Raw genomic sequence first — 57671 nt, 5'->3', positions numbered from 1 at the left:
TTTGAAGATCATTGATGATATCGCTAGAATGCTTCAAGTAAGCTATTCACTCCATTCAGACGAAGAAGGGACATTATTTTGTTTTTCTATTTCAACCTAAAAACATGGCTTTTTCACTTGCCGCGTTTTTTTTATTACATCGAAAAAAGCTAGGTGTTACTGCACAACAATTGGACAGCTGTTTCGGCAGTCCAATTGTTGTTTTTAAATAAAAAACAGGGAATCGAAACCGTTAAAGAACCATATAAAGCTATAAAAGGAGGAAAGATTATATGAACAAAAATTCCCCTGCAAGTGTAAGTATGGTTTACATGATGACGAATAATGAAGTCATGAATCAAGTCATTGCCTTTTACAGGGACACAAATGGAATGCTCGTCTTTGTGGGTGCCTATCCAACTAATGGTAGAGGTACTGGCATAAGGAAAGTCTCTGCGGCAACCCCAAACAACGGTGTCGATCCCCTTACGTCACAAGGAGCATTAACCTTATCCCGTGATGGTCGTTTTCTTCTTGCAGTGAACGCAGGCAGTCATAGTATTAGCAGTTTTATCATTAGTGACAGCGGTGTGCCCGTTCTCGTGGACGTGAAGCCATCGGGAGGTGCTCAGCCTAATAGTGTAGATGTGTTTGGTAATCTTGTCTATGTTGCTAATGTAGGGAATGCCGCAAACAATTATGCATCGAACATCAAAGGGTTTCGCATAGCTGAACACGGGCGCCTTACTCCTATTGCTGACTCCTCACGTTCTCTCAGCACTTTCAATGCCGAGCCCGCTCAGGTTCTTTTCACACATGATGGTAGTAAGCTCCTAGTAACCGAGTATACTTCAAACCGTCTTAGTGTTTTCAACGTAAATCAAAATGGTACGGTTACAGAACCAATCGTTAATGATTCTTATGGTGACGGTCCATTGGGTGCCTATTTTCTATCCTCTGGAATCCTCTTAGTTACTGAAGCAAGTTCAAATGCCCTGTCATCCTATTCAATGAGCAACGACGGGATTCTTCAAGTGATCAGTGGCTCTGTACCAAACGGATATAAAACAGCATGCTGGGTAATCACGACAAGAGATGAACGTTTTGCATTCATAACTAATACTTTAAGTGGCACTATTTCCACTTACCGGATCGATCCCAATGGTGCCCTGTCAGTGGCAGGGCAGATTACTAGTACACCGATAGGAACAACTCCAGGACTGCCAATGGATGTTGGTGTGAGTAAAGATGGACGGCATTTTTACACCCTTAACGGAAATCAGGGAACGGTCTCCGTATTTGCGATTCAAGAGGGTGGAAGTCTAGTTAGATTGCAGGTTGCTGCTTGGACTCAACCCCCTTATTTTGGATCACAAGGGTTAGCTGTTCTTTGATTTTGTTGTGAAGTGGGTGATAAAAATAAAAAGTTGGGCGATAAACCTAAAAATTAGAGCGACAAATCTTAGAATTGTTCCGATAAATCCTAGAATTGTTCCGACAATTCATAAAATCATTCCGATAAATTGATTTAGACCCTATTGAACAAACTAGCTTTGCTCAATAGGGTCTTCCAACAACGATTCAATCACATGTTTTAATTGAAAAATACAAGATTGTTGACTCTCGCTCTTCTTGTAAATAAAGACAGTCTCTATCACTTTATTTAACTTCGGCAAATCATAATAGTGAATGTTGGAATAGTTATAAAGGTCAATTAGTTTTGTATTTAACACAGCAATTGTATTGTCTATTTGTAGGAAATCAAGGATACTACTGACCGATTTTATTTCCTTCATCGTAAATGGAACTTGATTCTTTTTTAACCACTGTGCCATCGCCCGTGTATACATACAGCCTCTACTTAACACAAGGAGTGTGACAGACGAACGTTTCTCAAAATCAATAATATGTGAATCGTTCGAAATGACTTCAAATGTTTCTGTTGCAATCATGTCATAATTTACATCAGAGTAGTGTTTAATAGGATTACTCGTCAGTGCACAATCCATTTCAGCATGATGTATTTTTTCATTTAAGGAAGTGCTAGATTCCACAGTGAAATCGATATCTAAAGAAATATTATTTGTCTGCAAGGCATTCATAATGGATGCGCCATAAATTTTAATCGTTGTATGGGAAGTGCCCAGGCTAATTTTGGTCTTCGTTTGCGCTGAACCAATCACTTGTAAAAAGTCATCGTACTCCTGTGTCATAAGCTTTAGAAATTTTAAATATTGTGTTCCTACATTTGTAATCTTCAGCCCCTGCGGTGTACGATTAAACACCTCCTGACCAATTTCCGCCTCCATTTTCTTTACTTTAGAGGTTAAGGCAGATTGCGTATATTTTGTAATTTCAGCGGATTTACTAAGATTTTGCCTCTCTAAAATTTCGATCTTTAATGCTATTTCTTCTATGTTCATGTTGTATGTCACACACCTATAAAATTTTTTGATAGCTACTATCATTTTCCTCCATTTTACGCATTCAATGAGCAAGCGTAAACTCAAATACGTAAAGTCAATGAATCAGTGAAATAGCATTGGAGGGAATTTTATGAATACATATTATAAATGGATCATTGTATTAGTAGCTACACTGTCACAAACTGCGGCAACTTTTGTAACTTATGGCATGGGGCCAATTGCCACATTTTATCAAATTGAATGGGGTTTATCATCGTTTCAAACTGGTTTTATCGTTTCTGCTGTTAATATTGGGCCAATTTTTTCGATGATTTTGTTCGGCTATTTAATGGATAAACGAGGGGAAAAACAAATTATAGGGTGGGGATCTATTTTACTAGGATTTTCAGCGCTACTTCTCATGTTGGTCAATAATTATGCAGTGTTGTTATTTTTATTATTAATTGTAGGCGTATGGTACGGAAGTGCACAAACAGGGGGCAGCACCGCAATTGTGAAATGGTTTCCAGACAAACATCGCGGGCTAGCAATTGGCATTCGACAAACAGGCATCCCAATCGGTGGAGCCTTAGCATCAGCCATTCTCACATATATGTACTATCACCATAGCCTAACATCGGTGCATCTTGTGCAAGGCATAGTAGCTATTGCTGGGGGACTGCTTTTTTTACTGATTTATCAGGAGCCTAAAAATCGAGTAGCAGTAGCTGCAACCTCTGTCACTTTTAAAGAGAAGCTCGAAGCTATTAAAAATAATAAAGATTTATATCCAATCTATATTGTTGGAATTGTGATGATGACCTTACAAATGATACTCGTTGCCCATTTTATGAGTTATTTACATGAAGAAGGAGGTTATTCCTTAACAGCGGCGGGGCAATATTTAAGCCTTGTATTAATCGGTGGAATGATTGGAAGAGTAGCCATTGCGTGGATTAGTGACCAATTTTTTGCGCAGAAGCGGGAATTTTTATTAATGATCGTAATGACTAGTGCAGTTATTCTTATCGTCCTATTGCCGCTTATGCTACATGCGAAATTGTTGATGCTATTAGGTTGTTTCTTATTGGGCTTCGTAGCACTTGGCTGGTATTCATTGTTTATCGCCTGTGTGACAGAGCAATCGAATCCACAGTATGTTGGTCTAACTGTGAGTGCAGCCTTGACGTTGAATCAGTTTTTTATTGTGATCGCTCCTTCATTATATGGTTTAATGGTAACGACATTTTCAAGCTATCAAGTAGCGTTGGATATTGTTGCATTAGTTGTCGCTCTTGGTGCAATGAATTTATATAGGACGACCAAAAATATGAAGAGTTCAAAAACGGCCAATCAAATTCAATGAATGACTTAAATTATTCGGTTCACATTCAGTTCACAAATTTGTTGTATTATCCGTTTATAGACAATTAATAAAATCTATAAAAGTTATTTTCATCTGTTTCAAGAAAAATGAAACGATGGAAATAAGCGAAGGAGGAAATACAATGAATAGAACGAAACGCTCGCTAGCGAATAGTGAGTGGGCCATTGAAGCACATGGTCTCATGAAACATTTTGGAGAAAATCGTGCTGTTGATGGTGTCGATCTAAACGTACGTGCTGGCACTATCTATGGTGTACTTGGTCCTAACGGAGCAGGGAAGACTACTACTATCAGAATGCTTGCAACCCTACTACGAGCAGATGCTGGGACGGCACGAATATTCGGTTATGACATAGTGAAAGAGCCTCACATTGTACGTCAATTAATTGGAGTCACTGGTCAGTATGCTTCGGTTGACGAGTCACTTAGTGCAACGGAAAATTTGATTATCTTCTCTCGTTTGTTAGGATTGGGACGTACAGAGGCCCGGAATAAAGCAGCTGAATTACTGGAAGAGTTCGGTTTATCAGAAGCCGCTAAACGTCCATTGAAAAATTTCTCTGGCGGTATGCGCCGTCGCTTGGACTTGGCTGCGAGTTTGATCGCACAGCCACCATTGATTTTCTTAGATGAGCCGACTACAGGCTTAGACCCTCGAACACGTAATCAAATGTGGGACACGATCCGTCGATTAGTAGATACAGGATCATCCGTCCTATTAACGACACAGTATTTGCAAGAGGTTGATGAACTGGCAGATCGACTTGCCGTTATTGATCATGGCCGAGTTGTTGCGGAGGGAACAGTCGATGAGCTAAAAGCATCTGTAGGTACATCATCTTTACATTTGAATATTCGAAATCACCAGGAGATCATAGTTGCTCGTGAAATCATCGAACAAATACTTAAAGTAAAAACAACAGTTACACAGGACATTGGGAAGATTACGGCCCCGATGGCAAATGTTGACGCTGTTACTGATTTACTAATCGCACTTCGTCAAAAAGGAATTCAGCTTGACGAGTTTAGTGTACAAAAACCGACCTTAGATGAAGTGTTTTTGACCATTACTGGTGAAAATGTTCCCCAAGAACTCAAGGGCTCTGAGCAAGTAGAGGGGGAAAGAGTATGAAAAGTCAATTGCTAAAGAAGCCGAGCTTCAATCAATCTTTAAGAAATTCGTTAACGATGGCTTATCGAGGCGTATTAAAAATTCGACGTACACCAGAGCAATTATTTGATGTAACGCTTCAACCGATTATTTTCACCCTCATGTTCACCTATATTTTTGGGGGAGCCATTTCGGGTAATGTGCAAAACTATTTGCCAGTCATCATTCCAGGAATTCTCGTGCAAACGGTCATCACTACTTCAATTGTTACAGGAGTCCAATTGCGGGAAGATATGGATAAAGGGGTGTTTGATCGATTTAAATCATTACCGATTGCACGTATTGCTCCACTGGCAGGGGCTCTATTGGCAGATACGATTCGTTATACTATTGCAACTGTGCTTACTTTTACTATGGGATATATCATGGGGTATCGACCAGAAGGGGGATTGGGCCACGTTGTACTTGCGGGGCTTTTAGTTATTGTCTGTGCCTGGGCTATTAGCTGGATCTTTGCCTTCTTTGGTGTCATTGCACGTACAGCTTCGAGTGTACAAGGGATTTCCATGCTAGTACTGTTTCCACTGACATTTCTTTCTAATGCTTTTGTTCCAGCAGAGACTTTGCCAAATTTCCTACAGTGGTTTGTGAAAATTAATCCGATTTCACATCTCGTCACAGCCGTCAGAGAACTTACAAATTCGGGAGCTATAGGTTGGGATTTGTCAGCTTCACTTATTGGGGCTGCAATTGTTGTCATCATTTTTGCGCCACTAACCGTCCGTGCTTATATGCGTAGAACATAAGAAATGTCCTTAAAGAGTGTGTTTTAAACAAGCAATTGTCAAAACACGCTTTTTATGTTGGATTGTTGCGGAAAAGCATAGCAAAACCTAAAAACAAAGAATTAAAGTTGTAACTGTTATTTATTCCTATAATAGGATAAAGTTATAGAAAAAGCACGATTTCAGCAAACGGAGGAATGCGATGATGGATCAAGAAAAAAGTTCGATTTGGATTGATGCAAGTATTGCAACAGTTTGGCGGGCTGTCACAGAAGAACAGCTGCTGACGCAATGGTATGCCCCTGATTCAACTTGGGAAATCCCCGAATTAGAGGTAGGAGAAGAGATGATATTCTCGATAATGCCGAATGAACAAAATCAGCTTGCGGAAAAATTACCGATGGTGTTAACGATTAAAAATGTAACGCCAAATCGAGAGTTTTCGTTTTACTTAGGTATAGAAGAAACACTGATCGCTATTGTCTTAGAGGAAGAAAAAAATGGCACCACGGTCACTTTTAATACGAAGGGCTACGAGGCTTCTCTCGCTAACTTACAAGCTTTAGTGGAGGGAAATGATAACTTTTAACATGTAAGTTTCATGGAGAAATTTGATTTTTCCATGAAACTTTTTCATTGTTCATCAGTCTAACTGTAAATGTTTTTTTGTAAAAGCAAAGGGGGCGAGCAAATGTTAAAAGAACAAAAGGACGCTCACTTATCTAGAGCCATGACAATGTACGGGGATTATTTATTACGCGTATGCTTTACATATGTTAAAGATTGGACAGTGGCTGAAGATTTGGTACAAGACACATTTGTTAAATACTATGAAAAAATGGAGCAATTTCGTGAAGAAGCTTCCATCAAAACATATTTATATCGAATTGCGATTAACAATTGTCACAGTTATCTTTCAAGCTGGCGTTATAAAAAAATACAAGTCATTGATTATTGGAGCAAATTCAAGAGCCTTTCCAATAATCCTGAAAAAGAAGTATTGATGGAAGAGACGGATGCATTGCTAGTGGCATCGATTGAGAAACTTCCGACGAAATACAAAGATGTACTACTACTATTTCACTTTGCAGATTTTTCCTTAAAGGACGTTGCAGAATTACTAAAGCTACCAGAAAATACGGTCAAAACACGATTAAGGCGAGCGCGTCAAATGGTAGGCATCACGCTATTGGAGGAGGGGTTCGAATATGGATCGGATTCGTAATGCCATCAACGAAATGTATAAGGAAGGTAACTTCTCGCATGAAAATCATGAAAAAACGTTTCAAAAAATCAATCAAAAAACGAAGAGACGAACACCGTTAATGCCAATTATCCTAACAGCAGTCGTATCAGCTTGTCTGATCATTGGCTTAAAGATGATGCTTTTTCAACATGATATCCAATCAACGACGTCGGCAATTATCGATTCAAATCTTTATCCAGAAAAGTCTGGAAAGGTGAAAGACTATAGCGCCTTAACACGACCATGGATGGTAGTAGGATTAGTGAGTTCTGTGTTCTTATTTATTTTTGCGATAGTAGCATTTATGAAAAAATGGTTTTGGCGAGTATTACTATGTATCATCATCATAATTGCCATTTTGGGGAATATGTCTGAACGAATTGGGTACCGCATTTACGTACAGAATGAAGCAGAAATTCGAAATACTGTAAAACTTGGACCTTTTCATCCGGATACTGTTAAAATGCATGATACAATAACGATACAACAGTATAGAATTGGTTATTTTTCGGAGAATCGCTTTCAAGGTATAGCAATTTTCAAGCATGATGGCAAAGGCTATGCATTGGATCATTATATACAGAGCGAAGTAGATACCATGGTTTCTATTTATTTGAAAGACATTCACTATCTTGTTATTCCATTACTTAACCAACATAACATTGAAAAAGTAATAGTAGACACTGGGACCGAGCGAATTGAGAAAGCAGTTGATTCGAATGATGCGCAATTAATGTCAGTGCCTCTAAATTCAGAAATAGCTACTTCTCAATTGGTGATACATGCATTGGATCATGAAGGAAATACTTCTATTCTCTATAATGATTCACGTATTTTCACCTATTAACAGCTACCCTGTATGAATATGATGTTTTCATACGGGGTTTTTGACATATCCATGGAAGGGGTGCTCACTACGTCTTAGGTCTTAGAAGATTTTAAAGCGGAGGGTCGTATTTATAAATGAAAATTCATATATAATGAATTTATTGGAATATTATATAGCGGGAGGAAATTACATTGAAAAAATTTATGGGACTTGGTTTGGTAATAGGCGCCTCATTAATTGCGCTATCGGGGTGCAACTCAGTCATACCAGGTAAAACCAAAGATGAAACGATCTTAGTAGAAAAGGATAAAGCAGAAAAGTTAGATGTTGAATTACAACTTGGAATTGGAGAAATAACAGTAGAAAAAGGTGCTAAGGATTGGATTGAAGGTACTGCTCAATACAATATTGATAAACTTGCTCCAAAAGTAAAATATGACCTACGTGGCAAGACAGGAAAAATATCGATTGATCATAAAGGCTCAACTAACGTGCGTTTAGGGAAAATAAAAAATATATGGGATATTAAACTAAATGAAGATATTCCAATGGATCTCTCAATCGAAGCGGGAGCGTCGGATGCAGAAATAGATCTACAAGGGTTGCAGCTTGAAAAATTAGATATTAACACGGGTGTTGGCGATCTTAAAGTAAATTTAGGTGGCGATTGGAAAAAAAGCTTCGAAACGAATATTGAAACAGGTGTTGGGAACACTACTGTCACTTTACCGTCAAAGGTTGGGGTAAAGCTTACGACAGAAAAAGGCATCGGCACATCAAGTATTGATGGCCTCATTTCTAAAGGAGAAGGGGTTTATGTAAATGAAGCGTATGACAAAGCAGATGTAAAAATAGAGGTCAATTCCGAAATCGGATTAGGCGACGTTACTTTCAAATTGGATAAATAAGGAAAAGTTTAGTAGGCTACTTTAAGTGAGTAGTCTACTTTTTTTGTAGAAACATAGGTGACGGCTAGATGACAAAAGTAATGGATAGAACGCTAGTGTACGATAGAAGAATCAAAGTCGTGGATAGAAGAGTCAAATACGTGGATCTTGGATAGAAGAGCAAATTCGTGGAAAGAAGAGCCGGAGTCGTGGATAAAAGAATCAAAGTAATGGAAAAAAGAGCCAAAATCAGCGATGTTTCGAGTTCTATCAGCGGTTCTCGCTCTCTTATCAGCAATAAAAACAGCAAAATCACTGATAAACCACCTACAATCGCTGATAAAAAGCTTGTTAGCAGCGAAACTCTATGGTTTAGCGGCGTTCTTTGCTTAGTTGGCGGTGCAATTCTAGGGTTTAGTGGCGTTCTTTGCGTGGTTGGCGGCGAAACTCAAAGTTTTAGCGGCGAATTCCAACGTAAGCTGTAAAAATTTAGGGAAATTAAAATCGGGGTTGAAAAACTTTGTATAGAATTTTACACAATATTAAGGACTGACTGATGTTCCGTTTTCTATCAGCGATGTTCCGCGTTCAATCAGCGATTCTCGCTCTCTTGGATAGAAGTTTATAAAAAGAATTTTGTCAAAGTGAAACCTTTTGATTGGGTTAATTACTCTAAGTATTGAAAGGAGGAAACAGCATGGAACATGACTTATCGATCGTTAAACAGGCTATTACAGGAAATAAGGAAGCGTTTGAGCAGCTACTCATTTTAGAGGAAGAAAAATTATTTTATACCGCGCTTTCTTATGTTGGCCGAAAAGAGGATGCATTGGACGCTATTCAAGAAGCAGCATGTAAAGCCTATCTAACCGTGCATCAACTAAAGCATCCGGAATTTTTCTCCACATGGCTGTTTCGGATTTTAATACATGAATGCTATCGTTTGCTAAAAAAAGGGCAGAAAATCATTCCTTATGAAGAAAGTGAATTATTAAATCGTTTACAGGAGCAAGAAAATGTTATGGCGAATCCAATCGATTTATCGGACGCAATACAGCTTTTGAATCACTCTCAGCAAATGGCCATCATTTTATTTTATTATCATGATTTACCGATTAAAGAAATTTCAGAAGTAATGGAAAAGCCAGTTAGCACTATTAAAACGTATTTGCATCGTGGAAAAAAACAATTAAAACGAGAATTAGAAAGGAGTGCAACGTTTAATGAAAAAGCCATTTAATGAAAACAGTACCCTTCCGGAATTCCCAAGGGATGACGTACGAGCAGCGATTGCCAATGGCATAAAACAAGCAAAGGAGCAAAAAAATATGACTCAAACACCTGTACAAATTAGAAGAAAAAGCAAACGAAAACCATTATTATATGTAGCAAGTACGGCAGCCGCATTTAGTATTATGGTAGGTTCTGCCGCGTATGTATCACCAACTTTCGCAAGCACATTATCACAGCTACCAATTGTCGGTTCGGTATTCAGTAACTCAGGTTTACCTGGGCTAAAACAAGCTAGTGAACAAGGATTAACAAGCACTATTGGAGAAAATCATTCAATTAATGGTATTTCTGTAACGATAGACGAAGTTCTTTATGATGAATCTAATATTACGGTAGGATTTACAGTTAATTCTGAAAAGGAATTAAGTAAGGATTACTTTGGGGCAGGACTGGACTTTACTATTAATGGTAAAAACCCTGAAGTGGCATCTGGAAGCTTTAATGAAAAGGTAATAAGCTCAACGGTTCATACAGGTCTTGCAAGATTTGCTGTGATGGGAAAGATGCCGGATTCCTTTGAAATGGGCTTAATGTTAGAAGGGAAAGAAGGGGAGAAATGGGAATTTACAGTTCCTGTTAAAAAGATTACGGATACTATTTATGTTCCCGTTAATCATCAGCAGCAAGCAGAGGGCATTCAACTGAATGTGTCCAAAATTTCATTAAGCCCATCAGGTATAGCACTTGACTATAAAGCTACTGAAAAGGGGACAATTGATAATCCACAAGTAGGTGCATCGTTTATAGAATTCCGTATTACCGATCAGAATGGCCAGGAGATTACTTCGCATTCTGGTGGAGGTGAAGGTCATTTCGATAATGGTGTATGGAACTTTAGCAGCATCAAGTCTTTTGACCCGATTTCAAACGATGTTCAAAAATTAACGATTACTCCATATTTAATGCTTCCTTCAGACGGGGGCGGTGTACAAATGGATAAGGATGGCATAGAAACAAAAATACCATTCGATAAGTCATCACTAAAAGAAGTGAAGTTCCAACCATTCGCAGTAGAAATACCTAAGCAAAATAAATAAACATTCAGGCGTCAAATACAACCTTTGTATTTGGCGCTTATTTTATGTTAGTTTATAGAAAGCAACTGAATGAAGGAGCGAACGGATTGAAGATTTATACATACAAACAACCAGCGGCCATTGAGTCAACAGAATCAGTAGCCATTTTAAATGAAGCAGGGGAAGTATCGTCGACTGTTCAACGTGTTTATTCGAATGGACTGAAAAAGGCATTTGACCGCACGATGGACTATCGCTATTTTGTACGTTTTGATGTTAGTGATGTCGCTGGTCAGCCACTTTTCACATGTAAGAAGATGTCGCGTCGTGGTCGAGTGCATTTTATAGGGAAGGATTTCGTCACAGGCAAAGAGTATATGATTGCCTATGATGGCTGGCAAATTATGATCCCTGATTTAATTATCACGGATGGCGACCAACAAATAAAACTGAACAAGGAAATGGAGGACTGGTCTATATTTTCTCTAGAGGATCAACCAATTGCACGCTGGCAGGCTGTCTTTTGCGAGACTCATTTCGAGATTACGCTTCAAATTGAAGATAACAGCCCAATACAGCATGAAGCATTTTTTATTGCGATCGGACAAGCAGTACTGTTTGTAGGAGCGTAAGATGTCGATAAATTTGAAAAAGTGTCTGATAAACTGAAAAATTTGAGCGATAAATGAAAAACAGACCCTCTGCTACATAAGAGGGTCTGCTTTCATTTAAATATCAAGCATTTCATTCGCTAATTTTTTACGACTTATCCAGTAACCTTGTAGTGTAAAGACAGTAAGTGTCGCGACTAAAAAGACGATACTCGTAACACCTAATGTAACGAAGTCATAAGATCCTCCGTCAATCGTAAACATTAATTTTGTAAACAGAAGTCCAAGAAATGTCCCAACAGCCAGTCCATAAAGTACAAAGGATAACACTTGCGTCAAAATCAGCTTGATTATTCCTCGCGGTGAAAGACCTATAAGCCGCTGAATTGCATAATCGGCACGTTTTGAGTAAATGGAGTGAAGCAGTGTTTGTAATACGCCGAGACAAGTAGCAGAAATTAAAATAACAAAGACTCCAACAAAAAGGCTCCAGCGCTGGAAGGTCATTTCATCATTTTGTTTGATAAATGTCTCTTTATCAGTAATTTTTAAAGCTGGCCAACGCTCTTGTAAGTATGAGAGATCAGCGAATGCCTGCTCTGTATCATCTGCTTCCACCATTATGTTTGTAATGATAGTTGAATCAGAAGATACTATAAAAGAAGACCAATCCACAAATAAATCTATATATTTATTATAAGAATCAAGAGCTACATCAATTACTAGCAATTCACCAATTGGCACATTTTGTTGAAGTGTTTCATCAAATGTCCCTGCCATTATACGATCACCAACTGCTAATTGATGTTTTCTAGCAAATCTTTCTGTAATGATCACTCCATTTTTCAAATCTCCTTTAACAGCATCAAGCTTTTTTAATTGGACGTATTTTTCAACATCAACGGCCTCGAAGTTACTACCTTCTTCCCAGCCATTTTCGCCTTCAAGCGCGATCCAAGGTGCTTCACTTCGTGCATAGGCATAGGCCACACTCGGCAATGCCTCAATTTCATTTATTAGATCCGGTGTAATGGTTGGGTCATTTAATTCATTATCAATTTTAATCGATGTTTCATATTGTGAGTTAATATACTCATAGGAGCTTTGCTGAGCAGATTTAAATAAAGAGCTACCAAATATTAAAATGACCATTAACCCGATAATACTAAGTATAATCGGCATATTTCTTCGTACTTGTGGCATAAGCTGCTGACACGCTAAGTATGCTTCTTTGCCGAGCACAGTACGAATAGGCTTTAATGTAATTTTGAATAGTGCTGTAAAGAGGTATGGCATTATATAAAGGAAAATTCCACTAACAAGTAATGTACCAATTAATATCATTAGTGCACCTTTGCCACTATTTTTACCGACTTGATAAGCATTCAAAAACAAGAATAGTGATATGAACGCAACGCCACTCACAACAATCGTTTTCCATTTTGTCCATCGTAAACTTAAATTTTCATTCTCTGTTGCGATTTGTAAAGGTAATAGACTTGAGCTTTTATGAACTTGCCATTGTGTGATTAACTGTAGCAATAAAAAACTTACAATAGCAATTACCAACACAAAGATCATCGGTAAATCAGTTTTTGAATCCGGCATTTTCATCAAGGTAATGAGCTGTGGTAGCCAACTTTTTATTACCAATAAACTGACCGCTGTCCCCAGCAATACGCCGAAGCCAATGATTGTAGATAATTGCAATTGTACAATGCGTCCTACTTGCTTTGTGGAGGCGCCAAGTGCACGAAATACCATAAGCTGTTCTTTAATTTTGTAAAATAATAGCTGGAATGTTGATAGCAGTAAAACACTTGAAATAAGTAGTATAAAGAATGAAAGTACAACCATAAAAATGATTAATGCTTGTAAATTTCTCTTGAATTCATCGTAGTCACTCATAACATCTACACGTAAAGTTTCATCAAGCTGTTTCAATTCCGTACCCACTAAGGTAGCCACATTATCTTCTGTTTTAATGAGTGCAAACATACCAGCTGTTTGTGCATTACTATTATTCATCCAAGTTTTCAACTCATCATTTTGCATAAGGATAAAATTAGGACTATCTGTGCCTTTAAGGGGTGGAAGGATTTCTAGTATCGTAAAGCTACTTATATTTGCTTCAACAGAGTCTCCAACCGTTTTATTGAAAGTAACGTTTAGCGTATCGCCGACCTCTTTGTGAAAAAGACGTGCCACATTTTCAGCAATCACAACTTCGTTCGGACCAAGATCGACATTAAAATGATAGCGGCTTTTCACTAAGTCATCATTTTCCACACCAACTGTATAAAATGATGTGTTTTTCTCATTTTCAACATATGTTTGAGCAAGTGACACACTCGAAACTTTTGTAACACCAGTCATTGCTTCGAAATTATCAATTTGCTGTGAAGTTAACAACCTGTTTTGATCGGGGTTATAGCCGACCATTAAATCCATTTCGCCAAATTGTGCTTGTATGTCTTCTTTCATTTGACTATGGGCATTCCATATGTAAACACTCATTGTCATGACAAGGCAAATAGAAATGGTGATAATACTAATACTCGTTAATACATTGGCCCACGCTGCACGAAATAGCTTCAGAGCAATAGTACGCATCGTAAACATTACACATCACCTCTAGTAATAAGCTTGAACCTTGCTAAAATACAATCTAAATCCTCTGCAGTTTGCTTATTTTGATAGGAGTCCACAATGGCACCATCATGGAAGAATAATACGCGATTTGCATAAGTAGCCACATAAGGGTCATGTGTCACGAGTAACATGGTTTGATTCATATTTTTTTGCAAGTCTACTAACAGCTCTAAAATTTCATCGGTCGTATTCACATCCAATGCACCAGTCGGCTCATCTGCCAGTAATATTGGTGGATTTGCAATGATGGCGCGGGCTATAGCAACCCGTTGCTTTTGACCACCAGAAAGCTCATTTGGTCGATGCTTTGCCCAGGCGGCAATATTTAGCTTCTCCATCATTTGCTGAACACGAACTTTGATCTCTTTACTTGGCACATCATTGAGGATAAGGGGGAGCGCAATATTATCTTCAACTGATAAATCCTTTAACAAATGGAATGATTGAAAGATAAAACCGATATTCTCTTTACGAAATTTCGATGCTTTTGGCTCTTGATAAATATCATGCGCTTCCTTTCCAAATAAAAATAACGCTCCTTCAGTCGGTTCATCGATGGCACTAATCATATTGAGCAGTGTACTTTTACCAGAACCGCTCGTCCCCATAATGGCCACCATTTCACCTTCATAAATCGTACAATGGATATTTTTTAATGCATTGACCGTATGATGCTTTTGTTGAAAGATTTTTGACATCCCTTCAATACGTAACACTTCTGTTAAACGTCCTTCGGGGATTGGAATCGCATTAATAACTCCTTTCAACGGATTGAACCCATTCATCAATATATGCCCCCTTTAATTGTTGTCGTAAAGCTTGTAAGCCTCTGCGAATATGAGTTTTTACAGTGCCCTCAGGACATTGTAAAATCACTGCAATATTCTTTACCGAGTAGTCCTGATAAAAACGTAATAGTAAAACCGTTTTGTATTTTTCCTCTAGCTCGCAGAGAGAATGCCATAAATCAAGTTCTTCTTCGATATAGGTAGGTGATGTACTTTTAAAATCCTCTAATGTATGTGGTTCTACAAGCTGTACCGAGTTTTTCTTGGCAAGATAGGTTTTACAGCAATTGATAATAATGCGCGTTAACCAGGTAGAAAAATATTGAGGGTCCTTTAATTGAGGTAAGCCCTCATATGCACGGATAATGGACTGTTGAAAAACTTCTACGGCGTCATTTTCATTTTGGACATAAACATAAGCCATTCGATATAACTTATGTTGCTCCTGCTCAATAAGCTGATAAAAAGCTTGCTCATCTCCGTTTTGTGCTAACTGTACTAGTGATTCTTGCAGTGTAGTAATGAAAAACGCCTCCTTCTGACTATTAGACTTGGCAAACTATCATTTCGATTCAACTTTTTTTATTTTATGGGAATTTGGTGGGTCATTCCCAAAAAACAGGAGATTACATTAGTTATAGACTTTACAATGTATATTAGTTGATCTTCGTTACGACGGATAAACCTTTTATAACGCCTTCGTGACCAACACCGTGTTCGTCCAAGACCCTGGAGCGAAACGGAAGTTTTCTGTGCAAAAGCGAAATGCTAACGTAACAAAGTTTTATCTGTGCGAATGCGCTCAGTAGGAATGCAAATCAACCCTATGTTATGGTGCTGTTCCAATTAAATGGGTAAAGTCCAATTTATGGTGAAAAATTAATTTATTGCTATAATACCATTAATAGAGTGGTGGTTATGGAGGATTATAGAAAGTAAACTAAATAACCAATAAGTTTGTTTGAAGGAGGATATAAAGATGAAGAAAAAGCCTATTTATGTGGAGGTGGATATACGAACACCCATCAATGAGGCTTGGAAATATACTCAAAACCCTAAGCTGCATGAGCAATGGGATTTACGTTTTACTTCTATTACATATATCGATAAAAAATCTCCTGAAGAACCTCAGCGCTTTACCTATGAAACGAAGGTGATGCCGGGCATATCAGTTAGTGGCTGGGGTGAGAGTAAAGGAGAGTATCATAAAAAAGATGGCACGAAAACATCTTCGTTACATTTTGGCACACCCCAAAAAATATCTCCAATTGCACAGGGGAAAGGGTACTGGAAATACATTCCTAACGACAAGGGGCTCACATTTTTAACTCAGTATGATTATGATGTTCGCTATGGGAAACTAGGGAAATTATTTGATGCTGTGTTTCGTCCCGTAATGGGCTGGGCTACAGCTCTTAGTTTCGATGTTTTAAAAAGATGGCTTGAAAAAGGAGAAAATCCTTTTTCTCAGTATCGTCGCTTCTTTTTAACAATGCTTATCAGTGTGCTTTTTTGTTTCGTGTGGTTGTACCACGGTCTTGTACCGAAAATTATCGTACAACATCCTACTGAGGTGATGATGATTGAGGAATTACTAGGCGGGGATTATAGTCAGTTGAATGGATCGGGCGTTGAGCAGAGCGGATCTGCCATCGAGCCGAGCGGAAATGTTGCAGCGAACAAATCTACAACATTGCAAAAACTAGCAGGATCACCTAAGAGTAACACTAGCCAAATCGTAAACTGGATTGGACTTGCAGAGATCATCTTTGCACTTTGTTGGTTATTGCCTCGAGGAAAGCGTTTATTGTTTGGCGTGCAAATATTGCTTTTTCCATTTTTAACATTGGGTGCCGTTCTAGCAGATAAAACGATTGCTTCTGCTCCATTTAATCCTGTAACACTTAATGTAGCATTGTGGGTATTGTCCATTATCGGGTTGATTTTAAGTAAAGATATGCCGAGTGCCAAAAGCTGTAAACGAAAGCGAGGAGGAACAGCATGACGATTTATCAAACTTTATTAGGGGAGGACTTTATTCGACTCCATCCAATGCTACAGAAGCGTTATATGTTACCAGTAGATCAGCCTTTTTATGCTACTGGCGTGATGCATAAAATTCAATCTGGTGCAAAGTGGCTGCGTCCTTTTTATGCGATAGCCTCCAAAACTAGATTCCTGTTTCCAGAATCAGGCGACGATGTTCCATTCTCAATTTGTAATACTTGTCGAGTATTACCAAATGGGGAACTTGAAGTGTTATGGGAGCGTACTTTCCATTTTTCAAACAGCACTAGACATTTTGATGCGAGAATGACGATTGATCCAATCCGAAAAATAGTGAAAGATTACTTAGGATCACCAGCTCTTTTTTATTCAGATTTGCATTTTGCGGTGACGGGTGAGGGGAAATTGGTCATTCGCTCCGGAGTCCAACGATTTGTAGTTTCCAAAATAGAATGTTCAATACCCAAAATATTAGAGGGGCGTGTTATCGTCGAGGAAGGATTTGATGACAAAAGAAATGTGTTTACGATTCATGTGTCCATTCATAATCCAATAATAGGGAGGCTGATGATGTATGCTGGTGAATTTACGCAACAATCTAAGTAGTCCTGTCCTGCTATTAGGGCTTATGCTGTCGGTCGTTTGTTATTTGTTTAGCCCGCAGCCTGAATATATGTTGCTACTCACAGTTGCACAGCTGATCTTTGTTCCAGCGATGGTGAAAATGGTCATTTCCTTTAACAAAGCCGGCGATGCTATTATTGTCGCGATGATGCTTGCTATTACGTTGTTACATTGGTGGTCTGAAGGTTGGATAGCAATCGTTCTCGTACTTATTTATGTTCTTTATACGGCGTTTATAGCTATACAAGGTGTGAAGCGATTTTTACAGCGAGGCTTTACAAACATGGCGGAGATATCAATTGACGTGGGGCTTATTTATATATTGATCGGTGGACTATGGTTTTTTGCTTTTATCGCAAACATCGATACAGGTTTTTCATCGTTAATAACATGGTTAACAGCCATCCATTTTCATTATTCAGCTTGTTTATTAACTATTTCTATAGGTCTTTTTGGGCGAATACATAAGAGTAGATGGTACAATGCAGTCGTTGTTATATTATTGACAGGTCCACTTCTTGTTGCAATAGGTATAACGTTCTCTACAATAATAGAAATTATTTCAGTGACACTTTATATCGCGGCGATTTACAGTTTATTTTTCCTTGCTTTAAAAACGAAACTTCCTCGTGGACAAGGTTTACTATTACGCATTTCTTATGGGTCACTATGTATCACGATAATATGGTCATTTATGTATGCATTTGGCTATGTAGGGATACCAGAAATGCTAAAATTTCATGGATTTATGAATGGTATTTTCTTCGGTAGTGTAGGGGTACTAGCTTGGGCTATAGCTATTCCCGAAACTAAATTTCAACCATTCCATTTTCCAGTAAGCCAAATTAGGGGGAAATTGCGAGAACGAAAAGACCCGCACCCTGGTTTAGTCGATGCGCTTAGTGACTTTGTGGATACGACAAAGCTGCCACCCATCATTCCACATTTTTATGAAGAAACAAATCAGTATCGTTTAATGGCATCTGTAAGGTGGAAAATCTGGTTTAAACCGTTTGCTTTGATTTATCAAGGCTTAAGTCGCTTCATGCAACAGCTGAATTTACCCTTCTCCAGTAAGCAAATTGAGATGACAGGAAAGGTTGTTAAAGTTGATGAGCTATACGATGGACGTCCATCTCCACGTGCCTGGATTCGTAAAATAGACAAACAAACAACCTTTGTCGCAATCTATTCAAAGCATACAACAGGACAAACCAGCTATATGAATATTGCACTTCCACTGCCTTTTTCAACAATGATTGGCGTGTTACATTTATATGATGAGAATGGTGCTTTATATTTAACGAGTAATCTCGATGGGGATGCTGGGATTTATTTAGCCATCAATCATTTTTTATTTCAACTACCTTTACAGGAGCATTTTAAGATAAAGGCAGAAGATGAAACAACACTAACGGCTGTGCACAAAATGCGTATTTTCGGTCTACCTTTTTTAGAAATTAACTATCAAATAACAAGAAAATAGAGTCTTATTGAAGGAATCTGCCTATCTTTACTAGAAGGTCATATAGACACAATAATAAAGGGGTGATTCGTTGCGATTAACGAAAGGGATTTCAGGTTTTGATGCAGACCATCTCATTGAACAGGATATGCGATCTTTCCAGTCGATGGTTTATCATTTAGTTACAAGTGAACAACGAGCAAAAGCTCTACAATTTATTGATCAGCCTCATTTTATTTATATGCAAGCGGTGATTCAACTGGAAGATGAGCGTTTGACGATCATTCATCATAGGCTGACGCCTTATATTGCATTTGCAAAGTTTGATGAAGAGTTAAGCTTTCAATTTTTAACAAAAGCTCAATTGCACAAATATTTTCCGATGCGTAAATGCCTTACTGCCGATACACTAAACACATTGTTGATGCAGGATAAGGAGTTGCACAGTTTATCGGAGGTAGAATGGAAATACATTTCACACTTTGATAGTAAAACAATCGGAGATGTTATGTTTAATTATTGGGATTAATATTTAAATAGAAGGAACAGTCTACTTTTGAGGCTGTTCCTTTTGCGTGTCAAAAGTCCTGTTGTGTAATTTTCTATTTAGTCCATCTGTCCAAAAATTATGGAAATTATTATCTGCTAAAAATTACATGAAAATCAACTAGTTATTTCATTTAATCTAGTTAAAATTCCAAATCAATCCAAACTTGGCTCAAGAGTGTTAAATTACTAATGGTGTGCAAATTATGACAATGCACATTAGATTGCATTTGGAAAGTAAGGAGCATTTGAAATGAATTTTAAGTCAATTAGTAAAAGAATCGTTTTTTCCTTTAGCATTGTAGTAGCAGTAGTGATTTTATACATTGGTTACAATTTTTATGCAGTCAACCAAAGCAACAGCGCAACGGAACAAATTATTGATGAAGAAATGCAATTACTAATTACAGATTATGAGGAAGCTCAGACGATAGGGCTAAGAATTGCAGCAGCTAGAGGTTATGTACTTTCTGGTGATGAAAAGTATAAGAAAATTTTTGAAGATAATGTAAAGCGTGCGGATGAGAATGAGAAACAACGTTTAGTAATATCAGAGACAGGTGATTTCAACAAATTTGCGGAAATGGCTAAAGAATGGAGCAGTTATATTGAAAAAGAAGTATTTACTGTTTATGATCAAGGCCAAATTGAACAAGCGACGAAAAATTTAGCAACTATGAGTAATAAGGCGACGGAAATACGTGAAGGCTTTGAGGGGTTAGCAGAGCATCGTAAGCAATCGATTAATGCGACTGGTGCAGACATTGTCAGTGCAGGGGAGACTAAGCAGCTTACAGGTATAATCGTCGGTATTGTGATTGTTATCGTGTCCATCGTGATTGCATTATTAAGTGCTCGAATCATTTCTAGACCAATCATCGCTGTGACAAATCGTATGCAACGAATTACTGAAGGTGATTTAAGTGAGCCTGCACTTGTGGTGAATTCCAAAGATGAAGTAGGGAGGCTTACAGAAGCAACTAATACGATGTCCAATATTTTGAACCGTTTATTAAAGCAAATTCAAACAGTGTCTAATGATGTAGCTGCGCATAGTGAAGAGCTTATGCAATCAGCGACAGAGGTGAAAACGGCTACGGCACAAATTGTTGACACAGTCACTGAAATCGCGAGTGGTACAGAAGTGCAGGCAAGTAATGCATCAGATGTAGCTACAACAATGACAGAATTCACCTTAAAGATAACAGATGTCAATAATAGCAGTACGGATGTTCAGCAGTATTCCCAAAATGTTATGGCTTTAACGAAAGATGGCCAAGATTTAATGGACGCATCTACTGAGCAAATGACATCCATTCATCATATTGTGAAGGATGCAGTTCATAAGGTGGACGAACTAAGTAAACAAACTCAGGACATTTCAAAAATCGTGGCAGTGATACAGGGTATTGCTGCACAAACGAATTTACTGGCACTTAATGCAGCGATCGAAGCGGCTCGAGCTGGAGAAAATGGTAAAGGATTTGCGGTCGTTGCAGATGAGGTTCGTAAACTTGCTGAACAAGTAGCAGTCTCGGTTGACGATATCACAGGCATCGTACAAAAAATTCAACAAGATTCAAACACGGTGACATCCTCATTGGAAAATGGCTACGAAGAGGTTGAAAAAGGCACAACTCAAATTGCCTCCACAAATGAAACATTCAGCCAGATTGCAGAAGCTGTTTACTCAATGTCAGCAAACATTGACAGCATGACGACAAAGCTAGAAGACGTAGTACAAAGCACTGTCAATATTAATAAATCAGTGGACGAAATTGCCGCTGTCTCGGAGCAATCCGCTGCAGGCATACAGCAAACTTCTGCAACAATCGAACAAGCAGCCAGCTCTATGGATGAAATCAATAATAGATCAGCCAATTTAGCACAAATGGCAGAGAGTTTAAACGACCTTGTTAGGAAATTTAAATTGTAATTATGTCTATTGTAATTCTGGACTTGCATTTATTACGGAATCATAAGTAGCTGCACCGAAAATTTAAAATCAGTTAAACCAGCAATGACGAGAAAATTGTTTAATTGCTGGTTTTTTAGTTTGCTTTAGAAGGATGAAATAGAAAATATATGTATTATCTACCCTCTATAAAAGAATCGATTGTAAATTATTTGTACAAAATTGAATAATAGGAAGTTCAATGGGGATATAAATAAAAGAAAACCGACATAGGAGTGTAGAGATGGCGACACTTGTTGTAAAGAGAAGTATTATGCACCGATACCAAAGTATTGGGCAGGCGATTCAAGAGGCAGAGTCGGGGGATTTGATTGAAATCCGGGATGGAATATATGAAGAAAGCTTCGAAATTTCCAAAAGGCTGACACTTTATGGAGTGGGGAATGTGACCATTAAAGGTGGCGTGTTTATCCGCTATCAGACACTTGTAAATATGCGAAACCTGCGTTTTACTCAAGGGCAGGGTATTTATGTAAAGGGAGATTTACAGCTAGAAAACTGTGTCATTGAGCAACAAATGGTGCAGACACAAGTGACCGTAAGTTTCGGTAGTTTAATGATGAAAAATGTCGATATTTTAGCAAGCCCAATCAATCATTTTGGTTTAAGTATTGATAATGGCTCAAGCGTTATTCTAGTGGATACAACGATCCAGCATCATGTTAAAGCTCAAATTAATGTGCAAAATAGTGAAATCGCATTAACTAATTGTATGCTGTTAGAAGGGCAAACGAATGGCATTTATGCAATGCGTGATGTAAAAATGGAGCTTGTGGATTGTGAAATTCATGGACATAAAAAGGCACAAATTGTAGCAGCCTTCAGTTCAATTTCAATGACCAATACACTTATTCACCAAGGGAAAGATGTAGGGGTGCAAGTTTTTGATAGCTCGAAACTAACGATGGATGGCTGTGAAATCAAGCATCATCAAGACACGCAACTGGTTGTTCATCAAAGTGAATTGATGGTGACAGATTCTATCTTTTCTGATGGAGTAGGAAACGGGCTATATGTTGGTGAGAAATCTAGGGCGATCATGTATGATTGTAAGATCCAGCGTCATGTGAAGTCTCAGTTGTTAATTGAAAATAGTAAAGCGGAGTTTCGTACATGTAGGATAAATAAGGGAAGGGCGACAGGCGTTACGATTGTCAACGAAGCCGATGTATCGATGACAGAGTGTGATCTCCAAGAACACCCACAATTTCACTTTATTATTGACTCAAGCGGGTTAAAGCTCAATCAGTGTAAGATCCAATTTGGGCAGGCAGGTGGTATTTATGGCAATGATCACGCCAAAATTACGCTGCAGAATACAATAATTCAAGAGCTTGAAAGTCATCATATTTATATAAATAATGCTCGACTCTTTACAGATAATTGTACGTTTGACCACATTAGCGGAAATGCGATTACTTGTATTGATGCTATTTTTGAAGTTACGAATAGTGAATTTAGCAACTGTTATGAAGGTAAATATGCAATAGTTTGGTCTGATAAGTCAATCGGGCGTATTGAGCATTGTACGATTGATAAAGCAGATCGCCCATTTTTAGCGATGTCCAATCAATCTTTACTTGAGATGGTGTATACAGATCTAACGGCTGTAAAAATACCGGCTATTGTACAGGGGAAGAGCCAATTATTTATCGAAGGGTATACTAACAAGACAATATGGAAGACTGATACAACGTCGAGAATAGTTAATTTGCCAGTCAATACTAGTGACAAGACAAAGAATGTTATATTAACAAAAATAGCTGGTATCCAAAAAAATGGATGAAAAATTACAAATACCAGTTGAAAATTTACAAAAATTTAACATTAATGCCCCGGATAGTAATATTAACAAAACAGTGTAAATTAACCGAATACAAAAGAAGGATAAGTAGTTTCGATTATTTTGAAATTACTTTTTTTGTGAGCTAAAAGCAATGTGTAACGACAGATGATGTATAATAAAGATAAAAATGTATTAAAAAAATGAGCATTTTATTTGTTGTCCTTATTCATTCAAACATGCTTTCGTATTTAGACTTATAAGCCGTGCTGTAGAATACTAAAATTCGACAAATGGGATTGATATTTTTATAATAGAATTAATAAATATCAAAAATCGTTACACATCCTTCACTGAAAATTATTATTGAATAATAATGTTTTTTTGTAGAAGTTGGAATTTTATTAAAATAAAGTAAAATTTGGATTAATTAAGTCCATGTGTTATCCTATAATTAGTGAAAATAGGTCATGGAATGGTTGTATTAGTTCGCTGTTTGAGAAAAGTGAATAATGATTATAAAATAATAAATGATTAAATTGGAGGTGAAAAAAGTATGTTTGGGCTTTCGAAAGAAGAAATTATGTTATTGCTTGAGAAGGTAGGATTAGAAGAAAAACAAAAAAAAGCAATTGCGAACATTATGTATCTTAACAATGAGCGAATAGAGCAACAACTTGCATTTATTATCCACCTAGTAATGGACGAGCGCGAAAGAAACATTTCAGCCAATACATATTTAAATTAATAAATAGTACATATAATAGCCAAAATAAAAGGACTTTTAAGGTTTGTGTTCCTGTTATAGATCCTTTATATATCGAACAAATATTAATCACAAGTGTGTAAAAAAGCACTTGTGATTTTTTTCTTTTTTGCAATATTAACTGTCTATATACTCGCAGATAACAAAAATAACGAATAAGGTTATTCCGTAGGGGGATCACCTCATTTTTATAATTCCTTCGTAAAACAAATAATGCGGTTTGCTTCGGTGAAACCTAATTTAAGATGGACTGCTAGACTTTCGAGATTTTGCATTTCACAATCACTAGCGAATTCTAGACATCCTTTATGTTTAGCCCAATGCTCACAACTCTCAATCAGAAGCTTTGCAAAGCCTTTCTGCCGATAGTGTTCTTTTACGAAGAGTCCTTCTAAATAGCCGACTGGGCTTGAGTGGGTACCTTCAATATAATCTGTTCGGAGTTGACATTGTGCAAAACCGACTGCTTCATCATCCACATATGCCAGGAAAATCGTAGCGTTTTCAGCATTTATTAGTTGCGCCATTTCATCGTTAAATTCATCTAACGTATGATTTGGCCAGAGTTGAAGTGCTAAAAATGATGCTGTTTGAACATCTTCTCTATTGGCTTGTTTAATCATATTGAGTCTCCTTTGTTTAAAATGGTAAAAATTGAAACTTTTTGCTTTTTAAGAACGTAAAAATAAGTTAATGGTACTCGATATTCAAAATGATTACCTTAGTAATCAAGCCCGAATGCCTGTGGCAAAGCATCAAATTGAGCCCATTTTAAAAGGCATTAATGACCTGATAAAAAGAGCTGAAAGATCAAATGTCCCTATCCTCTATATTAGGAATGAATTTGAGCGAAAGCAAGTACTTTCCAACCTTTTACGAAAATTCACTGCATTAAAAGGGAGTAAAGGTGCGGAAATGGATAAACGATTATTAAAAGCTGAGGGGGTGTATTTTTCAAAAAATAAAGCGGATGCATTTAGTAATCCTAGCTTAATGAAGTATTTAAACAATAATGGCATCCACGAATTAATAGTAACGGGCGTTTTTATAGAAGGCTGTGTAACTGCAACAGTGGAAGGGGCTCTAGCTAGAAATTTTGCTGTAACTGTTGTGGGGGATGCAGTCGCGGGTGCTACTGATCAAAGTAAGGAAACAGCCTTAATAAGGTTAGCTACACAAGACATCTTAATCCTTAGTTCGGAACAAATTTTTGAAAGTGAAAATGACAAAGGGGAAATTTGAAATGACACTTTTCCAACGATTAATTGTACAAGCTAACAACCCAAGAGGATTCATAGGCTCAATGATGCTACGAATTTTGAATAAGGGGCATAGTAGTATGAATACTTGGCTAATGAAACAGGAAGCCATAAATGATGGTGATCTTGTATTAATTGTTGGCTGTGGAGGTGGAAAAACACTTCAATCCTTATCGAATATTAATCCAAGTGGTAAAATCTATAGTATGGATGTGGAAATGGAAAAGTGATCGTGGCCAAAGCAAGTGTTTCAAGCATTTCGTACACAGATTAGTTTTTTGATACGATTACAGTGTTCCAAACGCATTATTTTTTACTGCACATAGCAACTGTTGTGAAGGATGTATTTAGAGTATTGAAGGACGATGGGAAGAATCATAATTTCGGAGCTCTATAAAATTAATTATCATATGAAAGCCTATAAAACAAAACCTGAAATCAAGTAGCTGTTTGAAAGTGTTGGGTTTTAAACCGTTACTATAAAGGAAAATACACAAAAAGGCTGGCTTTGTATAATAGGGATAAATGAATACATAAAATGGAGGATATATAAATGAAAAGATGTGAATGGGTCAAGTTAGATGAACCTTTATATGTTGAGTATCATGACAAAGAATGGGGTATTCCCGTCTATGATGATCAGCATTTATTTGAGATGCTCTGTTTAGAGGGGGCACAAGCTGGACTTAGCTGGTGGACAATTCTACAAAAAAGAGAGGGCTACCGGGCAGCTTTCGATCAATTTGATGCTTCGAAAATCATACTTTATACGGATGACAAGCTACAGGAGCTTCGTCAGGATTCTCGCATCGTACGTAATAAGCTTAAAATTGCTAGTGTTGTGACGAATGCTCAAGCCTTTCTACGGATACAAGAGAAATATGGCTCCTTCTCTAAGTATATTTGGGGATTTGTGGATCATCAGCCGATTAGCAATGAATGGTCGTCCATTGCTGATGTACCTGCTACAACAGAAATTAGTGAACGAATGAGCAAGCAATTAAAAAAAGACGGCTTTAAATTTGTTGGAAGTACGATTTGCTATTCATTTATGCAGGCAACAGGAATGGTTAATGATCATGTCGTAGATTGTATTTGTCGAAGTGAGGGATCAGCTAATGGGAATTGATGATATTAAGGCACAGCTAGTGAGACAGGCAACGATTTTTGAAACAGGTGGGTTTAGACCTACATATGACCTGCTAGAAAGCTGGATTGGCTATGTTGGATGGTCTTTACCTGAGGAACAGAGGCCACAAGGGTTTCAGCCACTAGCGACCTTATTTTTAAAGGACCTTTCTTTTGTGCCTGCGTCACTAAAGCATATTGAGCTGCTAACATTATTTATCAATGATGAAATATTTGATCACCTCATAGAAGATGATCTTAGCCGTTTTTTTGAAATAAGAGCATATACCTCTATAGAAGGGTTAATCCAGCAAAATTGGCAGCATGACCGTATTCGCGCTTTTCCACTTATTCCAAAACATATTGATAATGATTATCCGACATGGGATGGAGGTGGGATTCCATCTGATGTGGAGGATGAAATTTTAAGGTTAGAGCACGAGGAGGATTTTGAATACTTCGATGATATTGTAGAGGAAATACACGCTATTCATAAAATAGGTGGCTATCCAGCGTTTTGTCAAAGTGGTCATGATTACGGTGAGGACTTTCCCTTTGTATTACAGATTGCCTCAGACGAGAAGGCACATTTCAATATCGTCGATAATGGAAATTTCTATTTCTTTTTTAATCCAAAACTACAAGAATGGCGTGTTCATTGCGATTTTTATTAGCAGTGAAATCATAAATCATAAGATAGATGTTACAAACAAACGTCTATTGATGACATGATTAGGAGGAATAATGATGAGGAGGCAAACTTCTGAAATTAGCAAAGTAAAGAAGGTGAGGAAAATGGAAAACAAAACAGTTATTAAGAGCGGAATTAGTTTTGGCTCCGTATTGGCCATTACTATTTCCTGGAGTGTAAATCATTCCATTATATGGGCAATCATCCATGGTTGTTTAAGTTGGTTGTATGTAATTTATTACGCACTAATAAAATAAAAATGTTTTAATGTGAAATCCAATGATAAAAGCGGGATGAATGTGGAACCTGACACTGTGCAATTGTTTAACGATACATTGAATTGTATACATACAATAGAGAATGTGTGCTTTGTTCATAACTTTTGAGCATTTAGCATAAATAACTAAGTGCTCGTTTTTCGATGAAAAGCTCATATTAAGAAAGATTACTAACATCTTTCCATGTATCGTAGAAGAAAGGTTGATAGGATGACACATCAAGTGACCGCCACAAGCAATATTGATTTTAATGCTACAGGTGTTGATGAAATATTACAAAATGTAGCTTTTATATTATCTACTTTCGTAATATCTTGCCCTTTTTACAGAGATTTTGGTTTAAGACTAGACACGCTTCCACCTTTCCAGCTTGTCAAAAGACGTAACACCGCACGTCTTTTGGAAAGCATTCAACGTTTCGTGCCACGAGCTATAGTAATAGATGTTGATTATGTTGGGGATGCATATGTAGGAAAATTAGAACCTGTTGTGAAAGTAATCGTAAACGAATAAACGATTAAGGTAAATATTGTCCCCTTGCTAGGCTATCTAAATGTTAGTCTGGCAAATATTATGGGGATTATTAAACAAATATTTCATATTGGGCCAGTGAGACTCATTCATTATTTAATATGATAAGCGTATTCTATTAAAAAGATGAAATGGAGAGAACATATGAGAGGATTAATAAAAGGCCTTTTTATTTTATTTTCCTTGATGTTAGTAACTGCAGCATTGCTAAAATATAATCAACCTTCATATGAAAGACCCATTCAAAAAAATCCCGATACAAATTATAGTGAAGAAATTGGTGAAAAATTACAAAGCACGAATTTCACACAAAAAATTATAGTAGCGTTACGAGCAGCAGGCTATTTTCCAGATAGTACAATCGGCTACTTAATTGAAACTCCGAGCAATCAACTAATAACGATACAATTACATAATTTAGATAAACTCGAAAAGAGTACAGAAAGCGAAATCCAAAATATCGTCAATAGTATCGCGGAAACTAATGATCTTCAGCTATTTATCGTTAATATCAGACTTACTGATGTTCATTAACAACGCTTAAGGATAAGAGACCTCTAAATCGTTACAGAACATTTGTATGCTATAATCAAGAAAAGAGGTGATCATAGTGAGAATTTTAGTTTTAGGTGCCACTGGACGCGTTGGTAGCCATATTGTTTCCCTAGCGTTACGAGATAAACATAGCGTTACAGCTTTAGTTCGTCACCCAAATAAGCTAAAAATAAATGATGAAAATTTACATATTGTACAAGGAAATGTTTTAGAAAAACAAGATATAGCAAAGGTCATGGAGAATGTAGATATTGTAATTAGTGCATTAAACACTGATGGCACAAATACATTAACTGAAAGTATGCCGCTAATTCTTGATGCAATGGAAAAAGAGCATGTGAAAAGAATGATAACTGTCGGAACAGCTAGTATTCTACAAAGTCGATTGACACCAAGTATTTTACGTTATCAATCGAGCGAATCAAAAAGAAAAACAACCTTTGCGGCAGAGGAGCATCATAAAGCCTATCATTTATTGAAAAACTCTAATACTGATTGGACAATCGTCTGTCCGACATACTTACCGGATGGTGAATATACGGGCACTTATCGTATCGAACGAGACTTTTTACCGGATGGTGGGATAGAAATATCTGTAGCAGATACCGCAGAGTTTGCCTATCTACAAATTCAGAGTAAAGAATATGTGAAATCGCGTGTAGGTATTGCGTATTAGATTTTCAAACAAATACGTAATTAATTATAAGAAGAGACTGAAAAAACATGTTTTAAAGGTTGGTAGAACTTTGTTCAGCTTTAGGGGGGCGTTAATCGAAAAGGGTTAACGCTTTTTTGGTTGTTCAGGAAATTAAAAAAATATGCAAGTGTGTAATGTAGGGAAGAAGTAAGAATCAATTAGATTTTGGTTTTGGTGAACAGGTAACCTATATAACAGGACCTGCATTGGAAAGTCTTGAAAAACTAGTACAAAGAAATGAGCGATTCGACTTTTTCTTTATCGATGCTGATAAGGATAATTATGAAAACTATTTAAATTACTGTGTACAGCTAGCAAATCCCGATGCAATCATAGTTACTGACAATGTGCTTGCTGCAGGAAGTGTGGCAGATCCAAATGCCAAACCAAAACGATATACGGAAATAATGAAGAAATTCAATGAAGCAGTAGCGAACCACCCTCAATTAGAGTCGATTATTATTCCAATTGGTGATGGTATGACACTTTCAAAAGTGAAGTAATAAGGGTCGTTTTAATACGAGGAGGCACTGACGGTTTGCATGTTAGTGCTTTTTTGCTTCTTAGCCTACAAGTATAAACCAATTAAATATCCACCCGGCAGCCTCCTAAGATTCCTACTATAATTAAGACAAGTCCATGCTTTTACAGATGATCAACATTTTTTAAAACAATGCCCATTTAAACGACAATAATTCCACAAAACATTTGAATAAATGATAAACCTAGCATTAGCCCAACGGAAAGTTTCTACGTCTAAAAAACTGTTTTGCTTAAAATAACCTTAAAAAATGAATAATATTAATAATTACTTGAATTTTATTTAATTATTATTTAACATTGTTAAAAAGGAGGGGTGATATGAACCGTGATGAAGTACCATCTTGGATTTTATCTTTAGATAAAGAATCTGTTGAATTTATAAGAAAATTTATAATAAATTCTGGGTCTTTAAAGAATATATCTAAAATTTATGGTGTCTCATATCCGACTGTAAGGACTAAATTAGATACTTTAATTAAAAAAATTGAACTGAATAGCAATACTGAAGACCTGGAGTTTGTAAATATGATTAAAAATTTGGTTATTGATGAACGGTTGAGTTTAGAGACGGCAAAAATGATTATTGATAAATATAAAAGCGAAAGGAATGATGAATAATGGATCCAAATTATAAATGGTTGATAGCCATTTTAATAGCCATTGTAATAATAGGAGTTCAATCTTTTTTATCTAGAAGAGCCAACGTTTACTTTGGAGCAATTGTACCTATTCTGTATTTAGTTTTTATTTTTGGATGGTGGATAATTAGAACGGGAAATGTCAATACATCTTCACTCATTAAAGTTGCAGTTGCTGGTACGTTGTTTTTATTAGGAACTTGGGCTAAAGGAAGGGAATCTCTAAAAAATAAAAGAAAGAAAGAATTGGAAAAAATGAAGTTACATGATATTCATTAATAAATATAAAGTTTAGGGAATATTTTGATCAAACTTTTTTAAAGGTATGCTTTTATTTGAAACAAATGGATAGACAAGCTTTAAAGGTGTGGCTACCAAATATCTTGATAATTAACTAGCTTGGTTCTTTTTTGTCGATCGTCGTAGTAATAAAAACACCAAAAAGAAATGACAGATACCTATGATAGTTTAAGTCTTTCAAAATTCAGTATCTAAATTATCTTAATTCAAATCTAAGCCCATATTCAAAATGGCATTATTATTAAAAATTTAGGGAACCATTTAGGTATCCCTAAACTTTTTAATATGAAAATCAATATTAAAATTTAACATAGCCTATGAATAAAGTAGCGGGATGGCCTCTGCTAATTACGTTAAGACTAGATGAAGTATTGGATAATGGCGACCTGAACTGTCTGTTGGTTCTTCACTAACAATAGTAAAACCGTTTTTCAAATAAAACATCTTTGCGCTTTCATTGTCTTTGTTGACATCAACAGACCTTATATTAAAATCTCTAATGAGTTGTTGTATTAATTGTTTTCCATAACCTTTTCCAATCTCAGCAGGTTCTAAAAATAGCATTTCTAAGTGCTGATTATTCGTCCCAGAAAAACCTATCAATTCATTTTCCACATACCAAAGTCTCACATCAAGATGTGGGAAATACATAGGAATTTCCTGTTTAATGTCTTCCTTATCTTTTAAACTTAAAAAATCGTGGGTTTTGGTAACGGATCTATCCCAAAGATTTATAATAGTTTCATAGTCATTAGTTGTGGCCTGTCTGTTTTTCATAATGTTCTCTCCTTTTTCTCTTCATTATCACGCTCCTTTCTATTTTTTATTGGAAGATTTTAATGATGTAGCACCAATCATAATAAATTTTCATTTTCTATGATCCTCTCGATTTAGGGAATTTGTTCTTCTTATAATTTAGATGTTACAAAATAATAAAAGGGCCACATTAGTGACCCTTAGTATCAAATCAGGAGGTATAAGGCAAAATTAGCTTTACATTATTATATATATGATGTAGAAGAAATTAAGGCTAGTTTTGTGCCTGTGACATAGTTTCATTTTTTATCACAAAATCCTAGCATTAACTAATTTTAGTTCCGTTTGGTACAGGCTGATCAGGAGCTAATAAAATCACATCTCCTTCTACAGGAACGCCGCCAATTACTAAAACTTCAGATTTAAAGCCTGCCACACGACGGGGAGGGAAATTAACGATCGCTACTACTTGCGTATTCATAATTCCTTCTGGCGTATAGCGTTTTGTAATTTGAGCAGAGGATTGCTTAATGCCAAGATCTTCTCCAAAATCAATTTTCATTTTAATAGCAGGAACCCTTGCTTGTGTAAGTTCTTCGGCTTGGATAACAGTACCAATTCTAATATCAAGATTCACAAAATCTTCTATAGTTGCCATGAAAAATACTCCTTACTTTTCAATTTGTATAAAGTCTTGTAAATTCTTTTCGATCAAAGTATTTATTTTTTCTATAGTAGTTGGATAAATGTTTTCGAATATTGCATATAGCGATTCAAATGATGCATGGAGCTCTTTGTTATGATTTAATTCATCGCGAGTGATTGTAAAATTTTCTAATAAAGTAGGGTGATTATGTTGTTTCAGCTCCCGTTCAATTTTCTCCAGGAGTAAAAGAAAAGATTCATCATCCTCCACCAATAAAATTCGATAAGAGATTTACTAATATGGTTATAATAAACATAAAACATAAATAATGCTCTTTGGCCTTCCGTAAGTTCTTCATAAAAACGTTCTTTTACACCGATATTAGTTTCTTCGGACATTCTTATCTTATAGATTTGAATGAGTGCTTCGAAACACCTTTGACTTAGATTGGAGCTGTTAAACTCGAAATCCTCTTCTTTCACCGTTATTATCAAAATAATCACACTCCTTCCAAATAATATAACATTTTTAGGATTAGAATGTGTAGCGTTATTTACATTCAATTTGGATTGTTATTGGTTTTATATACAATTAAAAGAACAAAAATAAAAGCATTTTTTAGTTTAAACCTCAAATAATAATGATTAGAAATAATTATTTGCAGGAGGTGAAAACTTGAGGAAATACTATCTGCTGATTACATTATGCTTTTTCTGGTTATTTTTATTTTTTGTTAATGAAAAATCTTTTGCAGATAAGGGAAGGAAGTATTATGAAGAGGCAGGACAAATTTTGTGGGATATTAATACGGATGAGAAAGTGATCGCCTTAACCTTTGATGATGGTCCTCATAAAAAGTACACACCTGACATTTTAGATATATTAGACAAGTACAATGCAAAGGCCACATTCTTTATTGTGGGTGAAAATGCAGAAAAAAATCCAGGGCTTGCTTTACGTATACATGAAGAAGGTCACGAACTAGCCATTCACACATATACGCATCCTTTTAGAACGAATGTTTCCAATTTGATGAAAGAAATAAAACAAACACATGCAACAATTTATGGTATTACAGGTTATGTCCCTGTTTTATTTAGACCCGTTGAAGGCCAATACACGGATTCCATGATTGATGCAATATCAAAAGAAGGGTATAAAGTTGTCATGTGGTCATGGCATTTAGATACATTTGATTGGAAAAATCCTGGAGAAAAGAAAATTGTCAATACTGTGTTAAAAGGTGCTAAGCCTGGAAGTGTCGTGTTATTTCATGATGGCGGTGGAAATCGTGAGCAGACTGTGAAAGCATTAGAAAAAATCTTGCTAGAGCTTGAAGAGCAGGGATATAAATTTGTAACGATATCTGAACTACTCGAGATTCAAAAATTAAGTAATAAGGAAGGAAAATAAATATAGGCAGGGCTCATTTTTTTATGTAATCTGGGCCTTGCTTTTTTGTATTTGAACCCTGTGTATTTATATCCGAAGGAATAATGTAAAATAAGGATGTTTATGGTTATTTTAGTCTTTAATTGTGAAAAAGAATGTTTTAGGGATCTACAACAAGGAAAGAGGGTATCAATTATGAATGATTACATTAAAACGATGAGACAAATGATCGGGCAGGAAACTCTATTGACTATTGGCTGTGGAGCAATAATTGAAGATGATAGGGGGCGTATTCTTTTACAAAAAAGGACTGACGGTGATATTTGGGGAATCCCAGGAGGTATCTTGGAAATCGGAGAAACTTTTGAAGAGACTGTTAAAAGGGAAGTTTTTGAAGAAACAAATCTTATCCTGAACAATATTACATTGTTTGGATTATATTCTGGTAAAAATGGTTTTGCAGAGTACTCAAATGGAGATAAAGTTTTTAGTGTTCAAATAATTTTTTACTCAAGCGATTATAAAGGTACTTTACAAATCAATGATGAAAGTAGCGAACTGTACTTTTTATCGAGAGATGAAATACCTTTAAATCTTAATCCTCACCAATCCTCATTTATTAAGGATTGGAGAAATAGTATACCTACACCAGTAATAAAATGAAAAAGGATACATATATTTTACAGCAATCTAACAGCTTTGTTCCTAATGCAAGCGGAGACTCAGAAAATTATATTGCATAGTTTAATTCTTTTTTTAACTCACATCAATGTATTCCGTCCCGCTTATCACTTTTTTTACCTCCAACTCGAGATTTAGAAAGTTTTATTATGGAAAAAGATATTTGTGGTCGTTAGATGCATTTTTAAGACAGCTTGGCATGGGGGAATCCTTTTAACAGGCATTAGTGCTGGTTCAATTTGTTGGTTCGAGGAAGGAATAACAGATTCATTTGGAGGAGAATTAGAGCCGATAAAATCTGAATCTTGAATAAGCTTATTTTTTGAAGTTGTCATTAAAACCATTCATACCTATTCTTAGTGTGTATAATATAAAAAAAACCTTAGAAATGATTACAAAAAAATGAAACAGAAAATGGTAATCAAACGTAAAATAACGTAGGGGGGGATATGGGGTGAAATATGTATTAATTGGTGTTTTCTTATCACTTTGCGGTGTTTTGATATCGATAATGTTATGGGGAATGGAAAAAATTTATTTAGTTTCAGGCACGGTTGGCTGTATCTTCATTGTCATTTCAATGATTTTTTCAGGGTCTATGGTTAGTGGGGATCGGATGAGGGCAAATATTGCTACCGAAACAACAGAACATCGGGATGAACGCAATAAAATTACTTTAAATTCCTTATACATTGCCTTACCAAATATTATTGTAGCGGTTTTATTATATTATTTAAGTAAATGATAAATAAAAGGTCACTCGGACAAAAGTGACCTTTTTGTTTTAACTGTAGTATGTTAGGCTGGTTAGTTCCTTCTATTACTAGGTATTTGAAATTTAGCAACAGAGTTTATGGAAATGATTAATTGTGACAATGATAAATAGCATTAACTTTTTTCGTTATTCATCTGATTAACGAAAGTATTGGGAAAATTAATAGACGAATGTTGCGCCAACAATAATTAAAAGAATGAATAGAACGACTATTAATGCGAATGCTGAACCATGTCCTCTGCCATGGCCATAACCATAGTATCCGCCGCAGCCACCGCCGCCATAGCCACCGCCGCCATAGCTACCGCCGCCGAAGCTACCGCCGCCATAGCCACCGCCGCCGAAGCCACCACCGCCGAAGCCACCGCCATAGCCTCCGTAACAACAGTTACCATAATTTCCACCGTAATATCCCATGAAATATCCCTCCCTTCTACAATCTATAATATGTCTTGGTGTAGAAAGGAGGGGAGGTATTCATCTTGGTTTTACTCAGTTTGAATTAAAAATCCGAAAAATTAATGATGATGAATTACTGAATTTTAAAATGGGATAGCTATGAATATTGTTCCTCAAAATTTTGGAAATTCTTAGGGGATAAAATATGTAAGCAACATTTTTATAGAATAATAAATTTGAAACTATTACAAATGTCAATCGTATAAATAAGGAAGGCTCTAGGAGGTGATTGTACTATGTCGTTTATTGGATGGGCTATTTTAATTTTTTCAATTGTCTGCTATTTACCTTTCTTTATCTGGCTTTCTGCTAGGTATCTAAATAATGGTGATCAATCAAAGAGAAAAAATAATTATTGGTTATTGTTGATGTTAACTGGATTATTAAATTCTTTGAATACTTTCTTGTTTAAGATTCAAGATACATATTTTTTAGCAGTAACAGTCATTTTCATTTTATTATTTAGCCTTTACATGTTTTCCACTGTTCGTAGAGATAAAAGAAAAGAATCGTTTAGATAAAGTGGTGGAATAACTAACGAAATGGTTTAGAATGCTACAATGTGTCTAAACATGTTCCCTTGAATATGGGCCTTGTCTAAATATTCAAGGGAATATTTTTATAATTTCTATATGTTTTAAAGTGGATCATCACCAAAATGTGTGATTGATTTCCGTTCCGACTGGGCGCTTTCCTAGGGGCGTCCGATGAGCCGCTTTTGGTGTTGCTGTCGCTACGCTTTCGCACAGTCAAAACATTTGTAGCTGACGCTTCGCTTTCGCTACAGAAAACATTTGGTGCTGCCGCTACGTTAACACTACGCTTTCGCACAGAAAACATCCGCTGCGCTGCAGGGTCTCGGGCCAACACGATGTTGGTCACGAAGGCGTTATCACAGGATGTGATGTTTTTAGCCTTCGTTCCTCTATTGCTGATCCCCGAGGAGTCGCCCAGTCTCCACTCCAATCAACTATTTACATAGTAGACGTTTTACCAAAAGTCATCCATAACTTTTGGTAATGAACCTTTATAGTGGTTTATTAATTATTTGTTTCCAGACCAAAGTGGCTACTGTTCCTAGACATATACAAACGGCATATATAATAGCACTAATGAGACCCCAAAATTCTAGTCCAAAAGGTAATAGTAAAGTAGTGATACCTACTATGTATGAGAAAACACCAAATAGCTTAGCTAGTTTATCTTTATCACCAATAAAACAATCTTCTTGGTAACCCGCAATAAGCCACAGTTTCTTTTTAATATGGATCAGATAGCCCATAAAAATAATAATTAAAGCAAGAACAAAACAAGTAATATATCCAGCAATCATTTTTCGTCACCTCACTTATGTTAGTTCTAATAAATATACGAATATAATAAGAAAAAGGTTTTCCAAATTATTACTTAAAAAGCCACAGAGTTTTTGTTCGAACTTATGTCGGGAAGTACATTGAAGAAAATTCTAACATATAAAATCTAAGATAACTCATCGGATCATGCTTATATATTTATCAGTATAATTATGAAAAAATTTAGGGAATTCACATAACAATAAACGATAAATAAATAAGGGCCACTCGAACCAAAGTGACCCTAAACCACAAACTAGGAGGTGCAAAGCTAAGTTAGCTTTACACTACTATTAATATGACTTAGTAGCTATGTTTGTATAGTGAAATGCCTGAGAATAAAATTAAAAAAATAATAATCTATAGGTGAAGTTTCAAAATTTTGTATCAATCACTTTTATGAAGCTATAGTCAAATGCACCTCATAAATAGGAAGGTCTATTCCTTACCGCTGCTTGTAATATTAAGTGTATTAACTCATGGTCATTAATTAAATAAGGTATTTCTTCCGGCTCAACCCAAATACGCGAAATTGTTTCATGTTCTCGAAGGAATGGTAGGCATTCTTGAATTTCCATGCTATAAAACATTTGATATCCGATTAAAGGGTACTTACTATTAGCATTGAATAAGAGGTTCTCTTCGTGACTGACTTCAATTGCTCCCAAATAGTTGATCGGCCCCTTAACATAACCTTCTTCAAATGCCTCTCAATGAAATGCTTCTTCAGATGTTTCTCCTTTTTCAATATGTCCTCCGGGAAAGTTAAATCCTCTCCCGTCTACATGAACTAACAAAACATTCCCTTGATAAAAACAAACTCCATGTACACTTGTTACTTTGCTGAAATCATCAATTCTATGATTTTGAAACCATGTCAGTTTTAGATGATGCCTGCTCCAGTTCACATAAATTTGGTTGTTCATATGGTACCTCCCTTATTACGCAATAATATAATCAATATATTTCCATTTTAGTTAATTAAAAGATTAAAGAATTCATTAGTAGTGATGAGAACATTCAATATGTAATGGGGGCTTTTGAATTTATTTCGGACTCCCATATACAAATTAAAGGCCAATCGTTCATGTACAAAAAAGGCGATACTCTGCAATACCAAAGAATTGAAGGTAACGGTATATTGTTATTGGATGGCAATTGGTTAGATATATCTTCTCTTAATGGCACACTTCTTGGGTGTTAAAGAAATGTAAGAACTCCGAATACTTTAAAACCTGTTATCCCATTATGGATAGCAAGTTTTTCAATTTAAATTTGTTCGTTAGATTTTAGTTTATGATTCTTCATACAAGGAATGAAGGGGGATGTATGTTCTGTGTAGAATATAGGTATAAAAGGGGGAGATTAGTTTGATAGATTTTCAATATATTGTGAATAAAGATCGTGATCCATCGAGAAGGGAGTTATGGGGGAACCATAGGATTGGAGTAAAGGGTTTATTTGAAGAAATACATAGTGTAGAAGGGAAAGTAAACAGAATAGGAATTATTGGTGCAGGCAACTGCGATGATTTAGATTTAGAGTACATATCGACAATTTGTAATGAAATTCATCTTTTCGATGTAGATGTGACAAGCATGGAGCAAGCTACTCAGAATCTCTCAAAAGATATTGTAGAGAAACTAAGACTAGTCCAAATCGATATAACTACAATTGATACATTTGTACCGGAGGTGCCTGGTTATTTATATGCGTTATTTGATTACGGGCTTACGATAGAAGCATTAGCTGAAACTAATAGATGGGTTGTAATAGAAGGTACAACATCTATACCAACATTTTATTCGCGGACTGAAGATAAGAGTTCATTTGTGGATTTAATTAAGGTCAATAAGGGGTTTCAAGCGTTTAAAGAACGTACAAAATCAAAAGTACTTGAGATAGGTGGCGCCCCCATTATAAATTTAGCTCAAGGATCTATGGCGTTACTATTAGCCAGTGGAGCAGTTAACGGTACAATTGGTCAAGGAGACACTTTACACGCTGTACAGGGCATGGAAGTTGTTACTAAGGTTGTCTCAGAGGAAGAAACAGAGAATACATTAATTACAAAAACACGTACTAAAAGGGAAGTATCTGTAAAAGTTATTACCCCAAGTGGTATTGTTAAAAAGTTTATGTAATTTAAATAGAGCGTATTTATGTGAGTTATTTAAAAGGATAAAATAAAGTAGGTACTATCTTCAGCTACTTGACATGGAGCCTCTGCGGGCATAAGTTCCAAGCCAAGAAGCCAGCCCAAATTTACTGGCTTGGGACTGCAAAGGCTATCGTGCCCGCCACTCCAAGTAAAGTAGTGATTAAGTATCTCTATATCCAATGCCATATATAGAAAACACCGGTTTAGCAACGTTTATCGTTTGTTGCATTTAATATTGCAATTTAGGTGGATTTTTCGAAATTACAAAGATGAAGTAGATAAGTCATTTACAAATTCCATTAAAGCTCTACTAATATGAGGCTCAAGCTCTATTAATAAGTGATTGGCGCCTGCTACTTCAATATATTCCGCATTAGGTAAATATTTCAAAATGCTTTTACTATAATAATTAGGAAACATAGCATCATATTCTCCATGTATCAAATGTGTTATCTTATTCGATAATATAGATAAGTCTTTTTCAATATTAATATCAAGCAAAGCTTTCATTAGAGAAAGCAAATGCTCTTGACTAAAAAACTCTAAACGCTTCTGTATAGCATTTCCTCTAAAGTGTGACCACTCTTTAGATTTTGGGCCTAATAATAGGCTGCTATTTATATCCCAAAATCTTTCAATTTGACCCTTTTCTACCAACTTAATAAAGTTATTCCACAAACTTTCTAAAGCGTTATCAATATATGTAATAGGTGAGACTAGAATCAACTTATAAACCTTATTTGGATTTTTCATGCTATATTGCATAGCTATAGAAGCTCCTTGGCTATGTCCTACGAGTATAATTTTAGTGAATTTTTCATATTCTAGTAAGTAATTAATTAATTCGTCTAATTGATCAGTATAGGATTCAAACGAGGCCTGCTTCCATAAAGATGCATTATTTCCATGGCCAATACAATCATAAGTGACAAGATTGACGTGACCTTTAATCTTAGTCGAGACATCCTCCCAACAAATACTAGATTCAGAAAAGCCATGCACAAAGAGTATGCAACAATCGCTCCTACCTGTTCGGAAAATATTTGCAGTTGAATACAATTTAGAATATTGAATTTTTGAATACATTCCATAATCCTCCTACTTATCCCTATATTTATTATATAAGATATTAACTTTTATTAACAATAGAATCAACTTTAAACGTGTAATTCATAATTTTTACACGCTTCTTTTAATAGTATTATTTCCTAAAAACATTAGTATATTTATCAAATAATGTAATATTTTCATGGTTAGAACTTACGATTCTAACTATTAAGATTAACTTTTATTCTTAAAGTATGTAGTTTTTTACCAAAAGCACTTAATATAATGGATAATACCCTGCATTAAAATACAATTTATTCAAAATATAAAAATAAAAGTAAATTGAAACTTTATTTGACTTTTACCTAAAAAGTACAGTAGAATAATTTAGTGTAAAAACATGTAAATTTTTCCTTTTAATAAAATTCATTTTATGTATTTGAAAAAGTTTTATTAAAGAGGCCTTCTTACAGGCTTAGTAAACTTTACATATTATTTAGGAGGTCAGTTTATTGTGAAAAGCATAGCTACTATTGAAAGAGAAATTAGTACTGTTGAAAGCGAAAAATCCATGTCATATATAGATATATATGGATCAAGTGTAGATGAATTAGTAAAAGAAGCGATTTCTCATATCTTAAATAATGGTACGGAAATTCGTGTACGTGCTGGTGATGCATTACAAGCTTATGGTGTAAATTATATATTGACTAATCCAAAAGATAGATTACACTCATTACGTGCTGGAGCAAATCGTTATTTATGTAGAGAATTAGTAGCTTATTTTAAAGGTTGTCTAACTGCGGAAGATGGCCTAGGAAAAGCATCTAAGTTTTGGATGACTCTTGTAGATGAAGATGGAAAAATAAACTCTAACTATGGATATTACGTATTTCACGAAGAGGTAGAGGGATTTAGAAATCAATATGAATGGATTATTAAGAGATTGTTAGACAATAAGGATAGCAGACGGGCTATAATTAATATTAATCAGAACTATCACAAATCCGAGACTAAAGATTTTCCATGTACTGTAGCAATTCAATTTTTCATTAAAAATAATTATTTACATTGTGAGGTTATGTCAAGAAGCACGGATGTTGTAACTGGTTTGCCTTATGACATGGGCTTTTTCTCTTTTATTCATGAATTACTATGCCAAGATTTAAGAGAACGAAAGTATGCTGATCTAGAGCTGGGTAATACAGTAATGAAAACCTCATTTACTCAAATTTATGAAAAAACACGCAGTAAAGCATTAGAAGTTATTAATGGAGCAAAAAATGATGTTGATAAAATGCCTGAAATTTCAAATGCTAAAGTTGTTCTAAATGATATTTACAGCGATATTCAAGATTCAGAAACTATAAAATGGATAAATAAAGAGGCGAAATTTGAACAATGAAAATTGTATTGACATCTAAAAACGAAGCTAAAATAAAAGCAGTAACTAATGTTTTTTCACAAGTTTTTAATAATAATATCGAAATTATACCAATTTCAGTAGATTCTGGTATTTCGGAAACTCCAATTAATGATGAGGAAGCTCTACAAGGGTGTAGAACAAGAATAGATAACGTGAAATTAGACGATTTTGACTACATCGTATCGATGGAAGGGTTAATTCAAGAATTTAGTTATGGTTCTTTTGTGTATGGAATCGTTGTTATTTGGGACGCGGCAAATAAACAGGAAGCAATTGGATGTAGTGCCAAAGTTAAAATTCCGGAGAAACTGGCTAAATCTATTAAACCTGAACAGAAATTAAGCGATTTAGTCGAAAAATCTTATTCATCAGAGAAAGTGAAGGAACTCTCATTAATAGGTACAAATGGTGTCATCACCAATAAACTATTTACTAGGGTTGATGAATTTGATGGGGCGCTAAGAAGTGCTTTAGGTTACCTAATTAATAAAGAGAATTACTCCTAACTATTAAAAATAGAATTGCCTAGTCTAATTAATACATTAAACTGCTCAAAACGTGGTTTCTAATATAGCCTATAAGGATCCTTTAAAAAAATACACAATACAAGATATAGTCTGCATTGTATTGTGTATTTTTACTGCTTAAGTATATTTGAGAAGAGTGTGAAAAAATGAAGTATATTATTTTTGATTTAGATGAGACCATCTTCAATCATACAAATGGTGAAAAAAATGGTTTAAAAGATATACATATTAAATATTTTGAAGTATATGGGATTAGCTATGAGAACTTTCATCATAACTTTTCAGAATTCAACAAGCTTTCTTGGGAGAATTTCGAGAATGGAATTCAAAATATAGAGGCCACTTTATCTAATAGATTTAAGTTACTCTGTGAATTTTACGAAATAGAAATTGATTTACTAAACTTACTAAAAGATTATACTGCTTCTTATATTAGAAATTGTATACCATACATCGGAGCTAAAGCATTACTTAATGAATTATTAAATATGGGGTTTGTACTAGGGGTATGCAGCAACGGTCTAGAAAGAATTCAATTTGATAAAATGAAATATCATAACATTGAAAAATGTTTTTCATTTTTTCAATTCGGAAGTGAGTTTCCATCCTGTAAACCTAACCAATATTTTTTTACTCACATGTTGAATGATTTAAAAGTAGAACCTCAAGAAATTCTATTAATAGGGGATTCTTTAACAAATGATATCATTCCAGCAGAAAAATCGGGTATGAAAACGCTCCATATTAATGAAGAATATTTAATTGGGGGTGAATTACAATGCACATTAATTTTGAACAAATTAGAGGAAATGATAGTTTTATCCTAAAAAACGCAACGTATTATTCAAGTGATCATCGTTTCTGTAAAGGCGATATTGCTATTTCTAATAACAAAATCAAAGAAATTTTGCCTTCAAATTCATCAAATGGTACTAATGTTGTTGATACTCAGAATTTAGTAATATTTCCAGGTTTAATAAATTCACATTTGCATCCAAGTAAAGAACTCTATGGAGGGTTAGAACCATTTAGCAGTATAAGTGAAATTCTCGATACAGTTCACAAAAATAACCATCTTGAAACGAAAGAATTACAGAGATTATCTTCTTCATATTCAATTTTAAATTCCGTAAATCAAGGTATTACTACTCTGGGTATATTTACAAGTAGAGCAGAAATAGATGCCGAAGAGGCTAAAAAATTCAACATCAGGGCTGTTATTCATTTTGCACAAAATGACCAGTGGGTTGGAAAAGAGTCGAGCCCTACTGCTTCTTCAATTGATAATATTATAAATCGCTATTTAGACTGTGTAGATAACTACGAATCGGATTTAATAAAAGTTCATCCAGCAACAGCATCAGAACTTACTGCAACTTCCGATTTAATGAAAAAACTTCACGCAATGGCAAAGGAGCAAGGGAAAAGATTTGCTATGCATATTAGTGAAGGAAGTAGTCAGGTCGATCAATGTATAAGTTATTATGGAAAGTCCGGAATACAGATATTGGATGAGATGGATTTATTAGATGATTCTACATTATTAGTTCACGCTGCTAGTCTCTCAAACGAAGATACTGCTATCTTATCTAATAAAAATTTGAATTTTATACACTGTCCTGTAAGTAACAGTTTTGTAGGAGCAGGACGTTTTCCATTTAAATCTCTCCTACATAATAATGTCGGATTGGGTACTGATGCTGCAATGGTGAATCCTTTTAATAATCTTCCTTATGAAGCAGCATTTTCACTTTATTTTCATGGCGAATCAAACTTAGACGAGAAAGTCCATCCTAATAATATTATCGAAGCAATTACTACTAAAGGGGCTTTAGCTTTAGGAATAGATAATTTAGGCAGCATAGAAGAAGGTATGATTGCTGATTTGTGTTTCTTTAATCAAGATAATATATTTGTAGATTCTCAAGAACCAAGTTTACTGTTTTTAGACACTTATCTTAAAAATAAACCAGTACACGTTATGGTTAATGGAGAATTTATCATTCTTAATCAAAAGTTTTTAAATTTTGAATTTGAGCAGGTAAGAAAAGAATTTTTTGTAAATAAAAGATTGGAGAGATAACTGGTGAAAAAAGTAGCATTTCTTTTTTCTGGACGTGGAACTTTACTTAAAACTGTAGAGGATTGTTTAGAGAGCTTATCAATTGAGTCTGAGGTTACACTTGTTATTACTAACAATTCTGAGATTGACCCAAAGCAGCTTGGTATACAAAAAGAGGCAGATTTTTATTGTTTAGATCATAAAAATTATGCAACTAGAAATGAGCATGAAAAAGAAATAGCTTCGTTGCTTGATAAATACCAGATTGATTTAATTGTACTTGGTGGATATCGCAGAATATTTAGTAGCGATTTTATTGATAGTTATAGTTATAAAACGATTAATACGCACCCTTCACTATTACCTGCATTTGTTGGTGATAAAGCCCAATTGAATGCTATCAAAACAGGGGTAAGAATTACAGGAGCAACAGTACATTTTATCAATAATGAAGTAGATCAGGGGCCTATAATTACACAGGCAGCAGTTCAAGTAAAGCCCTACTATTCAGAGCAAGACTTAAAGGAAGCTATTATTAATGTTGAGAAAAAGGCATTAGCTCGAGCTGTAAAACTATTTATAGAAAATAAACTACAAATAGAAGATAATGTGGTGCATGTACCTGCAGGATACGAAGAAGAATTATTTGTATAAACTCTTAAATGTTAATGCTATAAAAGAAACAACTAAAATACTTTGAATATTTGAGGTGGCTATAAGCTTAACTGAAAAGAAGAATTCTATTTGAATTCTTCTTTTTTATAAACAAGTAGTATTTGGATTTGAATAAAAGTTATCCTTAATTTAAGGAGTGGGAAATAATGACAAAGTATATTTTTGTAACTGGCGGGGTAGTGTCTTCTCTAGGAAAGGGTATTACAGCAGCTTCCTTAGGGCGTTTATTAAAAAATAGAGGTTTAAAAGTGACTATTCAAAAATTTGATCCATATCTTAATATTGATCCTGGAACAATGAGTCCATTTCAACATGGGGAAGTCTTTGTTACAAACGATGGATCGGAAACAGATTTAGATTTAGGACATTATGAACGTTTTATTGATATCGAACTAAATGAATATAGTAATGTGACAACTGGGAAGGTATATTCTAGAGTATTAAAGAATGAACGACGAGGAAAGTACTTAGGAGGAACAGTTCAAGTTATTCCTCATATAACTAATGAAATCAAAAAACATGTATTCTATGCAGGTGAAAAGACTAATGCAGATGTAGTGATTACGGAGATTGGAGGAACGGTGGGAGATATCGAATCTCTTCCTTTTCTTGAAGCAATTCGTCAAATAAAAAGTGATGTAGGGCAAGATAATGTATTCTATATTCATTGTACTCTTATTCTATATTTGAATGCGGCTGGTGAAATAAAAACTAAACCAACTCAGCATAGTGTAAAGGAGTTACGTAGTTTAGGAATCCAACCTAATATTGTTGTGCTTCGTACAGAAATGCCAATATCTCAAGAAATAAAGGATAAAATTTCATTATTTTGTGATATCTCTTCGAATGCAGTGATTGAAGCTTACGATGTTGATACGATATATGCAGTTCCATTATCATTCCAGGAACAAAATATGGATGAAATTATTTGTAAGCATTTAAAGTTAAATTATCCAAAAGCTGACATGAAAAAATGGGGGGAGTTAGTTAAAAAAATTCGTAGTCTATCCAATGAAGTAGAAATCACTTTGGTCGGAAAATACGTGGAATTAAAAGATGCTTATATATCTATTGTAGAGGCGCTTCGCCATGCAGGATATACATACAATACAGAAATAAAGTTAAATTGGGTTAATGCAGAATACCTAACAATAAATAATGTAGAAGAGCTTATTGGTAAAACAGGGGGAATCCTCGTTCCTGGGGGATTTGGAGAAAGAGGTATTAAGGGTAAAATGGTAGCTATTCAATACGCTCGTGAAAGTAAAATTCCTTTTTTAGGTATTTGTCTGGGAATGCAACTTGCTTCAATTGAATTTGCAAGAAATGTTTTAAATATTAAAGATGCAAATTCTTTTGAGATTGATTCACATACAACAAATGCAATTATTGATGTATTACCAGAGCAAAAGAGTATAGAAGATTTAGGAGGAACTCTCCGTCTAGGGGCACATCCATGTATTATTGAGCCAGAAACCAAAGCTTATATTGCATACAATAAAGCCATTGTTTATGAACGCCATCGTCATCGTTATGAATTTAATAATCAATATCGTCAATTAATGGAGGATGCAGGTATGGTCTTTTCAGGTACAAGTCCAGATGGCCGCTTAGTAGAAATTATTGAATTAAAACAACACCCTTGGTTTGTTGCAACTCAGTTTCATCCTGAATTTACTTCTCGACCTGACAAACCGAATCCTCTATTTGAAAATTTTGTAGGGCAAGCTATTGAATTATCTAAGAAAGGGTATAAAGCACAAGAAACAAGAGAGTATCTTCAGGTATAATTTATGGAAAGTGAATTATAAATATTGGATTTGAGAATATTTTGGACACTAAAAAGTGAAATCTTAATTAAGCTGTATTCCTAATTCGATCTTCAATGGTTTGTGGGGTTTTATTGGCCAAGCTGTTGTGAATTCTTTATCACATTTATAAATGGTAACTTCTGATAAAGCCATATTCGCCGCTTAATTCTGAATTACCCGAGTGATAAAGAGAGTTTGTCTACGCAGCAACAACAGAAGGCACGCCACTTGAACAAATCAAAAGTGAGCTACAAGTGGCATAGGGTACCTGTCATTGGTTTATATATGGTGAAATTTTCATTAAAAAGTACTCATTTAAAGAACATATTTAAATAATAACATCTTAGAAGGGGAGGACAATGCGTGAGAGGGAAAATTATGATGTCACTAATGCTGGTAACATCTTTAGCTGCTATGGAAGGAACCATTGTTAGTACGGCGACACCTAGTATTACCAGTGATTTATCTGGATTTGAAGCAGTGAGTTGGGTATTTTCTATTTACCTTTTAACTGCAGCTGTATCTACTCCTATTTATGGAAAACTAGCAGACTTATTAGGGCGAAAAAGAGTTTTATTATGCGGAGTTATAATATTTTTACTTGGAGCTGTTTTGTGTGGGTTTGCAACCAGTATGTTTCAATTAATTTTATTTCGGGCTGTTCAAGGCTTGGGTGCAGGAGCAGTACTGCCAATTACAATGACCATTATCGGAGATCTATATGTTGAACAACAGGAGAGAGTTAAAGCTCAGGGCTGGATTAGTGCTGTGTTTGGTATTTCAGGTGTTATAGGACCACTTTTTGGTGGTATCCTAGTGGATACTCTTTCTTGGCGCTACATCTTTTTTTTAAACTTGCCATTTGGGTTAATATCTATTTTTATGCTACTCCGTTATTATAAGGAAAATATAAAGAAACAGAAGCATCATATTGATTACATTGGGGCAATTACATTTTCTTGCAGTATAGTTCCTTTATTGTATGCACTATTGACAGGGAGTAATACTCAACACTGGGGAAACCCTTTAATTATAAGTTTATTAGGTATTTCAATTTCATTATTTATTGTTTTTCTTTATATAGAGAAGAATTCTCCTGAACCATTGGTTCCACTAAATCTTTTTTCGCATCGTGATATAAACGTAGTAAATGTTATAACACTTTTTATGGGAACGATGTTAATTAGCATTTTAGTATACTTGCCTATATGGAGCCAAGAAATATTAAATAAAAGTGCTACCACTGCAGGATTTATGCTAATGCCTATGCCTGTAATTTGGGCAGTTGGTTCATTTCTTGCAGGTTATATAGTAAAAAAAATAAAACCGATATATATTGTAATAATAGGAACCATTATTATGTTTCTCGCTGCTTCTTTATTATTTGTTATAAGACCAATGTCTCCAGAATTTTTAATCTATATGGCAATAGGACTAATGGGATTAGGAATGGGACTTATAACTCCTATTATAATAATTATCATTCAAGACCGAGTTTCTAAGAACAAACGAGGAACAGCTGTATCATTAAATACTTTTATTAATACCTTTAGCCAAGCGCTAGGAGCTGCAGTATTTGGCATGATATTTAATGTAAGTACAAATGCTCATAACGATGAAAAAGCAGTTCAAGTATTCAAGTATAAGCAGACTGAAATAAATTCATTGAACACTTTGCAAGATAATTTATTTTCAGGCATACATGCCGTTTTTTCGACTACACTAATTTTAGCTATATTAACATTTTTTATATCTTGGATATTAATTAAGAAGAAACCTCATTATCAAAAAGATGTTAAATTGCAACAATAGCTGTTCCTTAAGAGTACTACTATAAGGCTAATAGGCATGAGAATTTACCGTAACAGTTAGGCTGACGAAAGCCTACCCGATGGGGTGGTGTAAATTGTAGTTAGCTTCCAGGCTACTATGTAAGAGTAGAATGTCCTGTCAATGCGAATATGTGGCTTCCTCAAGAACGTAAGAGGTTAATAGTAATTGGTACTAAAAGACCCTTTACTAACTTAGATTACCCAGATAATAAGCCAATAAGGATGCGGGACATTATTGATAGAGGTACAGAAGTATATACACCAGCATATGTACAAAAACGCTTAGATGGTCACTACAGGGATAAGCCTATTATTACAGATTTAGATGGAATAGCACCTACTTGTGTAGCGCATTATGGGAAAGATCGTTCAACTCGTTTAATTAATGACGGTAAGACAACTCGACCATATTCTGTACGTGAATGGGCAAGGCTTCAAGGCTTTCCAGATTGGTTTATATTTGATGGAACCGATAACGATGCATATAAAATGTTTGGAAATGCTGTGCCTGTAAATATGGGTAGATGGGTCGGGAAACAACTCATAAAGTACTTTGCATGCTATAGAATAAGCGCTAGGGCAGTAGGAATTAATATTGCAAATCAAATACAAGATTGTTCAGTATAAAGAAATTTGGTAAAATAAAAGCAAATACATAATTTACCGGGAAGAACCCGCTTCATAAAACCATTTTGTCATGGTGTTTTAAACATGGCTATTGATGGTATTTGAAGCGGGTTCTTTTTTATTCTTCAAATAAGTAGAAAAATGAAAGGAATGTATAATCAAGAAATAACAGACGTTTTTTGCTAACAAAGAATTAGTGGCGTTTAATCAAGGTAAGTACAAAAACAATTGGAGGAGAATACAAATGAAATACCTACATTAATCATCACTTGCAGTCATTTTATCAGGATGTAATTTGCTTGAATACGAGGTAGTCAATTGGTGTATATTAATTTTTAACTCTGTTTGGACGCAACAGTGTCATAATTCATTAAAAACAATTATTGAAGCGGAATCTAAGCGTTAATGAATTTAGCTTGTAAAACTAAACAAAAATACAAAAAGCGTCACATTTAACTAGGTGTGGCTTTTTCTTATGCATTTACTAGCTATGAATAGAAGAGATGGGGGCAATCTTAATGCCATCTAATTAAGGTGCAGCCAAATTGTCATCAACTTTACGCAATGAAAGAGGTGGTACTATGCAAATAACAGATGGTACATGGATATTTGATTCGGAAACGATCGATGAAGCGGCAAAAAAATTACAACGAGATGAGCAGGAGAGGGAGATGTTAAATGCTTTTGCTCGGTATGCTTACCTTCGTTACAAGCAGATTAGAGATTGTGTAAACCCTCGAAAATGTAAATACATGAGAATTGATCAAGTGCGTGAACAATTAAAATCACCAGCCAAAGTACAAAAAATTAGTAGTTTATTCAATATTTCAGAAGAAGAAGTGCATTACATTGTAGATTTTGTGAAAAAGTATTTGAAGTATGTTAAATAAAACAAAGTCTCCCGGTCAAAAATTTCAACCGGGAGATATTTATTTTACATAGACCATCAGTTCATCATCTAAGCGCCAGAGTAAAATTCCTTATGTAGTTCATTAACTCTGGCGAATTTTTCTGTTGGATCGATGATGAGTGTCATCTGTAAATAATTCTAGAAAATTCATTGCGTGCTTTGCTAAATATCGATCTTTTGACCAAACAATATTCGCTTTTGATTGGATATTGCAATTAGAAAATTTAATAATTCGAATACCATGAATTGGGAATTTATCGAGACTGTTTTTTGGTAAAATGATTACCCCAAAACCTTCGTTTACAGCACAAGAGTTGCTAAATAATCCAAAAATCCAAGAAGCATTCTTCAGTAAACTACAGACGACGCAAAAAAGATAATATGCAAGTATAAGATAGCTTCATGATCCCTTCTTGTTGTTACAAGTGAGGGATTTTAAAAAAGATGTGAGCAACCTATTTAACGCAGGTTACTCACATCTTCCTCTTATTCGATGAAATTTTCATTTTTACGATAAACCATCGCCTCCATTGTTGCGCATAATTCATCGTTGCTCCAAACATGGATCTGATACCAAGCTAAACGGCGTGTTTTTTTAACCTCTTCTGCGATAGCTGTTAGTTGGTGATCTGCCAAACCTGTGCTCATGTAAAGTATGGTATTCGTTACACCGACAGCTGTTTTGCAGTTAGAATTACTAGCGGCCGCAAAGGCGTAGTCGGCTAATGAAAAAATAATACCTCCATGTACAGTTCCGTGTGTATTGAGCATATGAAGTGTTGGGGAAAGTGTCATTTTGCAAAGCCTGCTTTTAATTCTACTAATTCCATCCCTAAATAATTTGCAAATGGTTCCTTTGATAAAGCTTCGAAAATATCATCATAATATTTCTCATGTTGTTGAGCCTCAGTTAATGTCAAAGTGAATCCCCCTTTGTTTATCAACTACCATTTGTGTATATGTAAAATAGACGGAAATCATTCATGCAAATTAACAACGATTGAGATTAAAGTGAAATATAAAATCAATTTAACCTAATATTGTGAAAGTAAACGGTATTAACGTAGTTTTATAGAATTATTTTCCGTTTACGATTAATTGATGTATTTATTTAATTATACCTTATCAATAGTAGGTTTAAAGAGGATATTTGCAAATAGCTTTTTGTGTTTGTGGACAAACAGTATTTAAGCTAAAACTTTCTAAAACGGCTAATTAAGCAACTTTAATCAGAAATAATAAAATATATTGACAATTCAGACAAATAAGTTTATCTTAATCTTAGTTACGAAACTAGTACTACCGTAATTAATTTGTTATATAAGGGGAATTGTAATAGCTAAAGGGGGTTAGGAAATGTATCATCCAGAAATAGAAGCAACTTCAAGGAGAGAAATGGCAAAGATTCAGTTGGAGCGCTTAAAAGCAACAGTAGAAAAAGTGTATAACAATACACCTTTCTATAAGGAATTGTTTGATCAGCTTGGCGTTAAACCAGCTGATATTCAAAGCTTAGAAGATATTCGCAAATTGCCATTTACTAAAAAAGTAAATTTACGTGAGCAATATCCATTTAAACTTTTTGCAGTACCGATGGATGATGTAGTTCGCATTCATGGTTCTTCAGGAACTAGTGGAAAACCAACAATTGTTGGTTATACAAAAAATGATATCGATATGTGGTCGGGACTTTTAGCTCGCGCTATTGTTACCGCAGGGGGACGCAAATCAGATATCTTTCATAATGCTTATGGCTATGGTCTATTTACTGGAGGGATGGGTTTACACTACGGAGCCGAAACTTTAGGCGCAGCAGTTGTACCGGTCTCAGGTGGGAATACTGATCGTCAAATTACATTAATTGATGATTTTAAACCAAGAGGCATCGCAGGGACACCTTCTTATATTTTAACGATCGCTGAAAAGATGGAGGAAATGGGAATCGATCCAGCGACGAACGGGATTGAATATGGGATTTTTGGTGCAGAGCCTTGGTCAGAGGAAATGCGCCGTGCCATAGAAGATAAATTAGCAATTCGCGCAATGGATATTTATGGTTTAAGTGAAGTGCTAGGTCCCGGTGTATCAATCGAGTGCTATGAGGCGCAAGATGGTTTACATATAGCTGAAGATCATTTCTTCGTAGAAGTGATTGATCCAGATACATTAGAACCTGTAGCTGATGGAGAAGATGGAGAACTGGTTATTACTAGTTTAACGAAGGAAGCGCTTCCAATTATTCGTTATCGTACTGGTGATATTACTTCGATTACACGTGAAAAATGTAAATGTGGACGTACAACAATGCGGATGTCACGTGTTAAGGGTCGTACAGATGACATGTTAATTATTCGTGGAGTCAATGTTTTTCCATCTGAAATCGAGCGTGAGTTATTGCAAATAGAAGGGTTGGCACCACACTATCAAATCCATTTATTAAAAAAAGGAAATATGGATGCGATCGAACTACATGTTGAGTTAACACCAAAATTATATGAAAAAGTAGGAGGTGACCTCAGTCATCCGCTTATACAATTACTGACAAAGGAGATTAAGCATGATTTAAAAAATGCCTGCTTAATTTCCGTTAGTCTAGTCATTGAAAATAGTGGTGTTATTCCACGCTCTGAAGGAAAGGCAATTCGTGTCATTGATAGAAGAATGGAACAGAAGGAGGTTCTTCAATGATTGATACTGAGCAAATAAAAGATGTGACCATTATAGGTGGAGGGCCTGTTGGTATGTTTGCTGCCTTCTATGGTGGTATGCGAGGCATGAGCGTCAAAATTCTCGAAAGTCTTCCTCAGTTGGGCGGTCAGTTAGCTGCTCTTTATCCAGAGAAATATATTTATGATATAGCGGGTTTTCCAAAAATTCGCGCACAAGATCTTATCAATAATTTAAAAGAACAAATGAAGACTTTCCCGGTGGATGTTCGTACGAATGAATCTGTACAAACTATCGAAAAAGATGAAAACGGTATTTTTAAAATTGTTACTACGAAGAGCGCGCATTATTCTCGCACAATATTGATCACTGCTGGAAACGGTGCGTTTAACGTTCGGAGGCTTGAATTAGATAGGGACGACAAGTTTGCACAATGTAATTTACATTACTTCATTAATGATCTTAATGCTTTTAAAGATCGCAACGTGATGGTGTTTGGTGGTGGCGATTCAGCAGTCGACTGGGCGATGATGCTAGAACCAATTGCTAAAAAGGTTTCTATTGTCCATAGACGGGATAAGTTTCGTGCGCATGAACATAGTGTAGAAAATTTATTGCAATCTACTGTCGAGGTCATTACACCTTTTGTACCCGAAGAACTCGTAGGGGAAGAGCGCATCACACATGTCAAATTAAAGCATGCGAAAGACGAAACCATCCAACCAATCTATGGTGTCGATGATATTATCGTGAACTTTGGTTTTGTTTCGTCGTTAGGGGCCATTAAAGACTGGGGCTTGGAAATTAGGAAAAACGCCATCGTCGTTAATTCACGTATGGAAACTACCATTCCAGGTATTTATGCGGCAGGTGATATTTGCACATATGATGGGAAAGTTAAGCTAATTGTGAGTGGGTTTGGAGAGGCACCTACTGCTATTAGTAACGCAAAAGTATATATTGATCCAACATCTAAAGTGCAACCGTTGCATAGTACGAGTCTAATGGAGGAAAAAAAGAAACAACTTACCTAATGCTGTAGGTTGTGAAAGGAAAGAGTGTATGGCGAAATTCACTAGAGTAGATCAAGATACATGTATTGCTTGTGGCGCATGTGGCGCATCAGCTCCGGATATTTTTGATTATAATGACGAAGGAATCGCCTTTGTTATTTTAGATAATAACAAAGGATGCAAAGAAGTGCCGATAGATTTATATGATGATTTAGAGGATGCAATGGAAGGTTGTCCAACAGAATCAATTAAAGTAGCAAACGATAATAAAGTCTTGTTGGAAGTGTGATTTTTTTTACCCTCTAACATAACATAATAGTGACGGTTATCGTAAAATGGTTATATAAGGAGGTTTTTTACTATGAGTGTCGTTACACAAGTATCGGAACAACAATTACAAGAGCAATTTGAGGAGCGGATTGCTGCAGGTGAAAAGATTGAAGTAGTTGATTGGATGCCGGAAGAGTATCGTTTGGCACTAATCAAATTAATTTCGATGCATGGTATTAGTGAAATTATGGGTGCTCTTCCTGAGAAAGAATGGGTTCCAAAAGCTCCGACATTATACCGAAAGCTAGGGATTATGGCAAAGGTTCAAGATGAGATGGGACATGGTCAATTATTATTACGCGTAGCAGAAGATTTGCTAAAACCATATGGTAAAGATCGCGGCGATATAATGATTGATTTATTCGAAGGGCGTCTTAAGTTCCATAATGTATTCCATATGGAAACAAAATCATGGGCAGATGCGGGTTTAATTGGCTGGCTTGTAGATGGTTCTGCCATTATCTCACAAACAAACATGTTAGGTTCTTCGTATGGTCCTTATGCACGTGCTTTACAACGTATTTGTGCAGAAGAAGTATTCCATGCACAACACGGTGAAGCCATTATTATGGCGTTGGCAGAAGGTACACCTGAACAGCGTGCACTTGTGCAAGATGCGTTAAATCGTTGGTGGGAATCACTATTATTTTTCTTTGGTCCAGCTTCAAAAGATACAACAGGTTCTAGTAAACAAGATTTAACGATAAAATATAAGATTCGTGTCTTAACGAATGAAGAATTACGTCAAAGCTTCTTAACAAAATACGTTCCTCGTATTCAATCAATAGGTTTGACTGTGCCAGACCCAACTTTGCACTTTGATGAAGCGCAAAATAAATGGATTTACCAAGAGCCAAACTGGGAATATTTCAAAAAAATCCAACGCAACGAAGGTCCATGTTCTCAAAAACGCTTAGCACTTCGTCGTTCATCCTATGAAAATAACGCTTGGGTACGTGAAGCATTAACGGCGCTAGTAAATTAACGCTATAGAGAGGGGGATCATCGTGGAAAAACAATCTTTCTATCAAGAATTCGAAGTATTTAGTAAACGAACACCAACATCACATTTCCAGCATCAATTTAGTCTTTTAGCACCGAACGGAGAAATGGCGTTAGTTATGGCACAGGAAAACTTTATGCGTCGTGAGCCTGTGGTAGACATTTGGGTTGTCAATCGTAAACATTTACACGGCCTAACTCAAGACAATAAACAAGCGCTGCAACGACTAGATAATAAAGATTACCGTACAACTAAAGGCTACGGCTATTTAAAGAAAAAATGGCGTCACTATGAACAAGTCATGCTGGACGAAAAAGAAATTCTATCTTGGGGTGGGGGAGGGAAGAAAGATGACTAACGAAGTAACGCCTGAATATAAAAAGGCCGTCCTTACAGTACTTTATCAATTAGCGGATGATGATTACTTATTTTCGTATCGTGGCTCTGAGTGGCTTGGATTGGCGCCACATATTGAGGAAGATGTAGCATTCTCATCCATCACACAAGATACAATGGGACACGCTAAATTATATTACACGCTTTTAGCAGAGCTTGGCGAAGGCGCTGCAGATTCATTAGCGCAGCTTCGACCAAAAGAGGAGCGGTTTAACAGTCTTCTTGTAGAACGCCCGAACGGAGAAGGTTACTACAAAGATGCACCGAATTATGATTGGGGATACGCTGTAGCACGTAATTTTGTCTATACAACGGCGAAAAAAGCGAAGATTGATGCACTCAAAGCGAGCAGCTATACACCAATCAGAGAAGTGGCTGTGAAAATTAGTACGGAACTTTATTATCACCAGATGCACTGGACAACGTGGTTTACGCAATTATGTACAGCAACAGAAGAATCACGTTCACGTATGATGAAAGCATTACAAGAGGTAATAAAAGATACTGGGGATTTATTGTCATTGGGCAGCACAGCCGCGCATATAACAGCATGTGAATTGATCGAATCAGAAGCGGTCATAAAAGAACGTTGGTTGGCCATTGTAACGCCCACTTTTGAAGCTGTAGAAATCGCAATACCTGTATTACCAGAACCGATTATCAATGGTCGCAACGGACAACATACAGATGATTTAACTTCGGCTATTGAAACAATGTCAGAGGTGTATCGATCTGATTTGGCAGCAAGCTGGTAACGATCTATTGCAAAGAAAAGGAGGATCACGATGACAACTACGGGTCTGCACGAAGCGCACATCTATGAAGTACTCGATGCAGTGAAGGACCCTGAAATTGATACGGTCAGTATTATTGACCTTGGCATGATTGAGCGTGTGCAAGTGAATGATGGTCATATCCGTATTGAAGTGCTACCAACATTTTCAGGATGTCCTGCATTGACAATTATTCAACAAAATATAAAAAAAACAGTCGAACAATTAGAAGGCGTTCGGGAAGTGAGTGTCGTGTTTATTAATCATCCTACCTGGACTTCTGATCGTGTAACAGAGAAGGGACGAGAAGGACTAAAGAAATTTGGTATTGCGCCACCACCTCGTTTTTTAAAAGAAGACGGCTCTTGGCATGTAGATTGCCCGTACTGTGGCTCTACCTATGTCACGCTTGAAAATATTTTTGGCCCAACAGCTTGTCGCAGTATTTTATATTGCAAAAGCTGTAAAAATCCATTTGAAGCAATGAAAATAATTTCTACTTCCATGTAGACAAAGGAGCGTATTTTAAGATGGCAAAATTAATCGCGTTATATAAACACCCTGTTGATAAAGTGGTATTTGATGAGCATTACGAAAAAGTTCATACACCGATTACTGCGAAAATACCAGGTTTACGTGAAATGAAAGTAACAAAATTTAATTCAACGCCGATGGGTACAGAAACACCCTATTACTTAATGTGTGAAATGACATATGATAGCGCAGAAGATTTAAAAAATGGACTACGGTCACCAGAAGGGAAAGCATCTGGCAAAGATTTAATGAGCTTTGCGAGCGATATCGTCACATTAATCATCGGTGAAGATGCATAATGACAGCATTCGAATTTATTGAAGTAACGATTGACAGTGGGATAGGGTTTATTAACTTAAACCGTCCTCGCCAATATAATTCATTAAATCGTGCGATGGTACGAGAAATTGTGCAGGCGATGGAATTGTTCGATCGTGACGAAGGCGTACAGGTCATCGTTTTAGCAGGAAATGGGAAAGCTTTTTCATCCGGTGCAGACATTGATGAAATGGCGGCAGACAACACAGTTCGTTTAGAGCTATTAAATCAATTCGCTGATTGGGATCGCTTAGGGCAAATTAAAAAGCCTATTATCGGTAGTGTTAAAGGATTCGTTTTCGGAGGTGGCTTTGAATTAGCCCTTTGTTGTGATGTATTAATCGCCGCAGAGGGCACAGAATTTAGCTTCCCTGAAATAAACCTTGGCGTTATGCCTGGTGCGGGCGGTACACAGCGCTTAACAAAATTAGTAGGGCGAACGAAAGCATTAGAATGGATTTGGAGCGCGGCAAGGATTACTGCTGATGAAGCGCTCGCATATGGCATCATCAATAAGGTTGTACAACCAGAGATGTTAATAGAAGAAACACTTAAAACAGCGACGATGCTCGTACAAAAACCTGCCCTCGCTTTACGTCTCATTAAAGAAGCTGTCAACAAAGCTGTGGATTACTCGCTCTACGAAGGGATGCAGTTTGAACGGAAAAATTTCTATTTATTATTCTCTTCAGAAGATCAAAAAGAAGGCATGCAAGCATTTGT

66 protein-coding genes and 2 pseudogenes (2 of these 68 cut by a window edge) are annotated in these 57671 nt (G+C 35.9%); 54 read left to right on the top strand and 14 right to left on the bottom strand.

Features of this window, described 5'->3' with window-relative positions:
- Window positions 1-100, top strand: partial view of a sensor histidine kinase gene (locus ACIPKN_RS04815; protein ID WP_400933928.1) — the 3' end only. It extends 893 nt beyond the left edge of the window; 100 of the gene's 993 nt are visible here — the last part of the coding sequence; its start codon lies off the left edge, out of view; the stop codon is at window positions 98-100.
- Between the two features lie 172 nt (window positions 101-272).
- A complete protein-coding gene (locus ACIPKN_RS04810) occupies window positions 273-1373 on the top strand; it encodes a lactonase family protein (RefSeq protein WP_400933925.1) in 1101 nt (366 codons plus the stop codon).
- Between the two features lie 153 nt (window positions 1374-1526).
- On the opposite strand, the gene ACIPKN_RS04805 is transcribed toward ACIPKN_RS04810, so the two are convergent.
- Window positions 1527-2402 (bottom strand): LysR family transcriptional regulator, encoded by an 876-nt coding sequence (locus ACIPKN_RS04805; protein WP_400933922.1) that lies wholly within the window; start codon window positions 2400-2402, stop codon window positions 1527-1529.
- 133 nt (window positions 2403-2535) lie between these two features.
- On the opposite strand from ACIPKN_RS04805, the gene ACIPKN_RS04800 reads away from it, so the two are divergent.
- The 11 genes from ACIPKN_RS04800 (at window position 2536) to ACIPKN_RS04750 (ending at window position 11570) form a co-directional block, all read left to right on the top strand.
- Complete coding sequence (locus ACIPKN_RS04800; protein WP_400933919.1) at window positions 2536-3750, top strand: MFS transporter; 1215 nt, start codon at window positions 2536-2538, stop codon at window positions 3748-3750.
- Between the two features lie 142 nt (window positions 3751-3892).
- Window positions 3893-4903 (top strand): ATP-binding cassette domain-containing protein, encoded by a 1011-nt coding sequence (locus ACIPKN_RS04795; RefSeq protein WP_400933916.1) that lies wholly within the window; start codon window positions 3893-3895, stop codon window positions 4901-4903.
- Entirely contained in the window at window positions 4900-5688 is a 789-nt protein-coding gene (locus ACIPKN_RS04790) for an ABC transporter permease (protein WP_400933913.1), read from the top strand. The genes ACIPKN_RS04795 and ACIPKN_RS04790 overlap by 4 nt, the downstream gene beginning before the upstream one ends.
- A gap of 181 nt (window positions 5689-5869) precedes the next feature.
- Complete coding sequence (locus ACIPKN_RS04785) at window positions 5870-6256, top strand: SRPBCC family protein (RefSeq protein WP_400933911.1); 387 nt, start codon at window positions 5870-5872, stop codon at window positions 6254-6256.
- Between the two features lie 102 nt (window positions 6257-6358).
- A complete protein-coding gene (locus ACIPKN_RS04780; protein WP_400933909.1) occupies window positions 6359-6892 on the top strand; it encodes a sigma-70 family RNA polymerase sigma factor in 534 nt (177 codons plus the stop codon).
- Complete coding sequence (locus ACIPKN_RS04775) at window positions 6876-7760, top strand: hypothetical protein (protein ID WP_400933906.1); 885 nt, start codon at window positions 6876-6878, stop codon at window positions 7758-7760. The genes ACIPKN_RS04780 and ACIPKN_RS04775 overlap by 17 nt, the downstream gene beginning before the upstream one ends.
- 173 nt (window positions 7761-7933) lie before the next feature.
- Window positions 7934-8650, top strand: a complete 717-nt coding sequence (locus ACIPKN_RS04770; RefSeq protein WP_400933903.1) for a toast rack family protein — start codon at window positions 7934-7936, stop codon at window positions 8648-8650.
- 188 nt (window positions 8651-8838) lie between these two features.
- Complete coding sequence (locus ACIPKN_RS04765; RefSeq protein ID WP_400933900.1) at window positions 8839-9114, top strand: hypothetical protein; 276 nt, start codon at window positions 8839-8841, stop codon at window positions 9112-9114.
- Window positions 9115-9326: 212 nt separating this feature from the next.
- Window positions 9327-9869, top strand: a complete 543-nt coding sequence (locus ACIPKN_RS04760; RefSeq protein WP_400933897.1) for a sigma-70 family RNA polymerase sigma factor — start codon at window positions 9327-9329, stop codon at window positions 9867-9869.
- Entirely contained in the window at window positions 9853-10959 is a 1107-nt protein-coding gene (locus ACIPKN_RS04755) for a DUF4179 domain-containing protein (RefSeq protein WP_400933894.1), read from the top strand. Before ACIPKN_RS04760 ends, ACIPKN_RS04755 begins: the two co-directional genes overlap by 17 nt.
- An 86-nt stretch (window positions 10960-11045) precedes the next feature.
- Window positions 11046-11570: a tubby C-terminal domain-like protein gene (locus ACIPKN_RS04750; RefSeq protein ID WP_400933892.1), complete on the top strand. Its 525-nt coding sequence runs from the start codon at window positions 11046-11048 to the stop codon at window positions 11568-11570.
- Window positions 11571-11666: 96 nt separating this feature from the next.
- Here ACIPKN_RS04750 and ACIPKN_RS04745 read toward each other — a convergent pair whose 3' ends face one another.
- Genes ACIPKN_RS04745 through ACIPKN_RS04735 form a run of 3 tightly spaced genes read right to left on the bottom strand, consistent with a single transcriptional unit; the run spans window position 11667 to window position 15443 of the window.
- Complete coding sequence (locus ACIPKN_RS04745) at window positions 11667-14171, bottom strand: ABC transporter permease (protein WP_400933890.1); 2505 nt, start codon at window positions 14169-14171, stop codon at window positions 11667-11669.
- The gene (locus ACIPKN_RS04740) at window positions 14171-14899 is read right to left on the bottom strand and encodes an ABC transporter ATP-binding protein (RefSeq protein ID WP_400934059.1); all 729 of its coding nucleotides are present in this window, start codon (window positions 14897-14899) and stop codon (window positions 14171-14173) included. Before ACIPKN_RS04740 ends, ACIPKN_RS04745 begins: the two co-directional genes overlap by 1 nt.
- A gap of 52 nt (window positions 14900-14951) precedes the next feature.
- On the bottom strand, window positions 14952-15443 hold the full coding sequence (locus ACIPKN_RS04735) for a sigma-70 family RNA polymerase sigma factor (RefSeq protein WP_400934057.1): 492 nt from the start codon (window positions 15441-15443) through the stop codon (window positions 14952-14954).
- 525 nt (window positions 15444-15968) lie between these two features.
- On the opposite strand from ACIPKN_RS04735, the gene ACIPKN_RS04730 reads away from it, so the two are divergent.
- The 7 genes from ACIPKN_RS04730 (at window position 15969) to ACIPKN_RS04700 (ending at window position 24137) form a co-directional block, all read left to right on the top strand.
- Window positions 15969-16994: a DoxX-like family protein gene (locus ACIPKN_RS04730; protein ID WP_400933887.1), complete on the top strand. Its 1026-nt coding sequence runs from the start codon at window positions 15969-15971 to the stop codon at window positions 16992-16994.
- Window positions 16991-17602 carry a DUF4166 domain-containing protein gene (locus ACIPKN_RS04725; RefSeq protein WP_400933884.1) on the top strand — a complete coding sequence of 204 codons (612 nt, stop codon included), beginning with the start codon at window positions 16991-16993 and terminating at the stop codon, window positions 17600-17602. The genes ACIPKN_RS04730 and ACIPKN_RS04725 overlap by 4 nt, the downstream gene beginning before the upstream one ends.
- Window positions 17571-19106: a YndJ family protein gene (locus tag ACIPKN_RS04720; RefSeq protein WP_400933881.1), complete on the top strand. Its 1536-nt coding sequence runs from the start codon at window positions 17571-17573 to the stop codon at window positions 19104-19106. The genes ACIPKN_RS04725 and ACIPKN_RS04720 overlap by 32 nt, the downstream gene beginning before the upstream one ends.
- 70 nt (window positions 19107-19176) lie before the next feature.
- Window positions 19177-19614, top strand: a complete 438-nt coding sequence (locus tag ACIPKN_RS04715) for a hypothetical protein (protein WP_400933878.1) — start codon at window positions 19177-19179, stop codon at window positions 19612-19614.
- Between the two features lie 270 nt (window positions 19615-19884).
- Window positions 19885-21567: a methyl-accepting chemotaxis protein gene (locus tag ACIPKN_RS04710; protein WP_400933875.1), complete on the top strand. Its 1683-nt coding sequence runs from the start codon at window positions 19885-19887 to the stop codon at window positions 21565-21567.
- Between the two features lie 262 nt (window positions 21568-21829).
- The gene (locus tag ACIPKN_RS04705) at window positions 21830-23392 is read left to right on the top strand and encodes a right-handed parallel beta-helix repeat-containing protein (protein WP_400933872.1); all 1563 of its coding nucleotides are present in this window, start codon (window positions 21830-21832) and stop codon (window positions 23390-23392) included.
- 553 nt (window positions 23393-23945) lie between these two features.
- A complete protein-coding gene (locus ACIPKN_RS04700) occupies window positions 23946-24137 on the top strand; it encodes a hypothetical protein (protein WP_132358405.1) in 192 nt (63 codons plus the stop codon).
- A 206-nt stretch (window positions 24138-24343) separates the two neighbouring features.
- On the opposite strand, the gene aac(6') is transcribed toward ACIPKN_RS04700, so the two are convergent.
- Window positions 24344-24778 carry an aminoglycoside 6'-N-acetyltransferase gene (gene aac(6') / locus ACIPKN_RS04695; protein ID WP_400933869.1) on the bottom strand — a complete coding sequence of 145 codons (435 nt, stop codon included), beginning with the start codon at window positions 24776-24778 and terminating at the stop codon, window positions 24344-24346.
- A gap of 70 nt (window positions 24779-24848) precedes the next feature.
- On the opposite strand from aac(6'), the gene ACIPKN_RS04690 reads away from it, so the two are divergent.
- From ACIPKN_RS04690 to ACIPKN_RS04645, 10 genes and pseudogenes are all read left to right on the top strand, one after another.
- The gene (locus tag ACIPKN_RS04690) at window positions 24849-25397 is read left to right on the top strand and encodes a cysteine hydrolase family protein (RefSeq protein WP_400933867.1); all 549 of its coding nucleotides are present in this window, start codon (window positions 24849-24851) and stop codon (window positions 25395-25397) included.
- Window position 25398: 1 nt separating this feature from the next.
- Complete coding sequence (locus ACIPKN_RS04685) at window positions 25399-25644, top strand: hypothetical protein (RefSeq protein WP_400933864.1); 246 nt, start codon at window positions 25399-25401, stop codon at window positions 25642-25644.
- Window positions 25645-25967: 323 nt separating this feature from the next.
- Window positions 25968-26543 carry a DNA-3-methyladenine glycosylase I gene (locus ACIPKN_RS04680; protein ID WP_400933862.1) on the top strand — a complete coding sequence of 192 codons (576 nt, stop codon included), beginning with the start codon at window positions 25968-25970 and terminating at the stop codon, window positions 26541-26543.
- Window positions 26533-27216 carry a DUF1963 domain-containing protein gene (locus ACIPKN_RS04675; protein ID WP_400933859.1) on the top strand — a complete coding sequence of 228 codons (684 nt, stop codon included), beginning with the start codon at window positions 26533-26535 and terminating at the stop codon, window positions 27214-27216. The genes ACIPKN_RS04680 and ACIPKN_RS04675 overlap by 11 nt, the downstream gene beginning before the upstream one ends.
- Window positions 27217-27721: 505 nt before the next feature.
- Window positions 27722-28024 carry a hypothetical protein gene (locus ACIPKN_RS04670; protein ID WP_400933857.1) on the top strand — a complete coding sequence of 101 codons (303 nt, stop codon included), beginning with the start codon at window positions 27722-27724 and terminating at the stop codon, window positions 28022-28024.
- 162 nt (window positions 28025-28186) lie between these two features.
- A complete protein-coding gene (locus ACIPKN_RS04665; RefSeq protein ID WP_142510216.1) occupies window positions 28187-28576 on the top strand; it encodes a hypothetical protein in 390 nt (129 codons plus the stop codon).
- Window positions 28577-28652: 76 nt separating this feature from the next.
- Window positions 28653-29273 carry an NAD(P)-dependent oxidoreductase gene (locus ACIPKN_RS04660; protein ID WP_400933854.1) on the top strand — a complete coding sequence of 207 codons (621 nt, stop codon included), beginning with the start codon at window positions 28653-28655 and terminating at the stop codon, window positions 29271-29273.
- Between the two features lie 188 nt (window positions 29274-29461).
- Window positions 29462-29797 (top strand): annotated as a pseudogene (locus ACIPKN_RS04655) (O-methyltransferase); the annotation flags it as partial.
- A gap of 358 nt (window positions 29798-30155) precedes the next feature.
- Entirely contained in the window at window positions 30156-30455 is a 300-nt protein-coding gene (locus ACIPKN_RS04650; RefSeq protein WP_400933851.1) for a DUF2089 family protein, read from the top strand.
- Window positions 30455-30754, top strand: a complete 300-nt coding sequence (locus ACIPKN_RS04645; RefSeq protein ID WP_400933848.1) for a hypothetical protein — start codon at window positions 30455-30457, stop codon at window positions 30752-30754. Before ACIPKN_RS04650 ends, ACIPKN_RS04645 begins: the two co-directional genes overlap by 1 nt.
- A 369-nt stretch (window positions 30755-31123) precedes the next feature.
- Here the strand turns inward: ACIPKN_RS04645 and ACIPKN_RS04640 are convergent, their stop codons facing one another.
- Window positions 31124-31552 (bottom strand): GNAT family N-acetyltransferase, encoded by a 429-nt coding sequence (locus ACIPKN_RS04640; protein ID WP_400933845.1) that lies wholly within the window; start codon window positions 31550-31552, stop codon window positions 31124-31126.
- 304 nt (window positions 31553-31856) lie between these two features.
- Complete coding sequence (csaA, locus tag ACIPKN_RS04635; RefSeq protein ID WP_142510206.1) at window positions 31857-32189, bottom strand: chaperone CsaA; 333 nt, start codon at window positions 32187-32189, stop codon at window positions 31857-31859.
- Between the two features lie 663 nt (window positions 32190-32852).
- Between csaA and ACIPKN_RS04630 the strand changes: the two genes are divergently transcribed.
- From ACIPKN_RS04630 to ACIPKN_RS04615, 4 genes and pseudogenes are all read left to right on the top strand, one after another.
- Window positions 32853-33590 carry a polysaccharide deacetylase family protein gene (locus tag ACIPKN_RS04630; protein WP_400933842.1) on the top strand — a complete coding sequence of 246 codons (738 nt, stop codon included), beginning with the start codon at window positions 32853-32855 and terminating at the stop codon, window positions 33588-33590.
- Window positions 33591-33764: 174 nt separating this feature from the next.
- Window positions 33765-34232: an NUDIX hydrolase gene (locus tag ACIPKN_RS04625; RefSeq protein ID WP_400933839.1), complete on the top strand. Its 468-nt coding sequence runs from the start codon at window positions 33765-33767 to the stop codon at window positions 34230-34232.
- Window positions 34229-34547 (top strand): annotated as a pseudogene (locus tag ACIPKN_RS04620) (Type 1 glutamine amidotransferase-like domain-containing protein); the annotation flags it as partial. The gene ACIPKN_RS04625 and the pseudogene ACIPKN_RS04620, both read left to right, overlap by 4 nt.
- 157 nt (window positions 34548-34704) lie before the next feature.
- Window positions 34705-34995 carry a DUF5316 domain-containing protein gene (locus ACIPKN_RS04615; protein WP_400933836.1) on the top strand — a complete coding sequence of 97 codons (291 nt, stop codon included), beginning with the start codon at window positions 34705-34707 and terminating at the stop codon, window positions 34993-34995.
- A 189-nt stretch (window positions 34996-35184) separates the two neighbouring features.
- Here ACIPKN_RS04615 and ACIPKN_RS04610 read toward each other — a convergent pair whose 3' ends face one another.
- Window positions 35185-35442, bottom strand: a complete 258-nt coding sequence (locus ACIPKN_RS04610; protein WP_400933833.1) for a YjcZ family sporulation protein — start codon at window positions 35440-35442, stop codon at window positions 35185-35187.
- A 278-nt stretch (window positions 35443-35720) separates the two neighbouring features.
- On the opposite strand from ACIPKN_RS04610, the gene ACIPKN_RS04605 reads away from it, so the two are divergent.
- Window positions 35721-36005 (top strand): hypothetical protein, encoded by a 285-nt coding sequence (locus ACIPKN_RS04605; protein WP_400933830.1) that lies wholly within the window; start codon window positions 35721-35723, stop codon window positions 36003-36005.
- A 506-nt stretch (window positions 36006-36511) separates the two neighbouring features.
- On the opposite strand, the gene ACIPKN_RS04600 is transcribed toward ACIPKN_RS04605, so the two are convergent.
- The 3 genes from ACIPKN_RS04600 to ACIPKN_RS04590 all read right to left on the bottom strand — a co-directional run bounded on the left by ACIPKN_RS04600 (window position 36512) and on the right by ACIPKN_RS04590 (window position 37762).
- The gene (locus ACIPKN_RS04600) at window positions 36512-36817 is read right to left on the bottom strand and encodes a DUF3784 domain-containing protein (protein ID WP_400933827.1); all 306 of its coding nucleotides are present in this window, start codon (window positions 36815-36817) and stop codon (window positions 36512-36514) included.
- A gap of 441 nt (window positions 36818-37258) precedes the next feature.
- Window positions 37259-37504, bottom strand: coding sequence for a hypothetical protein (locus tag ACIPKN_RS04595; protein WP_400933824.1), 246 nt, complete (start codon window positions 37502-37504; stop codon window positions 37259-37261).
- Between the two features lie 42 nt (window positions 37505-37546).
- Entirely contained in the window at window positions 37547-37762 is a 216-nt protein-coding gene (locus ACIPKN_RS04590; RefSeq protein ID WP_400933821.1) for an NUDIX hydrolase, read from the bottom strand.
- 444 nt (window positions 37763-38206) lie between these two features.
- Here ACIPKN_RS04590 and ACIPKN_RS04585 point away from each other — a divergent pair, with 444 nt between their 5' ends.
- On the top strand, window positions 38207-38980 hold the full coding sequence (locus tag ACIPKN_RS04585; RefSeq protein ID WP_400933819.1) for a hypothetical protein: 774 nt from the start codon (window positions 38207-38209) through the stop codon (window positions 38978-38980).
- A 278-nt stretch (window positions 38981-39258) separates the two neighbouring features.
- On the opposite strand, the gene ACIPKN_RS04580 is transcribed toward ACIPKN_RS04585, so the two are convergent.
- Complete coding sequence (locus ACIPKN_RS04580; protein ID WP_400933816.1) at window positions 39259-40083, bottom strand: alpha/beta fold hydrolase; 825 nt, start codon at window positions 40081-40083, stop codon at window positions 39259-39261.
- Between the two features lie 475 nt (window positions 40084-40558).
- On the opposite strand from ACIPKN_RS04580, the gene ACIPKN_RS04575 reads away from it, so the two are divergent.
- The 9 genes from ACIPKN_RS04575 to ACIPKN_RS04535 all read left to right on the top strand — a co-directional run bounded on the left by ACIPKN_RS04575 (window position 40559) and on the right by ACIPKN_RS04535 (window position 49894).
- The gene (locus ACIPKN_RS04575) at window positions 40559-41449 is read left to right on the top strand and encodes a thymidylate synthase (RefSeq protein ID WP_400933813.1); all 891 of its coding nucleotides are present in this window, start codon (window positions 40559-40561) and stop codon (window positions 41447-41449) included.
- The gene (locus ACIPKN_RS04570) at window positions 41446-41976 is read left to right on the top strand and encodes an inosine/xanthosine triphosphatase (protein ID WP_400933810.1); all 531 of its coding nucleotides are present in this window, start codon (window positions 41446-41448) and stop codon (window positions 41974-41976) included. Before ACIPKN_RS04575 ends, ACIPKN_RS04570 begins: the two co-directional genes overlap by 4 nt.
- A gap of 167 nt (window positions 41977-42143) precedes the next feature.
- Entirely contained in the window at window positions 42144-42824 is a 681-nt protein-coding gene (locus tag ACIPKN_RS04565) for an HAD family hydrolase (protein WP_400933807.1), read from the top strand.
- Window positions 42776-44080, top strand: a complete 1305-nt coding sequence (locus ACIPKN_RS04560; RefSeq protein ID WP_400933805.1) for an amidohydrolase family protein — start codon at window positions 42776-42778, stop codon at window positions 44078-44080. Before ACIPKN_RS04565 ends, ACIPKN_RS04560 begins: the two co-directional genes overlap by 49 nt.
- A 3-nt stretch (window positions 44081-44083) precedes the next feature.
- Window positions 44084-44713: a phosphoribosylglycinamide formyltransferase gene (gene purN, locus ACIPKN_RS04555; RefSeq protein ID WP_400933802.1), complete on the top strand. Its 630-nt coding sequence runs from the start codon at window positions 44084-44086 to the stop codon at window positions 44711-44713.
- A gap of 167 nt (window positions 44714-44880) precedes the next feature.
- Window positions 44881-46524, top strand: a complete 1644-nt coding sequence (locus ACIPKN_RS04550) for a CTP synthase (protein WP_400933799.1) — start codon at window positions 44881-44883, stop codon at window positions 46522-46524.
- A gap of 384 nt (window positions 46525-46908) precedes the next feature.
- Window positions 46909-48357 carry an MDR family MFS transporter gene (locus ACIPKN_RS04545; RefSeq protein WP_400933796.1) on the top strand — a complete coding sequence of 483 codons (1449 nt, stop codon included), beginning with the start codon at window positions 46909-46911 and terminating at the stop codon, window positions 48355-48357.
- A gap of 242 nt (window positions 48358-48599) precedes the next feature.
- Entirely contained in the window at window positions 48600-49004 is a 405-nt protein-coding gene (locus tag ACIPKN_RS04540) for a DNA cytosine methyltransferase (protein WP_400933793.1), read from the top strand.
- 545 nt (window positions 49005-49549) lie between these two features.
- On the top strand, window positions 49550-49894 hold the full coding sequence (locus ACIPKN_RS04535) for a hypothetical protein (RefSeq protein ID WP_400933790.1): 345 nt from the start codon (window positions 49550-49552) through the stop codon (window positions 49892-49894).
- A gap of 506 nt (window positions 49895-50400) precedes the next feature.
- Here ACIPKN_RS04535 and ACIPKN_RS04530 read toward each other — a convergent pair.
- The gene (locus ACIPKN_RS04530) at window positions 50401-50709 is read right to left on the bottom strand and encodes a hotdog fold thioesterase (RefSeq protein ID WP_400933787.1); all 309 of its coding nucleotides are present in this window, start codon (window positions 50707-50709) and stop codon (window positions 50401-50403) included.
- The gene (locus ACIPKN_RS04525; protein WP_400933785.1) at window positions 50706-50834 is read right to left on the bottom strand and encodes a hypothetical protein; all 129 of its coding nucleotides are present in this window, start codon (window positions 50832-50834) and stop codon (window positions 50706-50708) included. The genes ACIPKN_RS04530 and ACIPKN_RS04525 overlap by 4 nt, the downstream gene beginning before the upstream one ends.
- Window positions 50835-51270: 436 nt before the next feature.
- Between ACIPKN_RS04525 and ACIPKN_RS04520 the strand changes: the two genes are divergently transcribed.
- The 9 genes from ACIPKN_RS04520 to ACIPKN_RS04480 form a co-directional block, all read left to right on the top strand.
- Window positions 51271-52602 (top strand): phenylacetate--CoA ligase family protein, encoded by a 1332-nt coding sequence (locus ACIPKN_RS04520; protein WP_400933783.1) that lies wholly within the window; start codon window positions 51271-51273, stop codon window positions 52600-52602.
- Complete coding sequence (locus ACIPKN_RS04515) at window positions 52599-53615, top strand: NAD(P)/FAD-dependent oxidoreductase (RefSeq protein WP_400933780.1); 1017 nt, start codon at window positions 52599-52601, stop codon at window positions 53613-53615. Before ACIPKN_RS04520 ends, ACIPKN_RS04515 begins: the two co-directional genes overlap by 4 nt.
- Before the next feature lie 28 nt (window positions 53616-53643).
- A complete protein-coding gene (locus tag ACIPKN_RS04510) occupies window positions 53644-53883 on the top strand; it encodes a ferredoxin (protein WP_400933777.1) in 240 nt (79 codons plus the stop codon).
- Window positions 53884-53955: 72 nt separating this feature from the next.
- Window positions 53956-54909 (top strand): 1,2-phenylacetyl-CoA epoxidase subunit PaaA, encoded by a 954-nt coding sequence (paaA, locus tag ACIPKN_RS04505; RefSeq protein ID WP_400933774.1) that lies wholly within the window; start codon window positions 53956-53958, stop codon window positions 54907-54909.
- A 22-nt stretch (window positions 54910-54931) separates the two neighbouring features.
- Window positions 54932-55285: a 1,2-phenylacetyl-CoA epoxidase subunit PaaB gene (gene paaB, locus ACIPKN_RS04500; RefSeq protein ID WP_132358347.1), complete on the top strand. Its 354-nt coding sequence runs from the start codon at window positions 54932-54934 to the stop codon at window positions 55283-55285.
- Window positions 55278-56078: a 1,2-phenylacetyl-CoA epoxidase subunit PaaC gene (paaC, locus tag ACIPKN_RS04495; RefSeq protein ID WP_400933771.1), complete on the top strand. Its 801-nt coding sequence runs from the start codon at window positions 55278-55280 to the stop codon at window positions 56076-56078. Before paaB ends, paaC begins: the two co-directional genes overlap by 8 nt.
- A 30-nt stretch (window positions 56079-56108) precedes the next feature.
- A complete protein-coding gene (gene paaD / locus ACIPKN_RS04490) occupies window positions 56109-56606 on the top strand; it encodes a 1,2-phenylacetyl-CoA epoxidase subunit PaaD (protein WP_400933768.1) in 498 nt (165 codons plus the stop codon).
- A gap of 20 nt (window positions 56607-56626) precedes the next feature.
- A complete protein-coding gene (locus ACIPKN_RS04485) occupies window positions 56627-56929 on the top strand; it encodes an EthD family reductase (RefSeq protein WP_400933765.1) in 303 nt (100 codons plus the stop codon).
- Window positions 56929-57671 carry the 5' portion of an enoyl-CoA hydratase/isomerase family protein gene (locus ACIPKN_RS04480; protein WP_142510190.1) on the top strand. It continues 34 nt past the right edge of the window, so the window shows 743 of its 777 coding nt (coding positions 1-743); the start codon lies at window positions 56929-56931; the stop codon falls past the right edge of the window. The genes ACIPKN_RS04485 and ACIPKN_RS04480 overlap by 1 nt, the downstream gene beginning before the upstream one ends.

The sequence above is a fragment of the Lysinibacillus sp. NPDC086135 genome (genome assembly GCF_044746345.1).
Classification (GTDB): domain Bacteria; phylum Bacillota; class Bacilli; order Bacillales_A; family Planococcaceae; genus Lysinibacillus.
The sequence above is the reverse complement of the archived record's forward strand: the minus strand, read 5'-3'. Positions and strand labels throughout refer to the sequence as shown.

Excerpts from the sequence above, each read along its gene's own strand:
- ACIPKN_RS04520 (WP_400933783.1), top strand. The coding sequence starts at position 51,271 with ATGTATCATCCAGAAATAGAAGCAACTTCAAGGAGAGAAATGGCAAAG.
- ACIPKN_RS04785 (WP_400933911.1), top strand. The coding sequence starts at position 5,870 with ATGATGGATCAAGAAAAAAGTTCGATTTGGATTGATGCAAGTATTGCA.
- ACIPKN_RS04795 (WP_400933916.1), top strand. The coding sequence starts at position 3,893 with ATGAATAGAACGAAACGCTCGCTAGCGAATAGTGAGTGGGCCATTGAA.
- ACIPKN_RS04530 (WP_400933787.1), bottom strand. The coding sequence starts at position 50,709 with ATGACACTTTCCCCAACACTTCATATGCTCAATACACACGGAACTGTA.
- ACIPKN_RS04650 (WP_400933851.1), top strand. The coding sequence starts at position 30,156 with ATGAACCGTGATGAAGTACCATCTTGGATTTTATCTTTAGATAAAGAA.
- ACIPKN_RS04730 (WP_400933887.1), top strand. The coding sequence starts at position 15,969 with ATGAAGAAAAAGCCTATTTATGTGGAGGTGGATATACGAACACCCATC.
- ACIPKN_RS04760 (WP_400933897.1), top strand. The coding sequence starts at position 9,327 with ATGGAACATGACTTATCGATCGTTAAACAGGCTATTACAGGAAATAAG.
- ACIPKN_RS04685 (WP_400933864.1), top strand. The coding sequence starts at position 25,399 with ATGACACTTTTCCAACGATTAATTGTACAAGCTAACAACCCAAGAGGA.
- ACIPKN_RS04745 (WP_400933890.1), bottom strand. The coding sequence starts at position 14,171 with ATGTTTACGATGCGTACTATTGCTCTGAAGCTATTTCGTGCAGCGTGG.
- ACIPKN_RS04560 (WP_400933805.1), top strand. The coding sequence starts at position 42,776 with ATGCACATTAATTTTGAACAAATTAGAGGAAATGATAGTTTTATCCTA.
- ACIPKN_RS04810 (WP_400933925.1), top strand. The coding sequence starts at position 273 with ATGAACAAAAATTCCCCTGCAAGTGTAAGTATGGTTTACATGATGACG.
- ACIPKN_RS04720 (WP_400933881.1), top strand. The coding sequence starts at position 17,571 with ATGCTGGTGAATTTACGCAACAATCTAAGTAGTCCTGTCCTGCTATTA.
- ACIPKN_RS04755 (WP_400933894.1), top strand. The coding sequence starts at position 9,853 with ATGAAAAAGCCATTTAATGAAAACAGTACCCTTCCGGAATTCCCAAGG.
- ACIPKN_RS04725 (WP_400933884.1), top strand. The coding sequence starts at position 16,991 with ATGACGATTTATCAAACTTTATTAGGGGAGGACTTTATTCGACTCCAT.
- ACIPKN_RS04610 (WP_400933833.1), bottom strand. The coding sequence starts at position 35,442 with ATGGGATATTACGGTGGAAATTATGGTAACTGTTGTTACGGAGGCTAT.
- ACIPKN_RS04705 (WP_400933872.1), top strand. The coding sequence starts at position 21,830 with ATGGCGACACTTGTTGTAAAGAGAAGTATTATGCACCGATACCAAAGT.
- ACIPKN_RS04550 (WP_400933799.1), top strand. The coding sequence starts at position 44,881 with ATGACAAAGTATATTTTTGTAACTGGCGGGGTAGTGTCTTCTCTAGGA.
- paaA (WP_400933774.1), top strand. The coding sequence starts at position 53,956 with ATGAGTGTCGTTACACAAGTATCGGAACAACAATTACAAGAGCAATTT.
- ACIPKN_RS04790 (WP_400933913.1), top strand. The coding sequence starts at position 4,900 with ATGAAAAGTCAATTGCTAAAGAAGCCGAGCTTCAATCAATCTTTAAGA.
- ACIPKN_RS04540 (WP_400933793.1), top strand. The coding sequence starts at position 48,600 with ATGCGGGACATTATTGATAGAGGTACAGAAGTATATACACCAGCATAT.
- ACIPKN_RS04640 (WP_400933845.1), bottom strand. The coding sequence starts at position 31,552 with ATGAAAAACAGACAGGCCACAACTAATGACTATGAAACTATTATAAAT.
- ACIPKN_RS04605 (WP_400933830.1), top strand. The coding sequence starts at position 35,721 with ATGTCGTTTATTGGATGGGCTATTTTAATTTTTTCAATTGTCTGCTAT.
- ACIPKN_RS04565 (WP_400933807.1), top strand. The coding sequence starts at position 42,144 with ATGAAGTATATTATTTTTGATTTAGATGAGACCATCTTCAATCATACA.
- ACIPKN_RS04485 (WP_400933765.1), top strand. The coding sequence starts at position 56,627 with ATGGCAAAATTAATCGCGTTATATAAACACCCTGTTGATAAAGTGGTA.
- ACIPKN_RS04625 (WP_400933839.1), top strand. The coding sequence starts at position 33,765 with ATGAATGATTACATTAAAACGATGAGACAAATGATCGGGCAGGAAACT.
- ACIPKN_RS04805 (WP_400933922.1), bottom strand. The coding sequence starts at position 2,402 with ATGAACATAGAAGAAATAGCATTAAAGATCGAAATTTTAGAGAGGCAA.
- ACIPKN_RS04590 (WP_400933821.1), bottom strand. The coding sequence starts at position 37,762 with ATGAACAACCAAATTTATGTGAACTGGAGCAGGCATCATCTAAAACTG.
- ACIPKN_RS04740 (WP_400934059.1), bottom strand. The coding sequence starts at position 14,899 with ATGTCAAAAATCTTTCAACAAAAGCATCATACGGTCAATGCATTAAAA.
- ACIPKN_RS04690 (WP_400933867.1), top strand. The coding sequence starts at position 24,849 with ATGGTACTCGATATTCAAAATGATTACCTTAGTAATCAAGCCCGAATG.
- ACIPKN_RS04680 (WP_400933862.1), top strand. The coding sequence starts at position 25,968 with ATGAAAAGATGTGAATGGGTCAAGTTAGATGAACCTTTATATGTTGAG.
- paaC (WP_400933771.1), top strand. The coding sequence starts at position 55,278 with ATGACTAACGAAGTAACGCCTGAATATAAAAAGGCCGTCCTTACAGTA.
- ACIPKN_RS04775 (WP_400933906.1), top strand. The coding sequence starts at position 6,876 with ATGGATCGGATTCGTAATGCCATCAACGAAATGTATAAGGAAGGTAAC.
- csaA (WP_142510206.1), bottom strand. The coding sequence starts at position 32,189 with ATGGCAACTATAGAAGATTTTGTGAATCTTGATATTAGAATTGGTACT.
- ACIPKN_RS04510 (WP_400933777.1), top strand. The coding sequence starts at position 53,644 with ATGGCGAAATTCACTAGAGTAGATCAAGATACATGTATTGCTTGTGGC.
- ACIPKN_RS04710 (WP_400933875.1), top strand. The coding sequence starts at position 19,885 with ATGAATTTTAAGTCAATTAGTAAAAGAATCGTTTTTTCCTTTAGCATT.
- ACIPKN_RS04580 (WP_400933816.1), bottom strand. The coding sequence starts at position 40,083 with ATGTATTCAAAAATTCAATATTCTAAATTGTATTCAACTGCAAATATT.
- ACIPKN_RS04515 (WP_400933780.1), top strand. The coding sequence starts at position 52,599 with ATGATTGATACTGAGCAAATAAAAGATGTGACCATTATAGGTGGAGGG.
- ACIPKN_RS04645 (WP_400933848.1), top strand. The coding sequence starts at position 30,455 with ATGGATCCAAATTATAAATGGTTGATAGCCATTTTAATAGCCATTGTA.
- ACIPKN_RS04665 (WP_142510216.1), top strand. The coding sequence starts at position 28,187 with ATGAGAGGATTAATAAAAGGCCTTTTTATTTTATTTTCCTTGATGTTA.
- paaD (WP_400933768.1), top strand. The coding sequence starts at position 56,109 with ATGACAACTACGGGTCTGCACGAAGCGCACATCTATGAAGTACTCGAT.
- ACIPKN_RS04570 (WP_400933810.1), top strand. The coding sequence starts at position 41,446 with ATGAAAATTGTATTGACATCTAAAAACGAAGCTAAAATAAAAGCAGTA.
- ACIPKN_RS04700 (WP_132358405.1), top strand. The coding sequence starts at position 23,946 with ATGTTTGGGCTTTCGAAAGAAGAAATTATGTTATTGCTTGAGAAGGTA.
- ACIPKN_RS04780 (WP_400933909.1), top strand. The coding sequence starts at position 6,359 with ATGTTAAAAGAACAAAAGGACGCTCACTTATCTAGAGCCATGACAATG.
- ACIPKN_RS04800 (WP_400933919.1), top strand. The coding sequence starts at position 2,536 with ATGAATACATATTATAAATGGATCATTGTATTAGTAGCTACACTGTCA.
- ACIPKN_RS04675 (WP_400933859.1), top strand. The coding sequence starts at position 26,533 with ATGGGAATTGATGATATTAAGGCACAGCTAGTGAGACAGGCAACGATT.
- ACIPKN_RS04670 (WP_400933857.1), top strand. The coding sequence starts at position 27,722 with ATGACACATCAAGTGACCGCCACAAGCAATATTGATTTTAATGCTACA.
- ACIPKN_RS04600 (WP_400933827.1), bottom strand. The coding sequence starts at position 36,817 with ATGATTGCTGGATATATTACTTGTTTTGTTCTTGCTTTAATTATTATT.